General features: G+C 72.4%; 50 protein-coding genes and 1 riboswitch (1 of these 51 cut by a window edge). Of the genes, 22 read left to right on the top strand and 28 right to left on the bottom strand.

The window, feature by feature from the left end; genetic code table 11:
• The 4 genes from ACFYL6_RS31005 to ACFYL6_RS30990 form a co-directional block, all read right to left on the bottom strand.
• Positions 1-440: the start of a hypothetical protein gene (locus tag ACFYL6_RS31005; protein WP_387176754.1), read on the bottom strand. The gene continues 1171 nt to the left of window position 1, outside the view; only the first 440 of its 1611 coding nucleotides appear in the window; its start codon is at positions 438-440; its stop codon lies beyond the left edge, outside the window.
• Between the two features lie 228 nt (positions 441-668).
• On the bottom strand, positions 669-1658 hold the full coding sequence (locus ACFYL6_RS31000) for an ABC transporter permease (RefSeq protein ID WP_387176752.1): 990 nt from the start codon (positions 1656-1658) through the stop codon (positions 669-671).
• Positions 1655-2545 carry an ABC transporter ATP-binding protein gene (locus ACFYL6_RS30995; RefSeq protein WP_387176750.1) on the bottom strand — a complete coding sequence of 297 codons (891 nt, stop codon included), beginning with the start codon at positions 2543-2545 and terminating at the stop codon, positions 1655-1657. The genes ACFYL6_RS31000 and ACFYL6_RS30995 overlap by 4 nt, the downstream gene beginning before the upstream one ends.
• Positions 2546-2565: 20 nt before the next feature.
• Positions 2566-2973 (bottom strand): GntR family transcriptional regulator, encoded by a 408-nt coding sequence (locus ACFYL6_RS30990; protein WP_124774133.1) that lies wholly within the window; start codon positions 2971-2973, stop codon positions 2566-2568.
• 281 nt (positions 2974-3254) lie between these two features.
• Here ACFYL6_RS30990 and ACFYL6_RS30985 point away from each other — a divergent pair, with 281 nt between their 5' ends.
• Complete coding sequence (locus ACFYL6_RS30985; protein ID WP_387176748.1) at positions 3255-4523, top strand: Nramp family divalent metal transporter; 1269 nt, start codon at positions 3255-3257, stop codon at positions 4521-4523.
• Positions 4524-4723: 200 nt separating this feature from the next.
• Here ACFYL6_RS30985 and ACFYL6_RS30980 read toward each other — a convergent pair whose 3' ends face one another.
• Positions 4724-4996 carry a hypothetical protein gene (locus ACFYL6_RS30980; protein ID WP_387176746.1) on the bottom strand — a complete coding sequence of 91 codons (273 nt, stop codon included), beginning with the start codon at positions 4994-4996 and terminating at the stop codon, positions 4724-4726.
• A 95-nt stretch (positions 4997-5091) separates the two neighbouring features.
• The gene (locus ACFYL6_RS30975; RefSeq protein WP_387176744.1) at positions 5092-7410 is read right to left on the bottom strand and encodes a M64 family metallopeptidase; all 2319 of its coding nucleotides are present in this window, start codon (positions 7408-7410) and stop codon (positions 5092-5094) included.
• Between the two features lie 340 nt (positions 7411-7750).
• Between ACFYL6_RS30975 and ACFYL6_RS30970 the strand changes: the two genes are divergently transcribed.
• A complete protein-coding gene (locus ACFYL6_RS30970) occupies positions 7751-8860 on the top strand; it encodes a ricin-type beta-trefoil lectin domain protein (RefSeq protein ID WP_387176742.1) in 1110 nt (369 codons plus the stop codon).
• Between the two features lie 75 nt (positions 8861-8935).
• On the opposite strand, the gene ACFYL6_RS30965 is transcribed toward ACFYL6_RS30970, so the two are convergent.
• Complete coding sequence (locus ACFYL6_RS30965) at positions 8936-9901, bottom strand: hypothetical protein (RefSeq protein ID WP_387176741.1); 966 nt, start codon at positions 9899-9901, stop codon at positions 8936-8938.
• Positions 9902-10047: 146 nt separating this feature from the next.
• Between ACFYL6_RS30965 and ACFYL6_RS30960 the strand changes: the two genes are divergently transcribed.
• From ACFYL6_RS30960 to ACFYL6_RS30945, 4 genes are all read left to right on the top strand, one after another.
• Positions 10048-11160, top strand: coding sequence for a hypothetical protein (locus ACFYL6_RS30960; protein ID WP_387176739.1), 1113 nt, complete (start codon positions 10048-10050; stop codon positions 11158-11160).
• Between the two features lie 29 nt (positions 11161-11189).
• Positions 11190-12239 (top strand): NAD(P)H-dependent flavin oxidoreductase, encoded by a 1050-nt coding sequence (locus tag ACFYL6_RS30955; protein WP_387176737.1) that lies wholly within the window; start codon positions 11190-11192, stop codon positions 12237-12239.
• A 67-nt stretch (positions 12240-12306) separates the two neighbouring features.
• Positions 12307-13398 (top strand): SRPBCC domain-containing protein, encoded by a 1092-nt coding sequence (locus ACFYL6_RS30950; protein WP_387176735.1) that lies wholly within the window; start codon positions 12307-12309, stop codon positions 13396-13398.
• 13 nt (positions 13399-13411) lie between these two features.
• Positions 13412-14047, top strand: a complete 636-nt coding sequence (locus tag ACFYL6_RS30945; protein WP_387176733.1) for a hypothetical protein — start codon at positions 13412-13414, stop codon at positions 14045-14047.
• Between the two features lie 47 nt (positions 14048-14094).
• On the opposite strand, the gene ACFYL6_RS30940 is transcribed toward ACFYL6_RS30945, so the two are convergent.
• Positions 14095-16131: a glycosyl hydrolase family 28-related protein gene (locus tag ACFYL6_RS30940; RefSeq protein WP_387176731.1), complete on the bottom strand. Its 2037-nt coding sequence runs from the start codon at positions 16129-16131 to the stop codon at positions 14095-14097.
• A 219-nt stretch (positions 16132-16350) separates the two neighbouring features.
• Between ACFYL6_RS30940 and ACFYL6_RS30935 the strand changes: the two genes are divergently transcribed.
• From ACFYL6_RS30935 to ACFYL6_RS30925, 3 genes are all read left to right on the top strand, one after another.
• The gene (locus tag ACFYL6_RS30935; RefSeq protein ID WP_387176729.1) at positions 16351-17451 is read left to right on the top strand and encodes an NYN domain-containing protein; all 1101 of its coding nucleotides are present in this window, start codon (positions 16351-16353) and stop codon (positions 17449-17451) included.
• Between the two features lie 270 nt (positions 17452-17721).
• The gene (locus ACFYL6_RS30930) at positions 17722-17943 is read left to right on the top strand and encodes a hypothetical protein (RefSeq protein WP_030335934.1); all 222 of its coding nucleotides are present in this window, start codon (positions 17722-17724) and stop codon (positions 17941-17943) included.
• A 448-nt stretch (positions 17944-18391) separates the two neighbouring features.
• On the top strand, positions 18392-18571 hold the full coding sequence (locus tag ACFYL6_RS30925; RefSeq protein WP_387176727.1) for a hypothetical protein: 180 nt from the start codon (positions 18392-18394) through the stop codon (positions 18569-18571).
• 134 nt (positions 18572-18705) lie between these two features.
• On the opposite strand, the gene ACFYL6_RS30920 is transcribed toward ACFYL6_RS30925, so the two are convergent.
• From ACFYL6_RS30920 to ACFYL6_RS30905, 4 genes are all read right to left on the bottom strand, one after another.
• On the bottom strand, positions 18706-19254 hold the full coding sequence (locus tag ACFYL6_RS30920) for a DUF1062 domain-containing protein (protein WP_387176725.1): 549 nt from the start codon (positions 19252-19254) through the stop codon (positions 18706-18708).
• A 237-nt stretch (positions 19255-19491) separates the two neighbouring features.
• Entirely contained in the window at positions 19492-20553 is a 1062-nt protein-coding gene (locus ACFYL6_RS30915; protein ID WP_387176723.1) for a Gfo/Idh/MocA family oxidoreductase, read from the bottom strand.
• A 95-nt stretch (positions 20554-20648) separates the two neighbouring features.
• Complete coding sequence (locus ACFYL6_RS30910) at positions 20649-21314, bottom strand: response regulator (RefSeq protein ID WP_387176721.1); 666 nt, start codon at positions 21312-21314, stop codon at positions 20649-20651.
• Complete coding sequence (locus ACFYL6_RS30905) at positions 21302-22594, bottom strand: sensor domain-containing protein (protein ID WP_387176719.1); 1293 nt, start codon at positions 22592-22594, stop codon at positions 21302-21304. The genes ACFYL6_RS30910 and ACFYL6_RS30905 overlap by 13 nt, the downstream gene beginning before the upstream one ends.
• A 162-nt stretch (positions 22595-22756) precedes the next feature.
• On the opposite strand from ACFYL6_RS30905, the gene ACFYL6_RS30900 reads away from it, so the two are divergent.
• The 5 genes from ACFYL6_RS30900 (at position 22757) to ACFYL6_RS30880 (ending at position 29257) form a co-directional block, all read left to right on the top strand.
• Positions 22757-23452, top strand: a complete 696-nt coding sequence (locus ACFYL6_RS30900; RefSeq protein ID WP_387176718.1) for an SDR family NAD(P)-dependent oxidoreductase — start codon at positions 22757-22759, stop codon at positions 23450-23452.
• The gene (locus ACFYL6_RS30895) at positions 23449-25080 is read left to right on the top strand and encodes an MFS transporter (RefSeq protein ID WP_387176716.1); all 1632 of its coding nucleotides are present in this window, start codon (positions 23449-23451) and stop codon (positions 25078-25080) included. Before ACFYL6_RS30900 ends, ACFYL6_RS30895 begins: the two co-directional genes overlap by 4 nt.
• A gap of 84 nt (positions 25081-25164) precedes the next feature.
• Entirely contained in the window at positions 25165-25932 is a 768-nt protein-coding gene (locus ACFYL6_RS30890) for a TetR/AcrR family transcriptional regulator (protein ID WP_387176714.1), read from the top strand.
• Between the two features lie 140 nt (positions 25933-26072).
• On the top strand, positions 26073-26990 hold the full coding sequence (locus ACFYL6_RS30885) for an SDR family NAD(P)-dependent oxidoreductase (protein WP_387176712.1): 918 nt from the start codon (positions 26073-26075) through the stop codon (positions 26988-26990).
• Positions 26991-27106: 116 nt separating this feature from the next.
• On the top strand, positions 27107-29257 hold the full coding sequence (locus ACFYL6_RS30880; RefSeq protein ID WP_387176710.1) for a hypothetical protein: 2151 nt from the start codon (positions 27107-27109) through the stop codon (positions 29255-29257).
• 43 nt (positions 29258-29300) lie between these two features.
• On the opposite strand, the gene ACFYL6_RS30875 is transcribed toward ACFYL6_RS30880, so the two are convergent.
• The 3 genes from ACFYL6_RS30875 to ACFYL6_RS30865 all read right to left on the bottom strand — a co-directional run bounded on the left by ACFYL6_RS30875 (position 29301) and on the right by ACFYL6_RS30865 (position 31390).
• Positions 29301-29699, bottom strand: a complete 399-nt coding sequence (locus tag ACFYL6_RS30875) for a hypothetical protein (protein WP_387176708.1) — start codon at positions 29697-29699, stop codon at positions 29301-29303.
• A complete protein-coding gene (locus ACFYL6_RS30870; protein ID WP_387176706.1) occupies positions 29696-30145 on the bottom strand; it encodes a hypothetical protein in 450 nt (149 codons plus the stop codon). The genes ACFYL6_RS30875 and ACFYL6_RS30870 overlap by 4 nt, the downstream gene beginning before the upstream one ends.
• A 366-nt stretch (positions 30146-30511) precedes the next feature.
• Positions 30512-31390: an alpha/beta fold hydrolase gene (locus tag ACFYL6_RS30865; protein ID WP_387176704.1), complete on the bottom strand. Its 879-nt coding sequence runs from the start codon at positions 31388-31390 to the stop codon at positions 30512-30514.
• 139 nt (positions 31391-31529) lie between these two features.
• On the opposite strand from ACFYL6_RS30865, the gene ACFYL6_RS30860 reads away from it, so the two are divergent.
• Together ACFYL6_RS30860 and ACFYL6_RS30855 are read left to right on the top strand one after the other, a co-directional pair.
• Complete coding sequence (locus tag ACFYL6_RS30860) at positions 31530-34877, top strand: BTAD domain-containing putative transcriptional regulator (RefSeq protein WP_387176702.1); 3348 nt, start codon at positions 31530-31532, stop codon at positions 34875-34877.
• A 193-nt stretch (positions 34878-35070) separates the two neighbouring features.
• The gene (locus ACFYL6_RS30855) at positions 35071-36645 is read left to right on the top strand and encodes a Na+/H+ antiporter (RefSeq protein WP_387176700.1); all 1575 of its coding nucleotides are present in this window, start codon (positions 35071-35073) and stop codon (positions 36643-36645) included.
• Between the two features lie 74 nt (positions 36646-36719).
• On the opposite strand, the gene ACFYL6_RS30850 is transcribed toward ACFYL6_RS30855, so the two are convergent.
• From ACFYL6_RS30850 to ACFYL6_RS30830, 5 genes are all read right to left on the bottom strand, one after another.
• Positions 36720-37463 carry an amino acid ABC transporter ATP-binding protein gene (locus ACFYL6_RS30850; RefSeq protein ID WP_387176698.1) on the bottom strand — a complete coding sequence of 248 codons (744 nt, stop codon included), beginning with the start codon at positions 37461-37463 and terminating at the stop codon, positions 36720-36722.
• Positions 37460-38236 carry an amino acid ABC transporter permease gene (locus ACFYL6_RS30845; protein ID WP_387176696.1) on the bottom strand — a complete coding sequence of 259 codons (777 nt, stop codon included), beginning with the start codon at positions 38234-38236 and terminating at the stop codon, positions 37460-37462. Before ACFYL6_RS30845 ends, ACFYL6_RS30850 begins: the two co-directional genes overlap by 4 nt.
• Positions 38237-38275: 39 nt before the next feature.
• Positions 38276-39175: an ABC transporter substrate-binding protein gene (locus ACFYL6_RS30840; protein ID WP_387176694.1), complete on the bottom strand. Its 900-nt coding sequence runs from the start codon at positions 39173-39175 to the stop codon at positions 38276-38278.
• Between the two features lie 99 nt (positions 39176-39274).
• Positions 39275-39415 (bottom strand): hypothetical protein, encoded by a 141-nt coding sequence (locus ACFYL6_RS30835; RefSeq protein WP_387176692.1) that lies wholly within the window; start codon positions 39413-39415, stop codon positions 39275-39277.
• 32 nt (positions 39416-39447) lie between these two features.
• Positions 39448-39559: riboswitch (SAM riboswitch) on the bottom strand.
• Positions 39560-39645: 86 nt separating this feature from the next.
• The gene (locus tag ACFYL6_RS30830) at positions 39646-41604 is read right to left on the bottom strand and encodes an amino acid transporter (RefSeq protein ID WP_387176690.1); all 1959 of its coding nucleotides are present in this window, start codon (positions 41602-41604) and stop codon (positions 39646-39648) included.
• Positions 41605-41758: 154 nt separating this feature from the next.
• Here ACFYL6_RS30830 and corA point away from each other — a divergent pair, with 154 nt between their 5' ends.
• Positions 41759-42898: a magnesium/cobalt transporter CorA gene (corA, locus tag ACFYL6_RS30825; RefSeq protein WP_387176688.1), complete on the top strand. Its 1140-nt coding sequence runs from the start codon at positions 41759-41761 to the stop codon at positions 42896-42898.
• Positions 42899-42914: 16 nt separating this feature from the next.
• Here corA and ACFYL6_RS30820 read toward each other — a convergent pair whose 3' ends face one another.
• Together ACFYL6_RS30820 and ACFYL6_RS30815 are read right to left on the bottom strand one after the other, a co-directional pair.
• The gene (locus ACFYL6_RS30820; protein ID WP_238677098.1) at positions 42915-43100 is read right to left on the bottom strand and encodes a hypothetical protein; all 186 of its coding nucleotides are present in this window, start codon (positions 43098-43100) and stop codon (positions 42915-42917) included.
• A gap of 209 nt (positions 43101-43309) precedes the next feature.
• Positions 43310-43825, bottom strand: coding sequence for a 2'-5' RNA ligase family protein (locus ACFYL6_RS30815; protein ID WP_387176686.1), 516 nt, complete (start codon positions 43823-43825; stop codon positions 43310-43312).
• 78 nt (positions 43826-43903) lie between these two features.
• On the opposite strand from ACFYL6_RS30815, the gene ACFYL6_RS30810 reads away from it, so the two are divergent.
• Positions 43904-44413: a DinB family protein gene (locus ACFYL6_RS30810; protein WP_387176684.1), complete on the top strand. Its 510-nt coding sequence runs from the start codon at positions 43904-43906 to the stop codon at positions 44411-44413.
• A 9-nt stretch (positions 44414-44422) separates the two neighbouring features.
• Here ACFYL6_RS30810 and ACFYL6_RS30805 read toward each other — a convergent pair whose 3' ends face one another.
• On the bottom strand, positions 44423-44929 hold the full coding sequence (locus ACFYL6_RS30805) for a DinB family protein (RefSeq protein ID WP_387176682.1): 507 nt from the start codon (positions 44927-44929) through the stop codon (positions 44423-44425).
• Positions 44930-45063: 134 nt separating this feature from the next.
• On the opposite strand from ACFYL6_RS30805, the gene ACFYL6_RS30800 reads away from it, so the two are divergent.
• Positions 45064-45978 carry a DUF72 domain-containing protein gene (locus ACFYL6_RS30800; protein WP_387176680.1) on the top strand — a complete coding sequence of 305 codons (915 nt, stop codon included), beginning with the start codon at positions 45064-45066 and terminating at the stop codon, positions 45976-45978.
• A 36-nt stretch (positions 45979-46014) separates the two neighbouring features.
• Here the strand turns inward: ACFYL6_RS30800 and ACFYL6_RS30795 are convergent, their stop codons facing one another.
• Together ACFYL6_RS30795 and ACFYL6_RS30790 are read right to left on the bottom strand one after the other, a co-directional pair.
• Positions 46015-46386 (bottom strand): hypothetical protein, encoded by a 372-nt coding sequence (locus ACFYL6_RS30795; protein WP_357182197.1) that lies wholly within the window; start codon positions 46384-46386, stop codon positions 46015-46017.
• Between the two features lie 200 nt (positions 46387-46586).
• Positions 46587-47216 (bottom strand): hypothetical protein, encoded by a 630-nt coding sequence (locus ACFYL6_RS30790; RefSeq protein WP_387176678.1) that lies wholly within the window; start codon positions 47214-47216, stop codon positions 46587-46589.
• A gap of 197 nt (positions 47217-47413) precedes the next feature.
• On the opposite strand from ACFYL6_RS30790, the gene ACFYL6_RS30785 reads away from it, so the two are divergent.
• Positions 47414-47584 (top strand): hypothetical protein, encoded by a 171-nt coding sequence (locus ACFYL6_RS30785; RefSeq protein ID WP_238659120.1) that lies wholly within the window; start codon positions 47414-47416, stop codon positions 47582-47584.
• Positions 47585-47617: 33 nt separating this feature from the next.
• On the opposite strand, the gene ACFYL6_RS30780 is transcribed toward ACFYL6_RS30785, so the two are convergent.
• The 3 genes from ACFYL6_RS30780 to ACFYL6_RS30770 form a co-directional block, all read right to left on the bottom strand.
• Entirely contained in the window at positions 47618-48481 is an 864-nt protein-coding gene (locus ACFYL6_RS30780; protein WP_387176676.1) for an alpha/beta fold hydrolase, read from the bottom strand.
• A 142-nt stretch (positions 48482-48623) separates the two neighbouring features.
• The gene (locus ACFYL6_RS30775; protein WP_387176674.1) at positions 48624-49880 is read right to left on the bottom strand and encodes a hypothetical protein; all 1257 of its coding nucleotides are present in this window, start codon (positions 49878-49880) and stop codon (positions 48624-48626) included.
• Between the two features lie 209 nt (positions 49881-50089).
• A complete protein-coding gene (locus ACFYL6_RS30770; protein ID WP_387176672.1) occupies positions 50090-50785 on the bottom strand; it encodes a hypothetical protein in 696 nt (231 codons plus the stop codon).
• A gap of 278 nt (positions 50786-51063) precedes the next feature.
• On the opposite strand from ACFYL6_RS30770, the gene ACFYL6_RS30765 reads away from it, so the two are divergent.
• Positions 51064-53121: a type IIA DNA topoisomerase subunit B gene (locus ACFYL6_RS30765; RefSeq protein ID WP_387176670.1), complete on the top strand. Its 2058-nt coding sequence runs from the start codon at positions 51064-51066 to the stop codon at positions 53119-53121.
• A gap of 50 nt (positions 53122-53171) precedes the next feature.
• On the top strand, positions 53172-55655 hold the full coding sequence (locus tag ACFYL6_RS30760; protein ID WP_387176668.1) for a DNA topoisomerase (ATP-hydrolyzing) subunit A: 2484 nt from the start codon (positions 53172-53174) through the stop codon (positions 55653-55655).
• The last annotated feature ends 518 nt before the right edge of the window (positions 55656-56173 follow it).

Below are 56173 nucleotides of genomic sequence, written 5' to 3'. Positions count from 1 at the left end.
GAATCCACCCAGTCGTTGAGCATGACCGCGATCCGGTTGCCGGCGGGCACCGCGTAGCCGGCCGCCGCCGCGGTCTCCACGCAACGCTGGGTCCGGGTCCACCTGTCGATCGGCTGGAACTGCGCCAACGTGTACGGCATCGTGTACCAGCCCCGCACCACCGAGCCGGCCAGCGACACCCGCCCACCGGACTGGTCGGCGAGGTAGTCCGCCACCCCGCCGGTGCCGACCCCGGCCGCCGTGAGGAAGTTGGCGAAGTGTGACGGCGGTTGCGGCTCGGCTGGCTTGTCGCTGAACTTGCACAGCAGCACCGACCAGGCGGTCGCGTTGCGGATCGGGCTGGCGGTCGCCGGGGTGGCCGGCAACGCCACCGCGCCCACCATGGCGCAGGCGAGCGCTACCGCCGACGCGGCGGCCCAACGGAGAATCTTGGACTTCACGCATGCTCCCATCGCTACGGCCCGCCGGGCGCGAGCCCTGCGGTCCACATCGGAGCACTTATCGTGATCGGGCAGATGCGTTGAGTCGCGTTGGCGACGGGCTGGAATCCGACTGTGCTGGTCAGCGTCCTGTCGGTGGTCGCGGTTGGGCTGTCGTTGACCGTCGAGGGTCTGCGCTGACGGGTGATCGCCGAGGCCCCCGCTCCTCGACGAGCACCCGTCAGCCAGCTAGGCGATCCGGCGGATCCGGCGCACCGCGAGGTAGAGCAGGAGCACGGCGAGGGCGACGAAGATGCCCGTCTCGATGCTCTGGAAAAGCCAGAACCGATCCGCGGGCTGGTACAACTGCCAGTTGTACGCGCCCGGTTCGAGGCCCAACTCGGCGCCGCAGACCCGACCGTCCGGCCCCTTCCCGCCCGGTGGGCACTGAATCCGGGTGTCCTCCGCGATCATCGTGCCGTCGGGGTTCTTGACGCCCTGGGTGAGGATCCAGTCTCCCCGGCTGATCTCCGGTGGCCCTTCCCCCTCGATTGGGAAGGTCTGGGTGCGGGCCGGCTGGTAGTGCGGTCGGGCCAGGATCTCCACCGCCGCCCGTACGCCGATGAACCCGGCGAGGGTGATGCCCATGGCCGGCAGCATCCGCTTCCAGACGGTGCCGGCGAAGACGCCGAGCGCGACAGCGAAGAGGGTGTAGCCGATCGGGGCGATGCCCTGAAGGTCGAAGACGATCATGCCGAGCCGGCCCTCGTGCGCGGCCTGGGTGAGCGGGTCGACCCACCACGACATGCCCAGCCCGTAGACCGCCGCGAGGATCACGACGGCCGCGCCCACCAGCCCGAACTTCACCAGGGCCCAGCGGGTCCGGCCGACGCCCTGGGTCCAGACGAACCGGTGCGTGCCGTGCTCCACCTCGCGGGCGACCAGCGGTGCGCCCCAGAACAGGCCGACCAGCGCCGGCAGGGTGATCAGCAGTACGGCCACCAGGTTCAGGCTGCTGTACTGGTTGCCGAAGCGGCGGAAGCCCGCATCGCACGCGTCCCGGGTCGCCGCCGCCACGTTGGTGTCCGCGAGTTGGCGTGCGCAGTCCGCCAGCCCGAGGTCGGAGAAGGTGTGCCGCATCGACAGGCCGATCGGCACCAGCAGGGCGGCCAGCGCCGCGAGCCCCAACAGGGTGTAGAACGCCTGCTTGCGGTGTTGCCGCCAGGTCAACCAGATCATGCTGCTACCCCCCACTCGCTGTGACTGGTCTGCGTGGTGCCGTCGGCCAGGTAGGCCAACACGACGTCCTCGAGGCTCACCTCGCGGACCGTCCAGGCCGGATCGGTGACCGGCCCGTCGGTGCGGACCAGCAGGGTGGACTGCCGGTCGGTGTGGCTGGCCCGGACCACTGCGGCGACGCCCCCGATAGCGCCGCCGTCGTGCCGAGGGCCGACCAGTTGGCGGTGCCCGGCGACCAGGTCGTCGACCGCGCCGGTGAGCTGCACCTGGGAGGCGTTCAACACGATCAGGTAGTCGCAGACCCGTTCCAGGTCGGCCAGCAGGTGCGAGGAGAGCAGGACCGTGGTGCCGGACTCCGCGACGCTGCCCATCAACGACTGGAGGAACTCCCGTCGGGCCAGGGGGTCGAGGCTGGCGACCGGCTCGTCGAGCAGCAGCAGCCGCGGCTGCTTGGCCAGCGCGAGGGCAAGCGCGACCTGGGCCCGTTGCCCGCCGGAGAGCTTGCCGACCGGCTTGTCCGGTGGAATGCCGAGCTGCGCCAGCCGCTGGCGGGCCAACGCGGCGTCCCACCGCCTGTTCAACTTGCCGCCGGCGATGACCAGTTCGGCGGCGGTGAAGTCCCGGTACAGCGGGGTGTCCTGGGCGACGAACCCGATGTCGGCGAGGCCCTCCGTGTCGCCGTACGGGGACCGGCCGAACACCCGGACCGTGCCGGCGTCCGGCTTGAGCAGCCCGACGGCCAGGTGTAACAGCGTGCTCTTACCCGCGCCGTTCGGCCCGACCAGCGCGGCGATCCGGCCGGCCGGCAGATGCAGCGAGCAGTCCCGCAGGGCCCAGGTGCTGCCGTACCGCTTGCCGAGCCGGTCTGCTTCCAAGACCATGTCCATCCCTTGTCCTCTCGTTCCGCTCACGCGGGCTCCTTCTGTGGGGCGTCGTCGGTGAGGGTGGCGCGCAGCGTCGTCTCCACCAGGGCGATGACGTCCTCGGCCGTGAGGCCGGCGGCTTGCGCCCGGTGTAGCCAGGCGACCAGGTCGTCGCGCAGCTCCGCCTGATTCGGCAGGGACGCGCCGGCCAGGGTGCGCTGGACGAAGGTGCCCACCCCGGGTCGGCCGCCGACCAGACCCTCGATCTCCAACTCCCGGTACGCCTTCAGCACCGTGTTCGGGTTGATCGCCAGGGATTGCGCGACGTCCCGGACCTTCGGCAACTGGTCGCCCGGTGTCAGCAGACCCACTCGCAGCGCCTGTTTCACCTGCTGCACGAGCTGCATGTAGGTGTTCACCTTCGACCGGCTGTCCAGTACGAACTCGATCACTCCCGATGATCCTTCCTGTTGTCCTACGACAGTAGGACTAATAGACAGCTTCATCGGTGACCCACCGGCTGTCAAGTCCGGCGCGGCAGGTTCTGCGCCCGCCCGGCGCGTCCGGTTCGGCGCGCCGCGGTCCGTCCGGCGAGGTCCGTCCGGCGCGCCGTGTCCTGCCGGCGGCGCGGTGGGTCGGCCCTGGTGGCACCGGCAGGCCAGCGGTTGGCACCGACGGGTCAACCCGAGGGGAAGGGAACGGCAGCGATCCGCGTGGAAGGGGGAGGTGTTCGATGGTCACCAACGAACTGACGACGTCAAGGGCGACTCCGCTGCAGGCCGCTCGCGCCAGGGGCCGCGTACGCGGGCGGTTGATCCTGCTCGGCCCGGCGTTCGTCGCCGCCGTCGCCTACGTCGACCCCGGCAACTTCGCCACCAACTCCGCCGCCGGTGCCCGCTACGGCTACCTGCTGGTCTGGGTCGTGGTGGTGGCCAACCTGATGGCGATGTTGGTGCAGACGCTCACCGCGAAGCTGGGCCTGGCCACCGGGCGCAGCCTGCCCGAGCTGTGCCGGGAGCGCCTACCCCGGCCGGTGAACCGGGTCATGTGGGTGCAGGCCGAGTTGGTCGCCATGGCCACCGACCTGGCCGAGGTGATCGGTGGTGCGGTCGCCCTGTACCTGCTCTTCGGCATCCCCCTGCTGCCCGGCGGGCTCATCATCGGCGCGGCCGCGTTCGCCGTGCTCGCGTTGCGCTCGCGCGGGTACCGCGCCTTCGAGGTCGCCATCGCCGTTCTGCTCGGGGTGATCGTGCTGGCCTTCGCCGCCACCCTGCTCGCCTCCGGATCCGATCCCGGCTCGGCCGTGGCCGGTCTGGTGCCGCGCCTGCAGGGCACGGACAGCGTGCTGCTGGCCGCCGGCATCCTCGGTGCGACCGTCATGCCGCACGTCATCTACGTGCACTCGGCGCTCACCCGCGACCGAATTCCCGCCGCCGACGACGCCGAGCGCCGGATCCTGTTCCGCGGTCAGCGCACCGACGTGCTGCTCGCCCTGAGTGCGGCCGGCGCGGTCAACCTCGCCATGCTGCTGATCGCCGCGGCCAGCTTCCGGGGCGGTGGTCCGGGTGGTGCCGACAGCCTGGAAGGGGTGCACGCCGGCCTCGGCCAGACCATCGGGACCGCCGCCGCGTTCGGGTTCGCCGTCGCGCTGCTGGTCTCGGGGCTCGCCTCCACGAGCGTCGGCACCTACGCCGGAGAGGTGATCATGCAGGGCTTCCTGCGGCGACGGGTTCCGCTGCTGCTGCGGCGGCTGGTCACCCTGCTGCCCGCGCTGGCCGTACTCGGCATCGGCCTCGACCCGACCCGGGCGCTCGTGCTGTCCCAGGTCATCCTCAGCTTCGGCATTCCGTTCGCGCTGATCCCGGTGGTGGCCTTCACCCGCCGGCGCGACCTGATGGGCAACCTCGTCAACCACCCGCTCACCACCGCCGCCGCGTCCCTGGTGGCCGTGCTGGTGGTCGCGCTCAACGCGTTCCTCCTCTGGCAGGTCGTCGCCGGCTGAGCCGGCAGGTCGGCGCTGCCGGTTGAGCCGGCTGGTCAGCGTCGAGGGCTGGGCCTGCTAGTCAGCGCTGCCGGCTGTTGGGCACCTCCACGAGCGTTATGCCTGTGAGTCATCAATATGACTCACAGGCATAACCCTTTCGGGGCCATGTCCGCCCGGGGGCCCGGCGTGGGTGGCCGGGCCGGCGGGAGTGGCTGTGGTCAGGTGCGGCGCCCCTCGTCGCGAGTCGGGATCTCCTGGCGCTGTTCGAGGGCGTCCGCCGGGTTGGCGTCAGCCGGCAGCGACGTGACCTCTTCGAGCGTGCCCGCCGGGAGGGCACCCTGCTCGGCCAGGTCGGCCTCGGTCGCCTCCGGGTCCACGTCACCCGACACCCGGTCCGGCGGCCCGACGTCGAACGCCTCCTGTCGTTGCTCAAGGGCGTCCGCCTCCGGCGGAGGGAACGTGCCGCCCTGTTCGTCCCGGTACGTGCTCATCGGAGCCTCCCACCCGGCGGGTGTCGACATGCCGCCGGGCCGCTGCCTACCCGCCACCGCCGTACTCAGGCCGCCACGCCGGTCAGGATCTGGCGTCATGTCGTCGGTGGCATGGCGCGGCGGCAGGTGCCCGGGGTCGGGTTTCGCACCGTGGTGGGTGCCCCCAGGTCGACCGGGGCCGGGCCGCCCGAGCAGGCCAGCGCGCCCACCTGGCCGCCGGCCAGGATGGGCGCCGATGCGGTACCGGTCAGCGCCAGCCGCCCGGCCACCCGCGCTCCCACCACCGTGACGTGGTCGGTGGTGCCGGTCAGCGCCACCGCGCCGCGTACCTCGGTGTCCAGCAACTCGACGGCGGCAGCGCGGGAGGCCACCAGGTTTCCGGCGATCGAGGAGCCCTGGGCGACCAGGGCGGCGCCGGGCGCGACGGTGACCGGGCCGGTCACGGTGGCCGCGCGCAGGCAGGTGACACCGGCGGTGACGGTCAGCGGGCCGGCGTGTCGGCCGGTGACCACTGTGGTACAGGCCGGTGGTGGCGGGATCAGCGTGGCCACGAACGTGCGGGCCGGCCCGATGTTGCCGACGGCGTCGATGCCCCGGTACTCGATGCTGTGCCGGCCGTAGCCGGGGGACCGCTCGGCGAACGGGGACACGGACAGGCCGCCCGAGCCGAGGTTGCCGTAGACCAGGCCGTCCACGTCGGTGCCGGTGGCGGTGAACAGGAACGGCGACCGGGCGTCGGTGGGCCAGCCGTAGTAGTTGTGCCACCCGTCGCCGTCGAGCCGGAACTCCGAGGTGACCTGGCCGGCGCCGTCGTCGGTGCCGGTCAGCCCCATGGTGAACGGGCCGTTGTACACGTACTCGGTGGGTCGACCGGGCCGGGTGACGGTGAGCAGCGGCTCGGAGAGCGCGTACGCCACCTCGGGCCGCGTCGCGTCGACCGTCCAGGTGCGGGTCACCGACTTCCCGGTGCCCGGGTCGCTGACCCGGGCGGTCAGCCGGTGGGTGCCCCGCGACAGGCGCAGAGCGCCCAGGTCCACGTCCCGGTCGGTGCCCGTGTCGGCCACCGGCCGGCCGTCGAGCGTCCAGCGCACCCGCGGCGCCCGGTCGGTGGGCTGGCTGGTCCGCACGTACACCACGTCGTGCGCACCGACCGGCCGGTCGGTCGCGGTGGACGCGGTGATCGCGACCGGCGACTCCACCGCGGGGGTACGCAGCGCGGTGTCCACGGTCCACGTGCGGGTCTGGGTCAGCGCGGGTGAGTTGCGGACCGCCGGGTCGCGGACGAATTCCGTCGGGTCGGTCACCGTTGCGGTCACCGTGTGCCGGCCGGGGGAGAGCCGTAGTTTCCGCAGGTCCAGGTGGCGGGCGTTGCCGGTGCGCGGCACCGCCCTGCCGTCCACCGACCACGTCACGGTCAGCGCGTGGCTCACCGGGTGCAGGGTGTCCACCCAGAGCAGACGGTCCGCGCCGACCGCCGCACCGGTGGCCGTGCCACCCTGCACGATGCCGACCCGGGCGGCGATCCGCTCGGTCATCCGCTCCCGGCCGACCTGGTCGAAGTAGAAGCCCAACGACTTCATCATCGAGTGTCGGCTCGGTCGCCACACCCCGCGCTGGAGGTACAGGCCGCCCTCGTAGCGGCCGATCGTCCCGCCCGCCTCGCTCGGCTCACCCAGCCAGCGCCACCACTTGGCCCGGGTGTCGCGCATCTGCCGCTCGGTCAGCACGGTGTGGTGCACCGAGTCGGGTTCCGGCCCGCTGTAGGTGTCGCCGGGCACCCCGCGGCCGTAGTAGTCGTACTCGTCCTGCAGGCCACCGAGGGAGTGCCCCAACTCGTGCGGGCTGATCAGCGCGGAGAGCGCGTTGCCGCCGGAGGCGGTGGCGTTGCTGCCGCCGGCCCCACCGTAGGTGCCGCTGTTGGCGAGCGCGATCAGCTGCCGGTTGCCGGGGTTGGTGCCGACGGCCAGGTCGGCGTACGCGTTCGCGGCGGTGCCGTCGACAGTGAGCAGGCGTTGCACGCTCGCCGGGTTGCAACCACCCCAGAAGCCCATGCCCAGCGCGGTGTCACGTTGCGGCGCGGACAGGCCGGGGTCGCAGTCCACCCCGGACTCCGCTGAGACGATCTCGACGGCGTAGACGTTGAAGTAGCTGCGGTAGGACTTGAACGGCTCGATCGTCCACAGGGTGTTGAGGTGCCGGTCCACGTGTGCTCGGAAGGTGGGCTGGTCGGCCTCGGTGTAGCCGTCGCCCAGCAGCACCAGGTTGAACCGGGTCGCCGGGTCACCGGTGACCTGGATCGGCACCACTGTGGCGCCGGCCACCCGGGCGGCGGCCGGTGTGGCGGCGGCCGGTGTGGCGACCGTCAGTCCCGCCGCGACGAGCGCCGCGACGCACAACCCCGCTCTGATCCGCACCCTGCGTCCCTTCCCTGTGCCGGTCGGCCTGGCGGTGCCGGGCGGCGGGCCCGACGGGGGCGCCGTCGTCCGGGTCTGCCGCGACCGTGGACATCTCGGACCGTACCGGTCTGCGGACCGACAGGTAACCCTCGACGGTCCCTGGTGGACGCCGAGGCCCGCCAAATCGGGACCGCTCGGCGCAGACAGCACGGCGTTCGGCTCGCGTCCGTGCCGGAATCGGTCCAGCGCACTCGATCCATCGCCCATCATCAATGAATGTGTCCGGTTGTGGACGTCGTTTTCGGCGGACGGCGTACCACCGACGGTCCCGGACGACAGTCGAGGAGAGGGATCAACCATGCGATGGAACGCACGACGGGCCGCCGCCGGGGCCTTCGGGCTCGTCTTCGGCGCCGTGCTGGCGCTGGCCCAGGTCGCACCCGCCCAGGCCGAGTCGAACGGTGGCGTACGCGTGATGCCACTCGGCGACTCGATCACCGACGGGTTCAACGTGCCCGGTGGGTACCGGATCAACCTGTGGCAGCGGCTGGCCGCCGGTGGCTACACAGTCGACTTCGTCGGCTCGGGGTTCAACGGGCCGGCCAGCCTCGGTGACCACGACCACGAGGGCCACTCCGGCTGGCGCATCGACCAGCTCGACGCGAACATCGTCACCTGGCTGCGGGCCACCGACCCGCGTACGGTGCTGCTGCACATCGGGACCAACGACGTGAACCAGAACTACAACCTCGCCAGCGCTCCGGCCCGGCTCTCCGGTCTCATCGACAAGATCAGGTCGACGGCTCCGGGCGCGGATGTCTTCGTCGCCACCATCACCCCGGAGTCCGACCCGAACCTGGAGGCCCGGGTGCAGGCGTACAACGCGGCGATTCCCGGGATCGTGGCGCAGAAGGGCAGCCAGGTGCACCTGGTCGACATGCACGCCGCGCTCACCACCGCCGACCTCGCCGACGGCGTCCACCCCAACGCCGGCGGGTACGACAAGATGGCGGCCCGCTGGTACGCCGCGCTGCAGTCGGTGCCCGGCAGCCTCGTTCCGGCGGGCGGACCGCCGGTGGGCACCGCCGTCGGTCTGGTCAACCCGGCCTCCGGGCGTTGCCTGGACGTGAACGGCGCCAGCACCACCGCCGGCGCCGCCACGATCATCTGGGACTGCCACGGGGGCACCAACCAGCGCTGGACCCGCACCGCCGCCGGTGAGCTGCGGGTCTACGGCGATCGGTGCCTGGACGTGAACGGCGGGGCCAGTGCCGACGGCACGAGGGTGCAGATCTGGACCTGCAACGGCACCGCCGCGCAGCGCTTCACGTTCCGCACCGACGGCACGATCGTGCTCACCTCCGCCGGCAAGTGCGTGAGCGTGACGTCGGCCGGCACGGCCAACGGCACGACCACGCAGCTCGGGACGTGCAACGGCAGCGGCGCCCAGCGCTGGTCCGTCCGCTAGCGAACGCCCAGGGCCGGTCCACGTCGTACCCCAGCGGGACCGGCCCGGGGCGGGCCGGGACCGGTCCGACGGCGGTCAGTCGGCTGTCGTCTCGGGTGTGGGGCTCCGGCGGGCTCCGGCGGCCAGCCCCAGCGCCAGCAGCACGCACACCGCGCCGACCACGAAGAGCAGTGAGGCCGCCGGTTGGCCCAACCACTCCCAGTACGGGTGCCAGGCCGGGTGTGGCTCGCCGAGGTGGTGGTACAGCAGCTGCGGTGCGGCCAGCGACACCGGCAGCCACCACAGCACCGTGGCCACCCCGGCCAGGACGTTCACCGTGCCGCGTCGACGGCGTCCCTCGGTGCGTCGGCTGGCCCAGCCGAAGACCACCCAACCGGCCACCGCGCCCAGCACCGTGCCGAGCACTCCGGCGGGGACCACCAGGGGCGGCGGCGCGCGGTGCAGCTCGACCGAGAGGTAGGAGGCGTCGACGGCGGTCTGCGAGGAGATCGAGGCGTTCAGGATGGTGTCGCCACGGCGGGCGGTCAGCGCGGTGGTGGTGATCGCCCGCGGGGTGGCGCACATCTTGTCCGCGCAGCTGACGCCCCCGGACACCTCAGGGTCGTACACCCGCCAGCCGGCACCGGTCAGGCGCTCCCGGGCCACCGTGACGATCTGCTCGGCGGGCACCGGTGGCGCGCCGAGGGCGGTGGCGCCGGTGGCGCCCTCCTGATACTCGCCGCCGTCACCGAACAGCAGGGTCTTGACGGTGCCCAGGCGCAGCGCGTGCCCGTAGACGACGAAGAGCGCCGGCGGGGTGTCGATCTCGTCGAGGTCGTGGCCGGGAAAGACCTCGGTCAGGACGGCGCTGGCCTCGGCCCGGTCGGGTTGCGGTCGGGACGTCTCCCAGGCGGCCCGGCTGGACAACGCGCCGGTGAAGAGGCCACAGATGACCGCTACGAGCGGCACCCACACCACGGCGGCGCCCCCGGCGGGGCGGCCGAGGCGGCGCGGCAGCCGCCGTCCGAACGGGTCGGCCGGCCTGGTGTCGCTCTCGGACATGGTCACCCTCCAGCTCCAGAATCGGGCCGAGCGACAGTACATCGACCGGGGGCCCGGGCGCGTCCCCCCGATGACCGCCGCCGGTTGGCCGCGATCGGCCAGGATGGGCGGGTGGCCGGTCACGGCCGCGACGAGGAGGGTGGACGATGCGGGTACGCGGACGGTTGACCTGGGGGCGGCGTGCTCGTGCGGGGGCGGTGCTGACCGCGTTGCTGGGCTGCGTGGTGCCGTCGGCAGTGGCGCTGGCGCCGGGCGCCGCCACGGCGGGCGCGGCGGCGGGGAAGCCCGTCTGCCAGGTGCGCGACGACCGGCTGCGCGAGATCTCCGGCATGGTCGCCACCGACGACGGGTACGTGGTGATCAACGACGGCGCCGACGACGAGGCCCGCCGTCGGATCTTCTTCCTCAACCAGCGCTGCGCGGTGGTGCGAACCGTCTCCTTCCCGTCCCAGCCCCGCGACACCGAGGACCTGGCCATCGGCCGGGACGGCACCATCTGGGTCGCCGACATCGGCGACAACGACCGCTCCCGGCCGACGGTCGGCGTGTGGCGGCTCACGCCGGGGGCGAAGCAGCCGGTGCTGCACCGGATGAGCTATCCGGACCGTCCGCACGACGCCGAGGCGCTGCTGCTCGACGCGTCCGGTCGGCCGCTGATCGTCACCAAGGGCGGAAGTGGCACCGTCTTCCTGTACGCGCCGGCCACCGCGCTGCGGCCGGACGCGACGACGCCGCTGACCGCGCTCGGCCAGCTGACCCTGCCGTCGACCACCACCAGTAACCCGTTCTCGTTCCTGGGGCGCGGGGTGGTCACCGGCGCGGCGAACGCACCGGACGGACGGCGGGTGGTGCTGCGCAGCTACGCCGACGCCTTCGAGTACGACGTGCCCGACGGCGACGTGGTCCGCGCGTTGACCACCGGCACCCCGCGGACCACCCCGTTGCCGGACGAGCCCCAGGGCGAGTCGATCACCTACAGCCGAGACGGCCGCTCGTTGCTCACCGTCTCCGAGTCCGCCGGTCAACCAGCCGGCACCCGCTCGACCATCCTGCGCTACCCGGCCACGGCCACCACGGCCACCTCCGCGACCCCGACGGAGTCCGTCGACCCGGTGGCGTCCACGCCGGTCCGTCCGGCCGCCGGGCAGGTCGGTGGCGCGGGTGGGCGGACCTGGCCGCTGGCGGTCGGCGCCGGGACACTGCTGGTCCTGATCGGGCTGGCCGGCGTGCTGCGGTGGAGACACACCGCCCGCCGGTGAGCGGACCGCGCCTGCGGCAGGATGGGAGGATGTCCGTCCTGTCCACGTTGCGCCACCCGATCATCGCCGCCCCGATGGCCGGCGGCCCGTCCACGCCCGCGCTGGTGGCCGCCGTGTCCGCAGCGGGTGGGCTGGGATTCCTCGCCGCCGGGATGATCGACACCGGCCGGCTGGTCGCCGACGTCGCCGAGGTCCGCGCGCGTACCGATCGGCCGTTCGGTGTCAACCTCTTCCTGCCCGATCCCGGCGGCGTCGACGAGGCCGCCATCCGGGCGTACGCCGAATGGCTCGGCCCGCAGGCCGCGCGGCGCGGGGTGAGCCTGGGCGAGCCGGTGGGCGGCGACGACGCGTACCCGGAGAAGCTGGCCGCGCTGCTCGCGGACCCGGTCCCGGTGGTGTCCTTCGTGTTCGGGCTGCCCGACCGGGCGGCGGTGACCGCCCTGCGCGAGCGGGGCACCGAGGTGTGGGCCACCGTCACCCGCCCGGACGCCGCGACCGCCGCCGCCGACCTGGGCGTGGACGCGGTGGTGGTGCAGGGCACCGAGGCCGGTGGGCATCGTGGCGGGCTACCGGACGACGACGACTACGGGCTGCTGCCGCTGTTGCGGCTGACCGCCGCCCGCTGTGACCGGCCGCTGGTGGCCGCGGGTGGCCTCGTCGACGGCCCTTCGGTGGCCGCCGTGCTGGTTGCCGGCGCCGCCGCCGCGCAACTCGGCACGGCCTTCCTGCGCTGCCCGGAGGCGGGCAGCTCGCCGATGCACCGGGCGGCGGTGGCCAGTGCCACGCCTACCGCGTTGACCCGGTCGTACACCGGTAAGCGGGCCCGTGCCGTGGCCAACGACTTCCTGCGCCAGCACGACGCGGTGGCACCGCGCGGTTACCCCCAGGTGCTGCACCTGACGCGTCCGCTGCTCGCCGCCGCCCGGCGGGACGAAGACGCGTCGGTGGCAAACCTGTGGGCCGGGCAGGCGCACCCGCTGGCTCGGGACCTGCCGGCGGCGCAGGTGGTCGCCGAGATGAGTGCCGACGCCCGGGCCGCGCTGGCCACAGTGGCCGAGCGGTCCAGCCGCTGGGGCTGAGCAAGACGCCGGCAACAGGCTCGGGCGGGTGGGACAGGCCGGGCGGGCAACCCGTTAGAGTCTCGCCGTGATCGAGATCGGTGCGCAGGTCGAGCTGTCCCACCCGGCTGAGCGGGTCTGGCGCGCCCTGACCGATCGGGAGTTGCTCGGCCGGTGGTTCGCCGAGGCCGAGATGGTCGAGGGCGTACCGGACCGGATGCTGCTGCACACGGGCGGCCTGCCCGGCTTCGAGGCCGACGTCGAGGTCGAGGTGACCGAACGGCAGGAGCCGGACCTGCTCGTGCTGGCCTGCGACGAGGCCGGCCGGCTCAGCGAGCTGACCTGCACGGTCACCGCCACGAAGCAGGGCTGCCGGCTGGAGCTACGGGAGGTCAGCACGCACGGCGCGTGGTCGGTTGAGCAGCACGAGTCGCGCGAGCAACAGCTGCGGCAGGCGTTGACCGTCCGGCTGCCGGCCATCCTCGACTGGATCGCCTTCCAGCAGGTCGACCTGCGCCGCGCCGACGGTGGGATGACCACGGAACTGCCGCTGATCGGCGTAGGCGGCGGGGCCGGCCGTAACCCTCGTCGGCGTCGCACGCTGGTGGCCGTGGTCGCCGGGGCCGTGCTGGTGGCGGGGACGGCGGCATGGGTGACGTTGCCGCCCGACTCGAAGCCGGCCGCCGCGCCGGCGCCGACAGCCACCGCGTCGCCGACCGTGACGGCCGGCCGGACCACCGCCACGCCCACCGCGACCCCCTCGACGCGCCCCACGCGGACCACCGCGTCGGCCACCACCCGCCCGAGCCGGACCCCGTCGGCGAAGCCCTCGCGGACGCCCGTGTCGGCCGCGCCACCCCCGCCGCCGGCGCCCATGGTGGCCCGCTACGAGACCGACTCCAGCCGCCTGTTCGGCTACACCGGCGAGATCGTGGTCGGCAACCCCGGCGGCGCACCGGTGGCGGACTGGGCCGTGGTGGTCACCCTCGCCGAGGGCACCACCGTCGACGACGTCGACGGCGCGAACTGGCGGCAGGACGGACGGGCGATCACCTTCACCGGCGCCGCCGTGGCGGCCGGCGGATCCCGGACGATCAGCTTCGACGTCCGCGACAGCCGGCCGAAGGCCCGGGAACCGGAGAGCTGCACGATCGGCGGGCAACCCTGCGCGGGCCTCTGACTAGGCTGCCGGCATGGCACTGCTGCACAAGGCGACCCTGCGCCCCACGAAGTTGGACCTGCTCGCGACCTGGCTGCCCGAGCGACAGTGGTTCGCCGGACCGGCCGGCGTCGAGGTGGTGAGCCGGGGCGCCTACCGCTTCGACGACCCGGCCGGCGAGGTCGGCATCGAGACGATGCTTGTCGCTGCCGCCGACGGGCCGGTCCACCATGTTCCGCTCACCTACCGTGCCGCGCCCCTCGACGGTGCGGAGAGCTGGCTGGTCGGCACCACCGAGCACTCGGTGCTCGGCCGACGCTGGGTGTACGACGGCTGCGTCGACCCGGTGTACGCCGCCGCGCTCGCCCACGCCATCCTCACCGGCAGCGGCCAGGCGGAGCAGTACTTCGAGGTCGACGGCCGACGCGAGGTGCGGGAGCCGACGGTGACGGTCGTCGTCGACACCGCCGCCGACGCCCCGGTACCGGCCGTCGGCGCGGTGCGCCGGGTGGTCGACGAGGACCGCACGCTCATCGACACCGACACCGTCGAGCTGGTCGTCGTACGCCGGCCGGGGGCCGGGTTCGCCAGGTCGGCCGGGGGCACCCTGAGTGGCAGGTGGGACGGTCAGCCGACGACCGTGCCGCTGGCGTACGCCAGGACGCGCTGAGCTGGGTGTGCGGTGGGCGGCCCGACTGCTCGGGCCGCCCACCGCCGTCACCACTGCGCCGGAGGCGGGGGCGGCGACACGGGGGGCCGGTCGTCGCAGGTGATGGTGTTGGGCAGCAGCCACGGCGCGAGCCACCCGCCGTCGTTGCCACCGAGGTCGGTCAGGGTGAACTCCGAACCGGCCGGGGTGAAGTGGAACGAACCGCAGTTGTTGACGCCTACCGCTCCCACGTTGCGGGCGTCCACGTTGGCGAACGAGGCGGACCCGGCCGCGCGGGCGCTGACCACCGAGGTGCCGGTGCCGTCGACCCGAACGTCCCGGAACCGCACGTCGGAGATGGAGTAGAGGTCCTTCACCGGCCAGTCGCTGACCAGCATGATCGCGTTGTACGTGTTGTCCAGGTACGCGTCGCCGGTCACCTCGATGGGCGCCTCGATGCTGCGATCCAGGGCGAAGACCCAGATCGCGCCCAGCCCGATGTTCCAGTTCAGCTCGTACGTGCCGGCACGGGCGGTGGTGTTGTTGGTGAACCGCAGGTGCCCGGTGAACGGCTCGGCGCCGAAGCGGGCCCCGGCGTGCAGGCCGCTGCCCTCGCGGACCGGGTCGGCGACCAGGTTGTGCGAGACGGTGGTGTCGGTGCCGCCGTAGATGGCGATGCCGTTGGCCAGGGTCGGTGACTGCACGGTGTTGTGGTCGAACGTGTTCCGCGCGTTGGCCGTCTTCTCCGACCACATCGCCAGGCCGTCGTCGCCGGTGTTGCGGACGAAGTTGTGCGACACGAGGGAGTCGGTCACGCCGGTGTGGAAGTTGAGCGCGTCGGCGATCTGGTCGACGATGACGTTGTTGGTGACCCGCACGTTGCGCATCGGGCCGTCGAACCACAGGCCCGCCTTGGTGTGGTGCACGTAGAGCCCGTCGATGGTGGAGTCGCTCATCGCCCCACCGACCGCGTTGACCTGGTCGGTGTCGATGCGCTCCCGCACGTCGCCCTCGATGGCGAAGCCGGAGAGGTGCACGTTGCGGCTGCCGCCGTCGGCGGCGTCCCGACCGTAGAACCCGACCCCGGTGTGCACCGAGCCGTCCGGCGCGGGGGTCGGCAGGGCGACCTCACGGCCCTTGATGATGGTGTACCAGTTGCCGGCGCCCTCGATGGTCACGTCGTCGACGATGATGTGCCGGTTGACCTGGTAGGTGCCCGGCGGGATGTAGACCGTGAGGTGGGCGCGCCGAGCGAAGGCGATGGCCCGGTCCAGCGCGTCGGCGGAGTCCCGCCGGCCGGTGGGGTCGGCGCCGAAGGCGAGCACGTTCGCCGCGAGCAGCCGGACGTGCGGCGGCGCGACCAGCTCGGAGTCGAGCAGGTCGATGACGGTCCAGGCGGCGGCGCTACCGGGCGGCGCGGTGAGCCGGACCTTGTCGCCGGCCCGGTAGGTGCGCCCGAGCAGCAGCCGCTGCTCGTCGTAGAAGTGGGTGGGCCGGAACGGCTTGTCGATGCTCGGGTACGGCGTGGTGGCCGACGGCACGCACTGGCACTCGGTGATCCACCAGTCCGGGTGCAGCAGCCCGGCCTGCGGGTCGTTCGTGAACGGGTACTGGTTGTAGAGCCACGAGTACTGCGAGGTGAGCGTCATGGTGCGCAGGTGCTTGCCGTTGACCGCGACCCGCAGCGGGGCGGTGATCCCGCCACCCTGCGGGGCGTCCGGGATGCTGTACCGCACGGTGATCCCGTTCGCCGCGCTGGGCAGGACGAACTCCACGTACTCCCCGGGGGTGAGCCGGACCGCCCGGCGGCCGGAAGCCTCCGCGGGCAGCGTGTAGGCGGACCGGTCGGGCCCGATGATCTCGCCGCTGGTACGGGCGTTCTCCGCTTCCTGCTCGAGGAAGTCGACGTCCGCGCCACGTCCGGCGACCAGCGCCGGATCGAGGGCGGCCCGGGTGACCACCGGCTGCGCGCCAGCTGACGCGGGTGGGCTGGCGGCGGCCACGGTGGGCGCGGCGACCAGCACGGTGAGACCGGCCGCGAGTGCGACGGCGGTGCCGCTTCGCCGGCCGGGGCGTCCCCGCGCCGGCATGAGGCTGCGAAACATCGGTGACCCTCCTGGGTGGGTGGTGGTGGAGGTCCGCCCGGCGCTCCCCCGACGCCCGACATTGATCGCCATGATGCAGCACCGGACATGGCACTGCAAGACGACTATCGAACAACGAAAATAAACGACTATCAGGCCGCAAGAAATGGACGGTCGTCGAGTTGAGGTGTCGCGCGTCGCCCGCCCCGACCAGCTCACGCCGGGCGTAGGCTGGTCCGCGTGGATCAAGAAGACCGGATCGCCCTCTTCCTCGACTACGAGAACCTCGCGTTGGGCGCGCGCGACCATCGCGGCGGCGCGGCCTTCGACTTCCGGCCCATCGCCGACGCGCTGGCCGAACGAGGTCGGGTGGTGGTCCGTCGGGCGTACGCCGACTGGTCCTACTTCGACGAGGACCGCCGGATGCTCACCCGGTCCCACGTCGAGCTGATCGAGATCCCGCAACGGATGGGCGCGTCCCGCAAGAACGCCGCCGACATCAAGATGGCCGTCGACGCCATCGAGTTGGCGTTCGAACGCGACTACATCTCCACCTTCGTCATCTGTAGCGGTGACAGCGACTTCACCCCGCTGGTGCACAAGCTGCGCGAGCTGAACAAGCGGGTCATCGGCGTCGGGGTCGAGGGGTCCACCTCGGGGCTGCTTCCCCCGGCCTGCGACGAGTTCCTCTACTACGACCGGCTGGAGGGCGTGGACATCCCGCCGGCCCGTGGCCGGCGCGCTCGTCCCAGCACCCGGCAGGCCGGCGCGGAGCAGCGCCCACCGGAGCCGGAGCCGGAGCGGGAGCACGAGCCGGAGGTGGACCGCCGGCCGGCGGGGGAGGAGCCCGGCCGCGACGTCGATGCCCTCGCCGTGCTGGTCGCCCAGTCGGTCGCCGGGTTGCAGGGCAGCGCCAACGGTGAGGTCACCGCCTCCCGGCTCAAGCGCACCCTGCTGCGCAAGGACCCGACCTTCAGCGAGTCCGACTACGGCTTCCGCACCTTCGGCGAGCTGCTGCGCCACCTCGCCGAGCGCAACGTGATCGAGTTGGCCGAGGGCCCGGCGAAGGGTGACCCCGAGGTCTCGCTGCCCGAGCACGGCGACCGGGAGGTGGCGTTCGGCCTGCTCCGGGGTGTCGTGGCGGACCTGGGCAGCGGCGGTAACCCGGTGGCGTTGTCCGGGTTGAAGAACCAGGTCCGCCGGGCCCGCCCGGACTTCAGCGAGAAGAAGCTCGGCTATCGCAGCTTCCTGCAGTTCTGCAAGGCCGCCGCCACCGCCGGCGTCCTGGACCTGCGCTGGAGCCCCGAAGCCGACGACTACCTGCTGACCACCCAGGGCTGACCGCCCCCGCCCTTCTCGCGTTGATCAAGAGGTTCGCGTCACCGGGAACGCGATTCGTGACGCGAACCTCTTGGTCAACACGGAACGGGGTGGGGTTGCGGGGCAGAGGGGGTGGGGTTCCTGATTCGCAAGTCAGGGGCGGGAGAACCGCCCGTTATGGTTTCGAACCGTCAACGGTTGGCCCGAAATGCGCCTGGATTGTCGCCCTTGCCCCGGTCCGGGCATACCTGCGCCGTACCCTCGGCGCGGGAATTGCTATACGGTCGGCGAATGAAGGTGGAGGAGCATTGGTGGAACGGAGACACGACCCCGCGCGGGCGCCGGGACGTGTACATCCGTACTGACGGGCAGGGTTGGGAGGTCCGCGCCCAGATCGGTGGGGCGTCGGGTCGTGAGCGGGTGCAGCAGTGCCCAAGCCGGGCCTCGGCGGCCATCCTCGCCGACGCCTGGCGCGGGACCCACCCATCCTGGCGTGAGCTGAAGCAGCGCTGATCCGGCACCGGGCCGGGTCGGCAACGCTCCCGGGCTCCAGCCCGGCGCGCCCGCCGACCGGCCCGGCGCTCGGTACCCCGGTCCGCCGACAGCGCTCAGCGGTTCACCCCCCGACCGCGTCCAGCCCACAGGTCACCGCTTCTGCAGCATGACGGACGCTACGTCTGCCAGAAGGGCCAACGCCCAATCCAGTTGCGAGCAGTTGTCGCACCCTTGGCACTCACGGCAGCCGCCGGCTCGCCACGGCCTGTCGAGACCCCAGGTCCAGTGCGCATCCAGCATGCGTGCCTGCTCATCATCAAGTGGTCAAGTGATGAGAAATAGGTCCCGGGAGGCGGATTCAGCTACTTCTCATCACTTGATCAAGAGACAGCGGCAGACCTTCCGTGTCTCTGCCCTCAGGTCGGGTACGCGTGGGTCTGCCGGTCGCGCCCGAGGGAGGTCGCCCATGTCCCAGGGTCCCGACGAGGAGGTCCGGGAGGCGGAGCGTCGGCTCGCCGACTTCGCCACATCGTCGGACGAGGCGCGGACCGACGACGACGCCCTGACCGACGACGACGCCCGGGTGCCGGACGACGCGCGCTCCGAGCAGGACGCCGACCAGGCCCGCCCGAACCGGACCGCGTGATCCACTCGACTTCCGTGACATCGGGTGGTCGGGGGCGGTCTGACACCGCGACTTCACGGAAGCCGAGTCGATCGACGTGCTGACCGCCCAACAGGGCCTGCCCGGCAGTCATGCCGGACAGGCCCTGGCGCCGGTCAGCGCTTGAGGGTGAAGGTGAAGTCGCCGGAGAGCTTGCCGCCCAACCGGAACGCCGAAACGACCTTCCCCTCCGTGATCAGTCGGTCGACCTCGCCCCGCGACAGACCGCAACCCTCGGCGATCAGTCGGGTCGGCCGGACCGGGATCCGCGCCGCGTTGCGGACCGCGACGTCGATCACGTCGAGGTCCAGGTGCTCCGATCCGCCGGTGTCGAGACGCCAGGCGTCGGTCCAGTCCAGGGCGAACCGGTTTCGGTGCTGAACGCCCGGATCCTGGAGCAGTTCGGCGGTCAGGCCCGGGTCGTTGGCATGGAGCCGGTCCAGCAGTTCGGGTGGGATGGAGCGCACCGTCATCCGGTCCAGGACGGTGAGCTTCGCCGTCTCCCCGCACTCGGTGCAGAGCGCGAGAAGCCAGACGTCGAGGAGCTTCTGGTTGGCGTTGACACGGAACTTCCCGCTCGCCCGAAGGCGTTGGGACGGGCACGCGTGGCAACGGCGGTTGATGATGGGCAGGCAGGTGGGCACGACGGCCCAATTTTTGAGCACAGAAGTACACCGGTTTTCAGTGAGAAGTCCGCAGCAAAAAGGAGCGCGGCGCAACTGCGCGACGCGCGACAGATCAGCTCTCGGGAGGTCTCACAGGGTGTACAACGGCACGTCCTTGCCTAGACGACCACGTTGCGCAGCACGGTAACGGCGCACGGCGGCGCCGCTCCACTGGTTTTCGCGTACGCGGCGGCCCGGGTGGCGGGAGGTGCCGACCGGTCGGGTGTCAGGCCCCGGTCAGGCGCTCGGGACCGGCAGCACCACGCCCTCGGCCGCCGACCGGTGTGCCAGCTCGATCAACTCGACGGTGTGCACCGAGTCCCGGGGGTCCACCGGCAGCGGGGCGCCGTCGCGCAGCGCGGCCGCCACCTGGGCGTAGAAGTTCTGGTAGGCGCCGGGCTCGGTCGGCACCGGCCGCAGGTCACCGTCGACGCCGAGCAGGCCGTAGCGGTCCGGCGGGACCTCGCCCCAGCCTGGCTGGTCCGGTCGGCCGCCGTCGTGCAGCGCCGCCTCCTGCACGTCCAGCCCGTAGCTGGTGTAGCCGGCCCGGTCGCCCAGCACCCGCAGGCGCGGCCCCAGTTGGGCGGTCACCGCACCCATCCACAGGTGCGAGTGGACCCCGTTGGCGTGGGTCAACGCCACGAAGGCGTCGTCGTCGACGGCCGCGCCCGCGCGGCGGCGGTCCACCTCCGCGTACACGCGGTCGACCCGGCCGAACAGCTGCACCGCCTGGTCGACGAGGTGGGCGCCGAGGTCGAAGAGGGCGCCGCCGGCCTCCTCCGGACCGGCAAGCTCCCGCCAGCCCGGCTTGATCGTCGGACGGAACCGCTCGAACCGGGACTCGAAGCGCAGCACCTGCCCCAACTCGCCCTGCTCGACCAGGCGGCGGACGGTCAGGAAGTCGCCGTCCCAGCGCCGGTTCTGGAATACCGTCAGCGGCACCCCACGCTCGGTCGCCTCGTCGATCAGCACGCGGCCCTCGGCGGCGGTCGGGGAGAGGGGCTTGTCGACGACGACCGGCAGGCCGGCGGCGATCGCCGCGCGGGCCATCGGCACGTGCTGCCGGTTCGGCGTCGCCACCACGACCAGGTCCAGGGCGTCCGGGGTACGCCACAGCTCGTCGGCGTCGTCGACCAGGCGGGCGTCCGGGAAGTGCTGCCCTGCCTGCTCACGCCGCTGCGGGTCACGGGTCACGATGGCGTCGAGCCGCAGCCCCGGGGTCGCGGCGATCAGCGGCGCGTGGAACACCCGGCCCGCCAGCCCGTACCCCAGCAGACCAACCCGCAGCGCCTTCGCCATGCCGTGCCCCCGTCTCCCTGGTCCGCGCCGTGACCTGGCGTCGGTACCGCTGGAAAGAATCTACGCCGGGGGCGGCCGGGCCGGATCGCGGCCCGTCAGCTCACCGGGTCGGCGCGCAGGTAGGTGAGGACCGCGAGCACCCGACGGTTGGTGTCGTCGCTGGGTGGCAGGTCGAGCTTCAGCAGGATGTTGCCGACGTGCTTGCCGACCGCCGCCTCGCTGACGTGCAGCCGGCCGGCGATCGAGGCGTTGGACCGGCCCTCCGCGAGCAGCGCCAACACCTCGCGTTCGCGGGCGGACAGCGCGGCGAGCGGGTCGCGGGGGCGGTGCAGCAGCTGCCGGACCACGTCCGGGTCGATGGCGGTGCCGCCGCCAGCCACCCGGCGCAGCGTGTCGACGAACTCGGTGACCTCGGCGACCCGGTCCTTGAGCAGGTAGCCCACCCGTTGGCCGTCACCGCTGTCCAGCAGCGCCGCCGCGTACCCGGTCTGCACGTACTGGCTGAGCACCACGACCGGGAGGTGAAGTCGCTCGGCGCGTAGCGCGACGGCCGCGCGCAGCCCGTCGTCGCGACGGCCCGGCGGCATCCGGATGTCGGTCAGCACCAGGTCCGGTTGGTGGTCGCGAGCCGCCGCCAGCAGTTCGGGCGCGGAGCCGACCGCCGCGCACACCGTGAAGTCGAAGCGGGTCAGCAGGGCGACCAGGCCCTCCCGCAGCAGCACCTCGTCCTCGGCGAGCACCACGCGGGTCACCGACGACATGGCAGCTCCACCCGGACCAGGGTAGGCCCGCCGGGTGGGCTGGACAGCAGCAGCCGTCCGTCCACGGCGGCGACCCGGTCGGCGAGCCCGGTCAGGCCGGTGCCCCGGGCCGGGTCGGCGCCGCCGTGGCCGTCGTCGGTCACCTCGACGACGAGGTCACCGCCGGCCCGGCTGAGGCGTACGTCGGCGCGGGTCGCCCGGGCGTGCCGGGCCACGTTGCCCAGCGCCTCGGAGACCACGAAGTAGGCGGTGGTCTCCACGATCTCCGGCAGCTCGTCGTACGGGTCGGCGTGCACGGTGACCGGGATGGTGGCGGCGTCGGCCAGCTCGCGTACGGCACCGGCCAGACCGAGGTCGGTGAGGCTCTGCGGGCGGATGCCGTGCACCAACTGCCGCAGCATCACCATCAGGCCCCGGGCCTGGTCGTGCGCCACGGCGAGGGGTCGGGAGGCGGGGGAGTCCTCGGGTACGTCCAGCCGGGCCAGCCCCAGTTGCAGGGTGAGGCTGGTCAGCCGGGGCTGCGCGCCGTCGTGCAGGTCGCGCTCGATGCGGCGGCGTTCGGCCTCGTACGCGCCGACCAGTCGGGTGCGGGAGCGGGTGACCTCGCGCAGCGCCGCCGCGTCCATCGGCCAGGCCAGTGCCCATCGGGCCACGGCGGCCTGGACGGCGGCGAGCAGACCGGTGGCGTAGCAGAGCACCGGGATCAGCAGCACCCCCACGATCGCGTACGGGATGGCCTCGCCGGTGCTGTCGATCGGCTGCCAGATCACCACCGGCTGGTTGGCGTCGCCGGCCAGCCAGGGGCTGGTGATCATCCCGAGGTCGAGCAACACCAGCAGCAGGAACACCCAGTACGCGACCGGCGTGAACCCGCCCAGCCAGAACAGGTACGCCACCTCCCGCCAGCCGGCGAGGGTTCGGTACCGGGCGGCCAGGCCCGGCCACGGCGACGCGGGCAGCGGCCGGCCGTCCACCAGCCCGAGCCGCCACCGTTCGACGGCGGCGACCGGGAAACTCACGATCGGCGCGAGCGCCAGCAGGGCGAGGCTGCCGACCCCCAGGAACAGCATGAGCGGGATGCCCGGCGGCCGGTCGTGCAGCAACAGCCCGTTGGCGGCGGCCAGCAGGGGCGCGCCGATGACGAGCAGACCGACGCCGAGGACACCGGCGATCGGCACGGTGGTCACCAGGTAGGCCAGCGCGCGCCAGGGCCACGCGGAGATCAGCCAGCGGCGGCGGCGCAGCGCCTCGGCCAGGTGCGAAGGGTGTTCCGTGGTCATGCAGCAGACGCTAATCGCGGGCGACCGGGCGCCCCAGCCGTCCAGATCCACTCTTCGGGGTATGCCCAGCACTACCGGCGATCGGGTGTGCGGGGTCGGTAATCGGGAAGAACGAGCCGTCACGCGGCCCGCGTGACCTGTGTTGGCGGCGGCTGGAGAGACATGGGTGCCAGAACCTTCGTGGTGGTCGGCGGGACCAGCGGTCTCGGACTCGCGGTGGCCCGACTGCTCCTCGACGAGCATCACGTCGTGGTGTTCGGCAACGTGCCGGCCGAGGTCGCCGCCGTGACCGACGAGCTGGGTTGCGACGGCGCCGTCTGCGACATCTCCTCCTACGAGCAGGTCCGCGACGGGTTCGCCGAGGTGGTCGAGCGCTACGGCACGATCGACGGGGTGGCGGCCTGCGCCTCGATGTGGGCGGGCGGCGAGCTCGGGGACCTGTCGGTGGAGCACATCCGCCGGGCCGTGGAGATCAACGTCCTGGGCATCACGTACCTGTTGCGGGAGGCGGTGCAGCACCTGCACCGGCAGGGCCACGGGAACGTCGTGTACATCGGCGCGCTGGCGCTGGCGGCCCCTCGGCCCGGCATTCCCGTCTACCGGGCCACCAAGAGCTACGGCAACAGCCTGGTCGACTCGCTGGCCGAGGCCCAGCACAGCAACCGGGTCAAGGTGATGCAACTGCACCCCGGGCCGATGCCGACGCGCCTGCAGGAACGGGTGGGCGCCGAGTTCCTGGACGAGGTGTACGCCATGCCCGAACAGGTCGCCACCGAGGTCGTCCGGCTGCTGCTGCTCGAACCCGACGACCTCTACGTCTCCGGTGAGCGCGTGCTGCGCGCGGACGGGCGGTGGTGACGGCCGCAGCCGGACCCGCCGACCGTCCGGCCTCGGCCTGGGCACCGCTGCGTACGGCGGTCTACCGCAACCTGTGGCTGGCCCTGCTCGCCGCCAACATCGGCACCTGGATGCAGACCGTCGGCGCGCAGTGGCTGCTGATCAACCACTCCAACGCCTCGACCCTTGTCGCGTTGGTGCAGACCGCCAGTCTGCTGCCGGTGCTGCTGCTGGCGTTGCCCGCCGGGGTGCTGGCCGACAGCTTCGACCGCCGGCACCTGCTGATCGCCGTGCAGCTGTTCCTGGTGGCGGTGGCGGTGGCGTTGACGCTGCTCACCCTGACCGGCCGGATGCCGCCGGCGCTGCTGCTCACCCTCACCTTCGCGTTCGGGGTCGGGCAGGCGCTGACCCTGCCGGCCTGGGCGGCGGTGATCCCGGAACTGGTGCCGCAGGACCAGCTGCGGTCGGCGTCCGCACTCGGTTCGATAAGCGTGAACGTGGCCAGGGCGGTCGGGCCCGCGGTGGCCGGCGTGCTGATCGCCCGTACCGGCGTCGCTCCGGTCTTCGGCATCAACGCCGTCGCCTTCGGGGTCTTCGCGTACGCGCTGTGGCGCTGGCGGCCCGGCAACGCCCGCGCGGTCGAGGTGCCCGAGCGGTTCGCCGCCGCGTTGCGCGCCGGCAGCCGCTACGTACGCCACTCGCCGACCGTACGCCGGCTGTTGCGCCGTGCGTTGGTCTTCGTGGTCCCGGCCAGCGCGCTGTGGGCGTTGCTGCCGTTGGTCGCGAACCGGCGGCTGGGGCTGGGCTCCGGCGGGTACGGGGTGCTGCTGGCCGCCCTCGGCGTGGGCGCCATCGCGGGTGGCGTGCTGCTGGCCGTGATCCGCACCCGGCTGTCGGCCAACCAGCTCCTGCTGATCGCCGGGGCGCTGTTCACCGTGGCGCTGACCGTGGTGGGCACCGTGCGGGTGGTGCCGCTGGTGCTTCTCGCCCTGCTGCCCGCCGGAATGGCCTGGGTGACGGTGCTGGCCAACGTCAACGCCGAGATGCAGCTCTTCCTTCCGAGCTGGGTACGGGCCCGGGGTCTGGCCGTCTACCAGGTGTGCTTCGCGGGTGGGCAGGCGGTCGGCGCGCTGCTCTGGGGATTGGTGGCCGACATGGTCGGGCTGGCGCCGGCGTACCTGGCGGCGGCGGTGCTGATGTTTGTCGGCACCGTGACGAGTCGGATCTGGCCGTTGCCGGACCTGCGGTCGGTGAACCGGGAACCGGCGGCCTACTGGCCACAACTGCACCTGGCGCACGAGCCGGACCCGGGAGTGGGGCCGGTGCTGGTGACGGTGCAGTACACGGTCCGGCCGGAGCGGACCCAACGGTTCCTGGCGGCGATGGACCTGGTGCGTGGGGCACGGCAGCGGACCGGCGCGATGCGCTGGGGGCTGTTCCGTCCGGCCGAGACGGTGGACCGGTTCGTCGAGGTGTACCTGGTGCCCTCCTGGGACGAGCACCTGCGTCAGCACGGTGGCCGGTTGACAGGTGAGGACCGCGCGGCCGAGCAACGGGCCCGGGAGCTGACCGACGGGGAGCCGGAGGTCCGACACCTGGTGCCCGCCGCCGCCGGCCCGACGCTGTCGGACGAACGCGAGGCGCTGTGACCCACGCCTCGGGCCGACCACCCGGGGGCCGGCGCGGGCGCGCGGGCGTACAGCGTACGGCCGCGTTGTTAGGATGGCCGCACCATGGCGAACGAGCGCAAGGCGACCGCGGACCCGGCCCGCAGCCTGGCCCTTCTCTGGCGCACCCGGGAGCCGACCAGCCGCAGCGCCGGTCCGGCGCTCAGCGTCGACCGGATCGTCCGGGCCGCGATCGACATCGCCGACGCCGAAGGGCTTGACGCGCTGACCATGCGCCGGGTCGGTGAGGCGTTGGGGGTCGGCACGATGTCGGTCTACACCTACGTGCCGGGCAAGGCCGAACTCGTCGCCGTCATGATCGACACCGCGTACGGCGAGATGCCGCGCCCCGCCGTCGAGGGCGACTGGCGCACCCGGCTGGAGCGGATCGCCCGCGACAACCTGGCGCTCTACCAGCGGCATCCCTGGATGCTGCGGGCCGAGACGACCCGACCGGTGCTCGGCCCGCACCTGATGGCGAAGTACGACTACGAGCTCGCCGCGATCGTCGACATCGGGCTCACCGACGTCGAGGTCGACGCGGTGCTCACCCTCGTGCTGGGTCACGTGAAGAGCGCCGCGCGGGCCGCCTCCGAGGTGGTCGATCTGGAGCGCGAGACGGGCATGACCGACGGCCAGTGGTGGCAGTCGCACGCGCCGTGGCTGGAGACGTTCATGGCGGCCGACGCCTACCCGACCGCCTCCCGGGTCGGCACCGCGGCCGGCCAGCAGCACGGCGCCGCGTACGGCCCGGAGTACGCGTTCGAGTTCGGGCTGCAACGCGTCCTCGACGGGATCTCGGTGGTGGTCGCCGAGCGGGCGGCCGACCGGTAGCCGGCCCCGGTCGAGGGATCTGGCGAAGCTGGCGCGGCGCTGCCCTGCGCGCGCCCCTACCAGGAAAAGCAGGGAACCGGCTAGCCCCTGCCACCGGGGTGACAGTGTCGGGGTAAGGGTGACCGAGAGACGGGACAGCAATGACAGAGCGCATCACGACCCCCTTCGGCTTCGCCTCGACCGCCGACGAGGTCATCGCCGGGGTCGACCTGACCGGTAAGCGGGCGATCGTCACCGGCGGCGCCGCCGGTATCGGTGTGGAGACCGCCCGTTCGCTCGCCGCCGCCGGCGCCGAGGTCGTGCTCGGGGTCCGCCGGGTCGCGGCGGGTGAGCAGGCCGCCGCCGACATCGCGGCCAGCATCGGCGCGGAGCGGGTCACCGTCCGCGCGCTGGACCTGGCCGACCAGACGTCGGTACGCCAGTTCGTCGCCGGCTGGGACCAGCCGCTGCACATCCTGGTCAACAACGCGGGGATCATGGCTCTGCCCGAGCTGGAGCGCACCGCCGAGGGCTGGGAGATGCAGTTCGCCACCAACTTCATGGGGCACTTCGCGTTGACCGTCGGCCTGCACGACGCCCTCGCCGCGGCCGGCGGCGCCCGGGTGGTGTCGGTCAGCTCCAGCGGCAACCTCTTCTCCCCGGTGATCTTCGATGATTTGCACTTCGCGTTCCGGCCGTACGACCCGCTGCTGGCCTACGGGCAGTCGAAGAGCGCCGAAGCCCTGCTCGCCGTGGAAGCCACCCGCCGCTGGGCCAACGAGGGCATCCACGCCAACGCGCTGAACCCGGGCGCCATCGCCACCGGGTTGCAGAAGCACACCGGTGGGCTCAAGTCGCCCAGGGAGATGCACAAGACCCCGCAGCAGGGGGCCGCCACCTCGGTGCTGCTCGCGGCCTCCCCGCTGCTGGACGGCGTCGGTGGTCGCTACTTCGAGGACTGCGCCGAGGCCCCGATCGTCACCGAGCGCCCCGCCGACTACAGCGGCGTCGCCGTGTACGCGGTCGACCCGGGTAACGCCGAGCGGCTCTGGACCCTGGCGTCCGACCTGATCTCCTAGCGCGGGTCACCGCCGCTCACCACGGAGGCCCGGCTCGGCGGAAGCGACCCGGGCCCGGCCGTCCGGGTGGTACGACTGGTGCGGCGGTGGCAGCTGCGGGCCGGGAAAGGATGGCGATGGCCGGCGACCAACCGCGACGACACGACGTGGTGGAGTTGCGGGTGCACGGCGTGTCGGGCGCCGACCCCACGGTCATCCTCGACCAGCCGCAGGTCCGGCAGGTCGCCGGTGACGGCAGCGGAGGCTTCCACCGGGCCGCCCGGCCGGACGGCGTCGGCCCGGACGAGTTGGCGCTGGAGGCGTACCGCTGGGGTGATCTGCCCTCGGGCACCGTGGGCCGGACCCTCGCCATGGTCTTCCTGCTGCCGTTCATGCTCAGCAACGTGGCCGTGTGGATGCGTCCCACGGGCCGCCGCCGCGCCGCCGCGGTCAGCGTGCTGTGTCGGCTCCTCGCGCTCAACCTCACCGTGCTGTACGTGGTGTCCATCGCCGGAGTCGCCCTCGACCTGCTCGCCTGGCGGTGTCTCGGTGCGGCTCGTTGCCGCGCGCCCTTCGACACGATGGCCGGGCTCGACGGCCGGCACGTCGGGCAGCGGCTGGCCGTGCTGGCGCTGCTGCCGATCGCCGCCATAGCGGTCCTGCGCCTCCTCGGCACCCGTCGGTCGGGCCCGGCCGACAACCCACTGTGGGCCGTGGAGCCGCTTGTGCACCGGCTGCGCGCCATCCACGTCGCCGCCGCGCTCGCCGTCCTCGATGTCGTGCTGCTCACGGCCCGTCGCGCCGGTGACGCGGCGTTCTCCACGGCGCTGCTGCTGGCGCTCAGCGTGGCGGTGTTGCTGGCCTGCATCGGCCTGCTCGCCGTGCCGGGGATGATCGACCGGGCGGCGACCGCGCGAACGGCCACCTGGACCGCCCGCACGGCGGCCGCGGTGGCGGCCGGCCTGAGCGTGGTGACCCTCGTCATCGTGGCGGGCGACCAACGTGGCTGGTCGCCGGCGGCCGGGCTGCCCGGCTACGCAGGGATCGCGAGTGCGGCGCTCCTCGGCCAGATGGTGTTGCTGGTGCTGCTCAGCCTGGTGGTGCTGTGGCACCACGGTCGGGTCGGCGGCCGGTCCGCGCTGCCGGGTGGCCTGGGCGCGGCTGTCCTCGCCGCCCTCGCGGTCGGCCTGACCGGCGCGCTCTCCGCCGGCCTCGTCTACCAGACCGGGGAACTGCTCGGTGGCTACCGAGGTGACGGTGGGCCACCATTGCCGTATCGCTGGACGCTGCTGGCCTTCTTCCTGCACGTGGTCGCGGCGGTGCTGCTGTGTGGCGCGTTGACCGTCGTGTCGCGTCGGCGCCGTCGGCGTGCGGCGGCGGCGATCACCACCCGTGACTTCCCAGTCGTCCCACCGGAGGCGGTCGGTCGGCTGCGGCTGGCGACGAAGACCGTCGCCCGGGCGCGGTTCACCGAGTGGCTGGGTCTGCTGGCCGCCACGTACGCGGCGCTCGCGGTGGTCGGACTGGCCACGAGTCTGGTGGGGCGGACCGGGCGTGAACCGGAGGAGGTGACCTGGGAACTGCTCGGGCTGCCGGCCGGCGCCGTCCAGATGGGGCTCAGCGGAGGCAGCTCCCTCGTCGCCGCGTTGCTGCTCGCGCTGTTGACCGGTGGCGTGTTCGCCCATCGGACCGCGTGGTTTCGCCGGCACGTCGGCATCCTGTGGGACCTGGGCACCTTCTGGCCCCGGGCCGCGCACCCGTTCGCGCCGCCGAGCTACGCCGACCGCGCCGTGCCCGAACTGGCCGACCGGATCAGCCAACTGACCGAGCGGCACGTCGGGGTGTTGCTCTGTGGTCACAGCCACGGATCGGCGCTGCTCGCTCTCGCGGTGTTGCGGCTGCCCCCGCGCGTCCGTCAACGGGTCGCGCTGCTCACCTACGGGTCGCCGCTGGACCGCCTGTACGCCCGGCTCTTTCCGGCCTACCTCAACGAGAAGGTGCTGCGTGAGGTGGGGGAGCGGGTCGAGTGGCGGTGGCTCAACCTCTGGCGGGACACCGACCCGGTCGGCGGCTGGGTCTTCGCCGCACACCGTCCCGGCGACCCACCCGCGGACCCGGCCGATCCGGCCGGCCAGGTCGACCGGCGGTTGCGGGACCCACCGGACCTGCTGCCGGCACCGGGGGAGCGGTCGGCGCCGCCGCTACGGGGACACCATCCGGGCGAGACCGACCCCGAGTTCCGGGCAGCGTTGCGCGAACTCGCCGAACGCCTCCGTGCTGCTGGCTGAGCCCTGCCGGCCGTGGGGCGGGCAGTGCGGGGACACCCTCCGGTCAACGGTCCATCTCGGGAATCCGGTCGGACTCCGCCACCGTCGCTCGGACCTTGCGCAACGTGGCGTCGGGGGCGCGGATCGCGGCGCGCCAGCGGTCCAGGGTCCGAGTGAGCACCCGGACCACGAACTGCAACTGGTTGACCTGCTCGCGAAGCGTGCCCAGCTCGGACCGGGCGCTGAACGCCTCGCCCTCCAGCTGGGTGATCCGCGTCTGCAACGGCTGCACGAGCGTGAGGGCAGCCTCGGTGAGCGTGTCGGCGGCATCGGCCTTGAACTTGCCCCGCTGCACCACGACGGTGGCGATGGCGGCCAGGCCGGTGCTGCCGCCGAGGATGCCGAGCACGCTGAGCGCCACCTGCACCCAGTGCGGTGCGGCTGGCGCGGGTGGGGTGGTCACGTGACACCTGCCTGCAACTGTTCGTAGGTCACAAATTCGCAAGCTCGGGCCAGGCGACGCAGGTCGATGGCGATCTGCGCGGCCCGCCAGAGCGACCCGACAGTCACCGCCATCACGAACGACGTGGCGACGACGGAGTTCCGGCCCGACATGACCAACAGGGCTACCGCGTACATGCCGGTGATCGTGCCGAGCACCAGCACCGACGCGAGTTCGAGGCCGAGCCCGGTGGAGAGCCGGCCGGGCCACAGGATGCCCAGAAGCCCACCCACGCCCACCGCGATCAGACCCAGCTCCCAGGCGACCTGGATGGGCTGCGGCATCGACGTCTGAACGGACGTCGGCCGGACATCGAGGGCCATCATCAAGATGCCGCAGAGAGGTGCCGCGGCCAGGACAGCGATCTCGTACGGTTGGTGGCGGGATCGAATTCGTAGGTTTCCCACGGCAACTCCTTGGTCGAGGACCGGCGTCCGGCAGCGGCCGGTGGACCAGTGCCGTTCGGTGGGTCGCGACTGTCGAGCTGCGGTCCGTGCGGCGGAGCCCAGTGGTTCGTTGCCTGTGGACGGTCGTTGGGCGAGAAGATGGTGCGACTCGACGTCGTTGGCTGCCGTTATCTGCCTGTGTAGCACCGATGACCGGTTGGCGTCCACCTGGTGTAACGTGGCGTTCCCGCAGGTCAACGCCCGTTACTGGCTGGTTTTGGGCCCTGGGGCGGGTACGGCGCGGCAACCCGGCCGCACCGCCACCCAGCGACAACGAGTGTCGGATATCTTGCCCAGGGTGACAGGTGTGGCCGGGTCGCCGTTCGATCAGCGGGCGAGCATGGCGCGCAGCGCCCGGAGCACCTCGGCCGGCGCCTCCTCCGCCATGAAGTGTCCGCAGCTGACGGTCTGGTGGTCCAGATCCGGCGCCCAGGCCCGCCACACCGCCGCCGCGTCGTAGCCCAGCGCAGCGCCCCAGTCCTGCTGGAGCACCGTCACCGGCATCCGTAGCTGGTTGCCGGCGGCCCGGTCAGCGGCGTCGTGGGTCACGTCGATCCCGGCGGACGCCCGATAGTCGGCGACGATCGAGGGAACGGCGTCACGGGACGCGCGCAGGTACGCGGCCCGCACGTCCGTCGGCAGGGCCTCCGGATCGCGGGTCCAGACGTCCAGGAAATGACCGAAGAAGGCGTCCGGGCTGCCGGCGATCAGCTCCTCGGGCAGGCCGGGCGGCTGCGCCATCAGGTACAGGTGAAACGCCACGGCGGCGTTGACGCCGTGCAGCACGTCCCACATGTCCAGGGTGGGCAGCACGTCGAGCAGGGCCAGCTGACTGATCGTCGCCGGATGGTCGAGGCCGGCGCGGAACGCGACAAGGGCACCCCGGTCGTGCCCGGCCAACGCGAACCGGTCGTGACCGAGCGCGCCGGCCAGCGCCACGATGTCGGCGGCCATGGTGCGCTTGGCGTACCCGGTGCCGTCGGTGTCGAGGGGCTTGTCGCTGTCGCCGTAGCCGCGCAGGTCGGGGCAGATGACCGTGTGGTCGGCGGCCAGGTCGGCCGCGACGTGCCGCCACATGAGGTGGGTCTGCGGAAAACCGTGCAACAGCACGATCGCCGGCCCGGAACCGCCCACGGCGGCGTTGAGCGTCACACCATCGGCGACGGTGACGCGTCGGTAGTCGAATCCGTTGATCCTGGGGTCCACGGGGAACCTTCCTGGTGAGCAGTGCCGGCGGGGGGCCGTTTCCCTCGCCGTCGTGACTCGCTCGAGCCTGCCCGGTGGTGATCAGTACCCGGTCAGCGTCGGATCAGTGCCGGCCGGGCCACCGGCCTAGATTGGTGCCATGACCAGGCAGCTGACGGCGCCCGTCGCGGTGACCTTCGGCGTACTCGGGCCGGTGATCGCCGCGACCGAGCGCGGCCCGGTCGCCCTGCGGGGCCACCGGCAGCGCCTGGTGCTGGGCCGGTTGTTGATCGCCCACGGTCGGGTGGTGCCGGTGGATCGTCTCGTCGACGACCTGTGGGAGGTCGCACCGGACGGCGCGGTGGGCGCGATCCGGACCTTCGTCGCGGACCTGCGCCGCGCCCTGGAGCCCGATCGGGCACCACGGCAGCCGCCCCGGATCCTGGTCACCGAGCCGCCCGGGTACGTGCTGAAGGCCGCCCCGGACGCGGTGGACGCCGGACAGTTCGAGGCGGCCGTCGGGGAGGCGGCCCGGCTGCTGGCGGCGGGACGTCCCGCGCCGGCTCTGGCCGCGCTGGACGCGGCGCTCGGCCTCTGGCGCGGACCCGCGTACGCCGACTGCGCCAACGAGTCCTGGGCGGTCGCGGAGATCAACCGGCTGGACGAGCTGCGGATGCTCGCCGTCGAGCGGCGGGCGGAGGCGCTCTTGGCGGTGGGCCGACCGGACGAGGCCGCCGCGGACCTGCCGGCACACCTGGCCAGCTATCCGCTGCGGGAGGACGCCTGGCGGCTGCTCGCCGTGGCCCGGTACCGCGCCGGCCGGCAGGGCGACGCGCTGGCCGCGCTGCGGGAGGCCCGTCAGGTCCTGGTGACCGAGCTGGGTGTGGACCCGGGGCCCGAGCTGCGACGGCTGGAAGCGGACATCCTGGCCCAGGCGCCGCACCTCACCCCGCCTCACGACCGGGCCACCACCCTCGGCCTGGGCGAACCCGTTCGACAGGTCGAGGCGGGGCAGCGCCCGTTCGTCGGCCGGGACGCGGAGCTGGCGCGGCTGCGGCGCGCCGCCAAGGATGCGTCCCACCGCCACCAGCCCACGCTCGCGCTGCTCAGCGGCGACCCGGGCGCGGGCAAGACGGCGCTGGCCGAGGCCCTGACCCGGCGGCTCGCCGCCGACGGCTGGACCACGGCGTGGGGACGCAGCCCGGAGTACGAGGGCGCCCCGCCAGCGTGGCCCTGGACCCAGATCACCGACGCGCTCGCCGGGCCGGGCGCCGCCGTCGTCACCGAACCGGAAGGCGGCCCGGAAGGCGGTTCGGTCGACCCGGCCGCGATGCGGTTTCGCCGGCACCGTGCGGTGGCCTCGCTGATCTCGGCGGTCGCCGACCGGGGGCCGGTCCTGCTGGTCCTCGACGACCTGCACCGCGCCGACGGCGACACCCTGGACCTGTTGACCGCACTGCTCACCGGCCCGCAGCCGGCCAGCGGGCCGGTGCTGGTCCTCGGCACCTACCGGGCCACCGAGGTCAGCCCGGAGCTGACCGCCACCCTGGCCCACGCCGCCGGGCTGGAGCCGGTCCGGGAGTATCTCGCCGGCCTGCCCGCGTCGGCGACCGGTGAGCTGGCCGGCGCCATCGTCGGGGCGGAACTGGACCCGGCCACGGCCCGGTCGATCCATCGGCGCAGCGGCGGTAACCCGTTCTTCGTCCGCGAACTGGCCCAGCTGTACGCGGGTGCGGGGGAGGCGGGGCTGGCCGCCGTGCCGCCCGGGGTACGCGACGTGATCCGGCACCGGTTGGCGCAGCTACCCGTCCCGACCCGTACCGTGCTGCGGCAGGCGGCCGTGCTCGGCCGGGACCTCGACCCGGACGTGCTGGGCGCGTTGGCCGGTGACCCGACGGCGGCGCTGGACGCCGTGGACCGCGCACTGGCGGCCGGGTTCCTCACCGAGCGGGAGTCCGACGGGCGGCTGCGCTTCACCCACATCCTGGTCCGCGACACGCTCTACGCCGACCTGTCCGCGCCGCGCCGCGCCGCCTGGCACGCGGCCGTCGCCGAGGTGCTGCGACAGCGGGAACCCGTCGAGCCGGCGGCCCTCGCGTACCACCTGCTGCGGGCCGGTGGGCCGGCCGCCGCCGCCCAGGCCTCGACGTACGCGCGAGTGGCGGCCGAGCGGGCCGAACGGGGCGGCAACCCCCACGAGGCGGCCCGCCTGTGGGGCCAGGCGATCGACGCGTACGACCGCGCCGGCGGGGACGAGCCGCGCGGGCGGGTGGCCGCGCTACTCGGCCTGGGGCGGGCGCTGGCCGTGACGGGCCGGCTGGCCGAGGCGCGGCGACGGCGAGCCGAGGCGATCACCGCCGCCGAGTCCACCGACGACCCGGCGCTGATCCAGGAGGCGCTGGCGGGATTCGACGTGCCCGCCAGCTGGACGCGCAACGACGACGAGTTGCTCTCCGGGCACATCGTCCGAGCCGCCGAACACGCCCTGACCGCGCTCGGCCCGACCGGTTCGGCGCAGCGCAGCCGGCTGCTGAGCACCCTCGCACTGGAACTGCGCGGCAGCACCACCGATCGTGGCCGCCGCGCCGCCGAGGAGGCCGAGACGATCGCCCGCGACATCGGCGATCCGGGGCTGCTGGCCTTCGCGCTCAACGCCCGCTTCATGCACTCCTTCCACCGCGTCGGCCTGGCCGAGGCGCGGGCCCGCATCGGCGTCGACCTGGTCGACCTGGCCGCCCGGCACCACCTGGTGACCTTCGAGGTGCTCGGCCACCTCGTCCTGGTCCAGGCCAACTGCGCGCTGGCCGACCGGCCCGGCGCCGACGCGCACGCACGCGCCGCCGACCGCCTCGCCGAACGGTACGAGCTGCCGTTGGTAGGCGTCTTCACCCGGTGGTACGCCGCGCTGCGGCTGGCGTTGGCCGGCGACCGGGACGCCGCGGCGACCGCGTACCGGGCTGCCGCCGAACGACTGCCCGCCGACGCTATGCCGGGCCTGGCCCAGGGGTTGCTGCCGCTCGCCCTGCTCGGCCTGCGACTGGCCGACGCCGTCAGCGACGACTCGCTGGTAGGTGACGGCCGGCTGGTTCCCGTTCGGCGGCCGATTGCCGGGCCGGACGACGAGGACTGGGCGCGGCTGGACTGGGGCCCGCACGAGCCCTGGGTTCGGCCCCTGCTGCTCGCCGCCGCCGGCGACCGCAGTGCCACCCGAGCGGCACTGCGGGCCCTGCCGGACGGGCCGCACGACCTGCTGCGGGAGGTGCGGCTGTGCCTCACTGCTCGGGCGGCGCTGGCCATCGACGACCGGCCCACCATGGAACGCGTCGCCGCCGCGCTCCGCCCGGCCGCCACCGAACTGGCGGCCGGCAGCGGGGTGGTCACCGTCGGCCCGGTGGCCGGGCACCTTGCGGACCTGGCGGCTGCTCTGGGCCGCGACGAGGAAGCCGCCGGACACCGCCGCACCGCGCGGATGCTCACCGCCCGCGTCCGCGCCGACGACCCAACCTGAGCGTCGTCGGGCGAATGCTGCCCGGTGTCCGGGCCGCCGCCGCACGGCTCCAGAAGTCACCTACTGCGAGATCTTGCCACCCTGCTCGGGCTACCTGGCGACTTGCCGGTTTCCCCCGGAACCAGCCGGCCGGTGCGGTCAGATGGAACCACCGGCGCGTCCACCGTCGGCCACGGTCGGAGGGGAGGTACGCGTGGAGGGCCTCATTCTGATCGTGACGCTCGGCGTCACCGTCCTCGTCGGCACCACTCTCGGCGGTCGGTACCGGGTCGCCCCGCCGGTCCTGCTCATCGCGTTCGGCGTGCTGCTCGGGCTCACGCCACCGCTGTCCAAGGTCACCCTGGAACCGGAGCTGGTTCTGCTGATCTTCCTGCCGGCGATCCTGTACCGGGAGAGCCTCACCATCAGCCTGCGGGAGATCCGGGCCAACCTGCCGGTGATCGGGCTGCTCGCCGTGGTGCTGGTGGTGCTGACCATGGTCACGGTGTCGTTCGCCGCGCAGGCGTTCGGGGTGAACCCCGCCGCCGCCTGGGTGCTCGGCGCGGTCCTCGCGCCGACCGACGCCGCCGCGGTCACCGGCCTGGCCAAGCGGCTGCCCCGGAAGCTGCTCACCACCCTGCACGCGGAGAGCCTGATCAACGACGGCACCGCGCTGGTGGTCTTCGCGGTCACGGTGGGTCTGCTGAGCGAGAGCGCCAAGCCGGGCGTGCTGGGCATCGGCGAGGAGTTCGTCGGCGCCAGCGTCGGCGGTGTGGTCGCCGGTCTGCTGGTGGGGGCGGCCGTGGTGCTGATCCGCAAGCGGCTCGACGATCCGCTGCGCGAGGGCGCGCTCAGCGTGCTGACACCCTTCGGCGCCTTCCTGCTCGCCGACTCCGTGCACGCCAGCGGCGTGCTGGCGGTGGTGGTCGCCGGCCTGGTGCTGGCCTACGCGGGCCCACGGGTGATCCGAGCGCGGTCCCGGGTGCTGGCGTACGCGTTCTGGGACCTGTCCACCTTCCTGATCAACGGCGGGTTGTTCGTCCTGCTCGGTACGCAGATCCCCCGCGCGGTGCGGAACATCACCAGCACCTCGCCGCAGCGGGCTCTGCTGATCGTGCTGGTGGTCACAGTTGTTGTGATCGGCACCCGCCTGCTCTTCGTCTACCTGACGGCGCAGTCGGCGCGACTGCGGCGCCGCCGGATAATGGACCCGAGCCAGGGGCCGTCCGCCTGGCGGGTGGGGACCGTCGCCGGCTGGTCCGGTTTCCGGGGCGCGGTGTCGCTGGCCGCCGCCCTGGCCGTCCCGACGGTGATGGTCAACGGTCGGCCGGTGGTCGAACGCGATCTGATCATCTTCGTCACCGCGCTGGTGATCGTGCTGATCATGCTCCTGCAGGGCACCACCCTGCCGTTGGTCGTCCGCTGGGCCGGGCTGAGCGGAGACCCGGAACGCGTCGACGAGGCCCGGAACGCCCGGCGGCGGGCCACCGAGGTGGGCCTGGCCGCTCTTCCCCAGGTAGCCGCCGAGGTCGGTGCCCAGGATGACGCGGTGCGTCGGCTGGAGGCCGAGTACCAGCGGCACCTGGAGGACCTCAACGAGAGGTGTGGGAACACCGCCGAGGAACGCCGGTTGGAACGCCGACTGCGCCTCGGCGTCCTCGCCCACAAGAGGCGGGAGGTCACCCGGCTGCGCGACAACCGGGAGATCGACGACCTGGTGCTGCAGGAACTCCAGGCCGCGTTGGACAACGAGGAGATCCGGCTGCTGGGGCGCGGGCCCAACGAATGACGGTCGGCAACCGTCCGGCCCGGCGTGGCTCAGCGCACCTGGTCTCGGCGCACCTGGTCTCGGAGCACCTGGTTTCAGAGCACCTGATCGAGGAACCGGCGAAGCCGCGGATGCTCGGCCCGCTCGAAGATCGCCTCGGGCGGGCCGGCCTCCAGCACCACGCCCCGGTCCATGAAGGCGACGGTGTCGGCGACCTGCCGGGCGAAGCCCATCTCGTGGGTCACCACCACCATGGTCATCCCGGCGGCGGACAGGTCGGCCATCACCCCGAGGACGCCCTTGACCAACTCCGGGTCGAGCGCCGAGGTCGCCTCGTCGAAGAGCATCACCTCGGGCCGCAGCGCCAGCGCGCGGGCGATCGCCACCCGCTGCTGCTGACCACCGGAGAGCTGCGCCGGTCGGGAGTTCGCCTTGCCGGCCAGCCCCACCAGCTCCAACTGGGCCCGGGCGACGGTCTCCGCCTCGTCCGCATCGAGCTTGCGCAGCCGGCGCAGCGCCAGCGTGACGTTGCGCAGCACGCTCATGTGCGGGAAGAGGTTGAACTGCTGGAAGACCATGCCCACCCGCTGCCGCAGCGCGTCCGGGTCGTCGCCCAGCACGCTGCGCCCGTCCAGCAGCACGTCGCCCCGGTCCGGTTCGATCAGCCGGTTGATGGTGCGCAGCAGGGTGGACTTGCCCGACCCGGACGGGCCGATGACGCAGGCCGTCGCGCCCCGCGGCACCGAGAGGTCGACGCCGCGCAGCACCCGGTTCGGTCCGAAGGCGAGGTGCACATCGCGTACGTCGAGGCTGACCGAGGTCGTCGTGGCGGTGGTCATCGCCTGTCTCCTTCCGTCACGGCGTACGACGCGGTGTCGTCGTCGTCCTCTTCGGTCGACGCGGTGGCCGGCCGACCATTGCGCAGCCGCCTGTCGATCCAGTTGACGACGTGCGTCAGCGGGACGGTCAGCGCCAGGTAGCAGAGCCCCGCCAACAGCAGCGCCGACTCGTTGCCGGTGGTGGCCGCGTAGTCCTGCCCGATCCGGAACAGCTCCCGCTGGCTGGCCACCAGGCCGAGGAAGTAGACCAGGCTGGAGTCCTTGATCAGCGCGATGAGCTGGTTCACCCAGGCCGGCAGCACCCGCCGGATGCCCTGCGGGATGATCACCAGCCGCATCGCGTCGGCCCAGGAGAAGCCGAGGGCCCGGGCGCCCTCCAACTGCGCGGCCTCCACCGACTGGATGCCCGAACGGAAGATCTCCCCGATGTACGCGGCGGCGATGAGAGACAGCGCCAGGATGCCCAACGGGTAGGGATCCGGCCCCCAGACCTGCATGCCCAGCGGGGCCAGCCCGACGCCGATCAGCAGGATCGTCGCCGCGGCCGGCAGCCCTCGGAACACGTCGGTGTAGACCCGCGCCGGCCAGCGCAACCAGCGGCTGCGGGAGATCCCGGCGACGGCCAGCAGCAGGCCCAGCACCGAGCCGAGCAGGGCGGCGGAGACCGCCAGGATCAGCGTGTTGGGCAACCCGACGGTCAGCATCTCGGGCAGCGCCTCGCGCATCGCGTCCCAGTCGAAGAAGGTCTCCCACAGGGTGCTCAACGGATCCATCGGTCGCTCCTCCTACCGCCCCGCTCGCTCGTCACCGGTTCAGGACGCGGCCGACGCCGACGCCGACGGTGCGGCCGACGCCGACGCCGACGCGGACGCCGACGGGACCGGCACCGTGCCGCTGCCCGGGGTGAAGTCCGCCGGGATCGGCCGGCCCGGGTAGTACTGCGCCTGCAACCGGCTCCAGGTGCCATCGGCGATGACCTCGTCGAGACCCTTGTTCAGCGCCTCCCGCAGCTTGTCGCTGCCCTTGGCCACGGCGTACGCGGTCGGTGCCGGGCTGAGCTGCTTGGCCGCCACGGTGATCTTGCCGTTGCTGTCGGTGGCCGACTTCTCGCCGATCTCCGCCGGGGCGATCCAGGCGTCGGCGGTGCCCGCCTTGAGCTGGTTGATCGCGCCGTTGTAGTCCGGCACCCGCACCGGGTTGAGCTGCTTGCCGGTGGCGTAGTCGTCCTGGACGGTGCCCTGCACCACCACGACCCGCTTGCCGGCGAGCTGGTCGAAGCTGGTGATCGGCGAGCCGGCCGGCACGTCCAGGCCGAAGTAGCCGAAGTCGTAGCCGTTGCCGAAGTCGACTGTCTTCTTGCGTGCCTCGGTGATGGTGATCGAGGAGCTGCCGACGTCGAACTTGCGGTTGTTGACCTGGCTGAGCAGCGCGGAGAAGTCGGTGCCGACGAACTCGACAGTGAGGCCGAGCTTGCCGGCCACGGCGGTCAGCAGGTCGTTGTCGAAGCCGGTGAACTTTCCGTCCTTCAGGTACACGTTCGGCGGGGCGTCGGTCAGCGTGCCGGCGCGCAGCACGCCCGGCTGCGCCAGGCCGTACGGGTTGGCGGTGGCGTCGGACGAGCTGTCGTCGCCGCAGCCGGTGAGGGCGGTGGCGGCCAGGATCGTGGCCGCGCCCAGGGCGGCGGCGCGGGTCAGGGCAGGAAGGAATCGCACGAGTGTCTCCGAAGGGTGGTGTCTCGGCGCGCACGGGCGTGCGCCACCGACGGGACGCCCGAGGGCGTACCGGTGGAAAGGGTTTCGGGAAGGGCTGTGCTAGAGCGCGATGCCGCGACGACAGGCGGCGCTGCACATTCGCATCATGTCCACGTGCCGTCGCCGGGTCAGGGCGGGCGAGGGTCGACCGGTGCGGGCGTCCGCGACGTCGGTCGGTGGGGCGGTGCTGAGGATGCGCATGGTTCTCCCGGGTCTGTGCTGACCTGGGTGCCAGGCCACGCTTGCACCGACGTCGTGCCGGTGCCTGGTCTTCACCCGGGGCACCCCACCGCGGAGGAGGGTTGCCGGCCAGCGAGCCGGGGCTTCGCGCTGGCACTCATGACCTGCGCCGAGGCTAGCAGTACCAACGGGTGGGTCGTCCAGTCGTTATGACCACGCTCACCGTGCGCGATGAGCTGCCCGCCCGCAGGTCAGCCGGCGTGCACATGCGGTCGACGGTGCGGGTCGGGCTCGTGGCGGCGCAGGATCTCCCGGGTCACCGAGGCGATGGCGCCCTGCCCGAACGCGAGGTAGCGCAGGAAGTTGCGAACCGGGCCGCCCTCGGACCACTCGAAGTAAATGTGGGGGCGCCGACGGCTGCGGTCGCGGATCTCCAGCAGCAGGGCGGCGAGCGCGGTGGGCACCGACGAGCTGGCCAGGCTGAGCACCGGGAAGCGGCCGTCGACCACGCTGCCGCGGACCAACAGCCCGGTCTCGAAGTCGGACGGGTCGGTGACCTTGACCTCGACGAAGATGACGTCGCCGTCGCCGGGGAAGTCGTTGTCCGCCATGGTCTGCGCCAGCTTGGCGTGGTATTCCGCCGCGTCACGCCGGTCGGGTTCGTGCGCGATGAGACGGATCCGTCGTCCGGCGCGTTCGTCGATCAGCCGGGCCGCGGTCGGGTCCAGCTCGACGTGGCCGACGCGTAGCTCGTAGGCCCGCATCAGCCGGGACAGCACCGACACCAGGATGATCCCACCGATGAAACAGGCCGCGATCTTGACACCGTCCGGGCGCTCGACCACGTTCGCCAGCGTGGTGTAGACGAAGATCACCGCGATGACTCCGAACGCGATGGTGCGACCGCGCTGACGCTGCCGTCGCACGGCGAGCGTCACCGCCGTCGCCGCTGAGGTGATCAACACCAGGACCCCGGTGGCGTACGCGCCGCCCTGCGCGTCGACGCTGGCCTCGAAGACGATCGTGATCAGGAACGCCACGGCGGTGAAGACCAGCACCAGCGGCCGTACGGCTCGCGCCCAGGTCGGCGCCATGCCGTAGCGGGGGAGGTAGCGCGGCACGAGGTTGAGTAGACCGGCCATCGCCGATGCCCCGGCGAACCAGAGGATTCCGATGGTGGACAGGTCGTAGACGGTGCCGAACACCTCGCCGAGGTGGGCGTGCGCCAGGTAGGCCAGCGCCCGCCCGTTCGCCGGCCCACCCGGCTGGAAGGCCTCCGGTGGGATGAGCACGGTGGTCGTCACGCTGCTGGTGATCAAAAAGACGCTCATGATCACTGCTGCCGTGGTGAGCAGCCGGCGCGCGCCACGGATCCGGCCCAACGGTCGGGCCTCCGAGTCCTGCGGGTCACCTCGTACGCTCGGCATGACCGCCACCCCGGTCTCGAAGCCGGACAGGCCCAACGCCAGCTTCGGAAAGACCAACAGCGACAGCCCGACCACCAACCACGGGTCGCCGTGCCCGGTGGTCAGCATGGTGGTCCAGTCGCCGACCGCGCTCGGATGCGTCACCACCCGCCACAGCGCGTCGGCCACCACCACCGCGTTCAGCGTCAGGTAGATCGCGACCAGGACGACGGCGATCCCGATGGCCTGGGTGAATCCCTTGAGGAACACCGCGCCCAGCAGCGACACGAGCAGCAGCGTGACCAGCACCTCGTGCCCCTTGAGCCCGCTCGGCCAGAACGGGTTCTCGTCGATGTGCGCCGTCGCGTCGGCGGCCGAGAGGGTGATGGTGATGATGAAGTCGGTGGCCGCGAAACCGAGCAGCACCAGCACCAGCAGCTTGCCCGGCCAGTAGTTGAGCAGGCGTACCAGCATCGCGATGGAGCCCTCACCGTGCGGGCTCTCCACCGCCACCCGCCGGTAGACCGGCAGCGCCCCCAGCAGGGTCACCAGCACCAGCACCAGGGTCGCCACCGGTGAGAGCGCCCCGGCGGCCAGCGCCGCGATGCCCGGTTGGTAACCCAGCGTGGAGAAGTAGTCGACACCGGTCAGGCACATCACCTTCCACCACGGGTGGTGCCGGTGCTCCGGCGGGCGCCCGTGCGGCCCCGGGTGCTGCACGGCCTGGTCCGAGCCGGCGTCGAGCAGCCACCCCCGCAACCGGCCGGCGCGTCTGTCGACAGTCACCGGCGCGTCCCCCGTCATCCCGCCCACGGTCACCGTGAGTATCCGCCCGTCGGGCCGCCCCCGTCCGCCAGTGCGCGGAACCCAGCCGGTGCCACGGCGGGTTTCGGGCCCGGGACAGAGGGAAAGGCAGCGCTCCGGGCTGGACCGGACGGCACCGGGGGAGGGACAGGGCATGGTCGGCGGCCGTCGCTTCCGCCCGGGTGGTGGCTTCGGCCGCCAACTCGACGAGTACGAGACGACTGTCGGCGTGCCGCCGCCCGCGGAGTCGCCCGCCACGCCCCGCGGCGGTCTCGTGGACAGCGCGGTCTACCTCCGCGGGCACCGGTTCGCCTCGCCGTCCGGCCTCGCCGAGACGTACCGCTGCCTCCAGGAGCAGGACGGCGCGATGGCCTGGATCGGGTTGTACCGGCCGGACATCGAGCAGATCACCTCGCTGGCCCGGGAGTTCCGGCTGCACGACCTGGCGGTCGAGGACGCGATCAACGCCCACCAACGGCCCAAGCTGGAGCGGTACGCGCACACCCTGTTCGTGGTGCTGCGCGCCGCCCGCTACGACGACCTCCGGGAGGAGGTCGAGTTCTCCGAGCTGCACCTGTTCATCGGGCCGGGCTTCGTGGTCACCGTCCGACACGGTGAGGCGCCGGACCTGGCCGCGGTGCGGCGGCGGATGGAGACCGAGGCGCAGATGCTCGCCCGGGGCCCGGAGGCGGTCCTGTACGCCATCCTCGACCAGGTCGTCGACGGGTACGCGCCGGTGGTGGCCGGGCTGGAGAACGACATCGACGAGATCGAGACCCAGGTGTTCGGTGGCGACCCGAACGCCAGCCGGCGGATCTACGGGCTCAGCCGCGAGGTCATCCAGTTCCAGCGGGCCGCCCGCCCCCTGCTCAGCGTGCTCGACGCGCTGGCCGACGGCGCCGACGGCACCGGCAGCGCCAGCACGGACGAGGAGCTACGCCGTTACCTGCGCGACGTGACCGACCACCTGACCCAGGTGGTGGAGCGGGTGGACGGGTTCCGGCACCTGTTGCAGAACATCCTCACCGTCAACGCCACCCTCGTCTCGCAGCAGCAGAACGAGGAGATGCGCAGCCTCACCGCGGCCAGCTACAGCCAGAACGAGGAGCTGAAGAAGGTCTCCTCCTGGGCGGCGATCCTCTTCGCTCCCACGCTCATCGGCACCGTGTACGGCATGAACTTCGTCCACATGCCGGAGCTGAACTGGCGTTTCGGCTATCTCTTCGCACTGCTGTTGATGCTGCTGGTCTGCGGCACCCTCTACGTGATCTTCAAGCGGCGCGGCTGGCTCTGAGCCGTGCGGCCGGAGTTCACTCGATGCCGCGCAGGATGTGCCGTTCGTCCTCGACGTCGTCGTCGCCGGCACTGATCCGGCCGAGCAGTACGGCGGCCGCCCAGATCGTCAGTGGCGTGGCCGCCCCGGTCATCCCGCCGCCGGTCCGGTCGTCCCGGGTCTGGCTCCGCTCCGTGCGCGGTGGCCTGCGCTGAGCCTGCATGGGCCCTGCCTCTCCTCGTTGAAGCCGCCGTGGGTGGCGCGGGGTGACCCCGCGCCACACCGGCCGGGCGAACCGCCTGTGAGCAGCCCACCACCGGTACGGCAGCCACTCGAACCTTCCCACGCCCGGCCGTATCCGCACCGCTTGTTTTCGGGTTTCCGACTGCCGCCCGCCAAACCGGACATTACGCGTCGACGGTCGAGTCACGGTCAAGGCAGCGGGTGGGCGATGCCGTGGGCGTGGTCGGTGAGCGCCGCGCCGACCACGGTCGCGGCCAGCGGTAACACCTCCAGACAGCGGCGTACCGCGGCGGCCATCAGCGTGTTCGGCACCCGCATGGAGAGCGTGCAGTGCGGCACCCAGCGCCCCGGCTGGTAGTGCTCGGCGAGGGGGATGCCGGCGGCGGCGAGCCGGTCGTGGACCAGCCGGTGGTGCGCCAGCAACTCCGGGGTGGGCGCCGGGCCGAGCCAGAGCACCCGACCGACGAACTGGCCGGCGTGCTGGAAGTCGAGTCGCAGTGGGGCGGCCACCATCGTCCCCTGTAGCGCCTCGGCGACCTGCTCGGGGTCGAAACGGGGGGCCACCGCGAGCGAGACGTGCGGACGGTGGCGCTGCTCCAGCAGCGAGCGCATGCTCTGCACACCCTCGGCCTCCAGCGCGTCCCAGAGCACCCGGATCCGGCGGGTGGCGTCCGGGTCCAGGTACAACTCCACCGCGGCGACCATTTGATCACCGTAGCGGCCGAGGTTTGCGCGCCCGGGTCCGGCGGTACCTGTTGGGAAACCGACCAGGAAGGCGTACCCGTGGATGTGAGTGACCTGCTGACCGAGGCGTACGACCGGCTGCCCGGCCTCGTCCGTGCGGCCGTCGACGGCCTCAGCCCCGAGCAACTGCGCCAGCAGCCGGGGCCGGGCGCCAACTCGATCGGCTGGCTGGTCTGGCACCTCACCCGGGTGCAGGACCACCACGTCGCCGACCTCCTCGACGCCGACCAGATCTGGGTGAGCGGCGACTGGGCGGGTCGGTTCGGGCTCGCCGCCGACCCCGACGACACCGGCTACGGGCACTCGCCAGCTCAGGTCGCGGCGGTGCGGCCGGAGAGCGCGCAGGCGCTGGTCGACTACTACGAGGCGGTCGCGGCGCGTACCGGAAGCTTTCTGGCCGGCCTGGGCCCCGCGGACCTGGACCGCGTGGTCGACGAGGGGTGGGATCCGCCGGTCACCCTCGGCGTCCGGTTGGTCAGCGTCGTCGACGACGACCTGCAACACGTGGGCCAGGCCGCCTACGTGCGTGGCCTGGTCGAGGCCGGCTGACGCGCCCCCTCACCCCATGGTCTTGGCGCCGTCGATCGACTCCCGCAGGATGTCGGCGTGCCCGGCGTGCTGGGCCGTCTCGGCGATGACGTGAAGCAGCACCCGGCGGACCGTCCAACTCGCTCCCGGCTCGAACCAGGGCGCCTGCGGCAGCGGGTGCGCCGCGTCCAGGTCGAGAGTGGCGACCAATTCGTCGGTCTGGCCGGCCACCTGCTGGAAGCGCTCGACCAACCCGGCGAGGGTCTCGCCCGGTGCCATCTGGAACTGACCGACCCAGTCGACCTCCTCGCGGCCCATCGCCTCGGCGCCGCCCACCGCGAAGAGCATCCACCGGTGCTCGACGCCGGCCACGTGCTTGATCAGGCCGCCGAGGCAGAGGCCGCTGACGGTGGGGCGGCTGGCCGCCTGCTCGTCGGTGAGCCCGTCGACGGTCTGCAAGAGGAAACCGCGGTGCCTGCGGAGCGCCTGCAGGAGGTCGGTGCGCTCACCGGTGAGCTGCTCGGTGCTGCTGGTCATGCCGCCACCCTTCGTTGATGTCCACCCGGTGCCACCGTAGGGCGGGGCGCCGACACTTTCCGGGCACGACACCGGGTCGACGCAAGACGGCCCAGCGGTTGCCGATCCGCGCCGGTGGCGGTCCACTGAATGACATGGGTGTGATTAAGGTGGGCACGTCGTCCTGGGCGGACCAGTCCCTGCTGCGCTCCGGGTGGTACCCACGCTCGGCCAGCACGCCGGCCCGTCGGCTGGGCTTCTACGCCAGCCAGTTCCCGTTGGTCGAGGTGGACACGTCCTACTACGCCATTCCGGTGCCGGAGACGACACAGGGCTGGGTGGACGCCACACCTGACGACTTCACCTTCGACGTCAAGGCGTTCAGCCTCTTCACCGGGCACCCGACGCCGGTCGCCGTGCTGCCCCGGGACCTGCGTCCGGCCGCCGGCCCGAGCCGGATCCGCCGCCGTGACCTGCCGGAGCCGGCGTACGACGAGCTGTGGGCCCGGTTCCGCGCGGCCCTCGACCCGATCGCGGCGGCCGGCAAGCTCGGGGTGGTGATGTTGCAGTTCCCCCCGTGGCTGGTGCGCAGCCCCGCGGCCGAACGCCGGATCGTCGAGCTGGCGCAGCGCTGCCGACCGTGGCGGGTCGCCGTGGAGCTGCGGCACGGCTCCTGGTTGGACGACGACGCCGCGGCGGGCACTCTGGACCTGCTCCGCGCCCACGACCTGTCGCTGGTCTGCGTCGACATGCCACAGGGGCACCCGTCGTCGGTGCCGCCGATCCTGACCAGGACGGCGGAGCCGGCGGTCGTCCGCTTCCACGGTCACAGCGACGCCTGGGGTGAGGGCGACAAGCAGGAGAAGTTCCGGTACGCGTACGCCGAGGACGAGCTACGGCACTGGGCAAAACTGCTGGCCGAGTTCGCCGGTCTCCCCGACGATCTGCACGTGCTGTTCAACAACTGCTGCGCCGGGCAGGCCCAGCGCGACGCCACCCGGCTGGCACAACTGCTCGCCGAGACGTTGGTCGCCGAGCAGGCCGACCAGGCCGTCCCGGCGACCGGCTGACCGCCGCACGAGCCACCCGGCCGGGCGCGGGTCCGCTCAGGACCGCCGTCCCCGGCTGCGGAGGGCGTCCTGGGTCGACTCGCCGATGTCCGCGTCGTCGGGGAAGCTCCGGCCGCTGGGGGCGGGATCGGGTGGGGCACCCGGTCCGGCCATCGTCGTACGGGTCGGCTCGACCGAGCCGAAGCCGTGTCGTCCGGCCGGGTCGGACCGGCCCGCCGGGGCACCCGCGCGCCGCTCTCCGCGCCGTCCCTCGGGCACCGCGGTCTCCTCGCTGCCCTCGTCCATCGGTGAGTCGTCGTCCGTGCCCCAGGGCGCGTCGGCGTCGAAGCCGTCGCTGGTGCCCCACGGCTTGGTCGCCTCCGGCTCCAGCCGGTCGTTGTCACCGCTGCGTCCCTTGTGCGCCGTCATGGCCACCCCGCTCGTCGGTCCGCCGCTACCGGCGGATGATGTGCCGTCCTCGGGCCGGGACTGCCCGCCCGAGGGCGGCGCTCGACATGTCGCCGGCACGCCGCCGCGCGCGCGGGACGCGTCGTCGCTCCGGTGCGCGCGTAGGGCCGGCCAGCGCCCCGCCGTCGAGGTGGCGGCGGGACGCCGGCCGTCCCGACGTTTCAGCGTCCGGCCATCGCCATCGGCCGCTTGCCGTTACTCATTCCCGCCATCTTGATCAGGCTCTTCGAGGCGCCCTTCATCCCGCCGGTGCGACCGAGCATCCCGCGGAACACCTGGCCGGGCTTCTGCTGCTCACCCATGTACGCGGTGACCACGACCAGGGTTCCGGTCAGCGCCGGAATGGCCCACTGGAGCAGCTTCATCTGCCGCTGTGACGAGGCCACACTGGCCGGGGTCTGGTGGTTCGGCTCGGTGGCGCCGCTCACCGACGGGCCGCCGGCCTTCTCCAGCCGCATACCGATCAACCGGCTGTAGCCGGTGACCGCCAGCGCGCCGATGGTCAACGCGGTCTTGATGGCGCTGACCCGGGCGACGCCGGACTGGGCCGCCACCCGTGGGCTCTCGGTCACCAGCTCGCCGACGGCGCCGGCCAGGTGGGCGCCGATCGCGGCCGCGTTGACCGGGGTCCACTTGGACCATCCGGCCGAGGCGACCGGGAGCCGCTGGGTCGAGTCGCTGATTTTCGCCGCTGCGCCGTTGACGCCGAAGGCACCCATGAGGGAGCCGCCAAACCAGGCCGCCAGGCCCAGATCGTGCATCGAGCGCAGTGCGGTGTGCCGTTCGGACATGTGATCCCCTTCCGCCGTGTCGGGCGGTGCGGCTTACCCGCCGGTCGGGCAGCTAACCCCGCCCCGGGCGGGCCGATCCGCACCCTGGTGGGCAGCTAGCGGACACCCGTGCCGTCGGCGGGTCGACCTCGCCCCGGCAGGAGTCGTTCGCCCGGTGGCGGGTACATCCCGAGCGACGCCGACGAGAGGGAAACGCGATGTCACAGCCGGACGAGAGCCGGGAGAAGACCCCCAAAACAGACGCCGTGCTCATGCACCCCGACAACGACCCACACCGCAACACGTCCGAGGTCGCGCCCCGCAAGGAGCACGCGGAGATCCAGGTGGAGCGGGACGGCGAACTGGTGCCGCTGGACCAGGACGAGTAGCCGACCGTCGCCCGCCGACCGGAGGAGTACGGCTCAGCGGGGCGGCAGGTCGCCGGCGAAACCAGCGATCCGCCGCGCCAGCGGGTCGCTGGCGCGGACCCAGGTGAAGTGGTCCAACGCGGCCCCGGCCTGCGCCACTGTGTACCGTTCCCGGGTCACCGGCGCGCCACCGAGCTTCGCGCAGAGGTGGTCCATGGTCTCGTGCGGGGTGAACTGGTCGTCGTCCACACTGACGGCCAGCACCGGGGTTCGTACCGCCTGGACCGCCGCCTCGGTGTCCGTACCGTCGAGCCGGGGGAACCGGCCGGTCCGCGCGGTGTACGCCCAGTCGCGGATCACGCCGCGTGCCTGCCGACCGCCGAAGCCCCAGCCCGGCCAGACCCCGAGCAGCGCCGCCGTCGCGGCGATCCCCTGGGTGTAGGGCAGCACGCCGAGGCCGCGGCGGCCCGGGTAGGTCCGCCAGTACGGGATGCCGACCGCGACCAGCGCCAACCCGTCCACCTCGTCGCCGCCGTGCAGGGCGAGGTGCAGCAGCGCGGCCTGCCCGCCGAGCGAGTGCCCGAGGAGCAGTCGGGTGCGTCCGTCCAGTCGTGGTTTGAGGGCGGCCAGGACGGCGCCGACGTCGCCGGCCAGTTCGGTGTAGCCGTGCCGGTCCGCCCGGCTCGGCGCGGGCGTGCTGGCCCCGGTGCCGCGCAGGTCGGCCACGACCACGGCCAACCCGGCGGCGCGCAGCGCGGCGGCGAAGGGCCGGTAGTACCGGGCCCGGACGCCCATCGCGGGCCAGATCACGACCACCGGAGCGCCGACCACCCCGGCCGGCTCCGGATAGACCTGCACACCCAGCCGACCACCGTCGACGTCGACGAACTCCTGCGCGTACTCCGCATCCCCGTTCACCGGCCCAGCCTACGGCCTGACGTTACCGGCGGGTAGCAGCAGACCGCAGGGTCGACGACCGCGGTGTGCGGACGCGTCGCACGCTCGACGGACGCGGCGGAGGGCCCCGCCGGCTGGCGGGGCCCTCCGAAGGACGCTGCGGTCAGGAGACCGAGATCGCCCCGTTGCTGGCGCGGACGCAGGCCACCGAACGGGCACTGGTGGAGGCTGCTCCGCTCAGGCACTGGCCGAGCACCTGGTGCCCGGTGGCGTTCGGGTGCCACGACTCCTGGCAGGTCTGGAAGTAGGTGACGCAGGTGTTGGCGATCCGCTGGATGGCGATCTTGTCCTTGCCGGCGAGGCTGGTGACGAAGGTGCCGGTCGCGCCGTCCTGGAGCCGGATCGGAGTGGCCAGCGCGCCGCTCGGGCTGCTGGTCTGCTCGCAGAGCCGGGCACCGTTGAAGGCCTGCTGCACGTTCAGGTACACCAGGTCGTCGCCCGGGAACTCGGCGGCCAGGGTGTTCCTGGTGGACTGCACGATGCTGCCCAGACCCTGGGAGAAGCGGTGCCCCGGTGCCAGGCTTGCCCGGTGGATCGGGCATCCGGCCGCGTACCGCTCGGCACCCAGGTCCCGGAACTTGTCCCGGGTGTCGTCCCGGCTGTCCTCCTCGTGGAACTGCTGGTTCAGGTCCAGCGGCAGCGGGTTCGTGTAGTCCTGGAACACCACCCGGTGCTGACCGTCCGCGTCCACCTGGTCGAGGGTGGTCAGGATCTGGCGTACGGCCGCGGTGGTCTCCGCGGTAGCGGCGCTGAGCTGCGCGGCGGTGGCCAGGTCGGCGTCGCTGCACGGCTTCTGCTCCACCGGCCCGTTCAGGTACGCCCAGAACTCCCACCAGCCGGTCCAGGCGTCGGCGATGAACCGGTTGGCGCACTTCTCCGCGACGCTGCCGAAGGTGAACGAGCTGTTGTTGGAGCCGAGGCCGACAAGCACCAGGTCGATGTCCTGGGTCTGCGCGACGGCACGAAGCTGGTCCAACTGCGCGGCCACGGTACGACCGTTGGTCCGCGCCTGGGAGGCGTTGGCGATGTCGTGGGGCTGGCCACCGGAGCAGGCCAGGTTGAACCGGTTCTGGATGCCCGGCAGGTTGGCCTGGTTGAGCGAGGCGTTCGCCGAACGGTGACAGAAGAACGCGTTGTTGTTCGCCGCCGTCCAACCGGGGAAGCCCTGGCTGACGCCGTTGACGTCGACCACCGGGGTGTACGCCCCGGCGCCCTCGCCACTGATGAAGCTGTCCCCGAGCGCCACCGCGGCGGTGGGCAACGCGGCGGACGCGGGTGCGGGCAGCGCGACGGCGGTCGACAACGCGGCCATGGCGATCGTTAGTCCCGCGGCGAGCGCGGTACGCCGGAACCTGGGCATGGGGCCCCCATCCATCGAAAGATGAAAGATTCTCTGAGAGCGCGATCAGATCACCCTCGTGCGACGGGCGTCAATGGCCCGTAACAGATTCGTTCGACGAAAGACACGCGTGCGTAGGCATCACGCCCTACGCGTCGAGATTGGACCCGCGCTCCGGGTCGCCGACCAACCCGCGCCCCTCGGGCGCAGGGAGTCAGGGAGTCAGGGAGTCAGCGACCGGTCGGGCCGCCGCGGCGGTTCAGCATGACCGCGCCCACGGCGTTCAGGGCGACACCCCAGATCAGGAGTACGCACACCCACTGCACCCACCGCAGCCCGCTCATCTCGCCTGAGAGCAGGTTGCGCACGCTGCCGAGCGGGGTGAGCCACGGCTGCGCCGCACGGAGGGCGTCCACGGCGCCCAGCAGCGCGAACAGCCCCAGCGGCAGGATGATCGTGGCCAGGAACGCCACCACCACCGAGCGCAGTAACAGGCCCAGGCCGGTGCCCACCAGGCCGGCGACGATCTGCACCAGCACGCTGCCCACCGCGACCGTCCCGGCGAACCGCCACGGCTCGTCGGCGAGGTCGGCCGGCGTGAGGGCCAGCGTCGCGGCGCAGATCAGCACACCGACCACGCCGATGACGACCGCCGGCAGCCCCACCGCGAGCACGGTGGGCAGAATCGGGCCGCGGACGGGCGCCCGGCGCAGGTCACGCACCAGCAGGATGCCGAAGAGTGGGGTCGCCACCGACATCAGGCTCTGCACAGTGTCCGAGAGTTGGGCGAAGGTCCGGTCGGCGGGAGCCGCCGCGACCAGCGCAACGGCGGCCAGCGCCCCTGCCACCAGGGTGCCCACCAGCAGCCACCGCCGGGCCGGCGTGCCGAGGGAGCGCCGCAGCGCGTCGCGGATCGTCTCGTCCATCTCGACCGCCTCCTGATCTCCTCGACCCGGACGGCGTGCACCCCGCGCGCAAAACCGGCCGCGATCACGGGTCAGCGTACCGGTGGCGGTGTCATTGCGTGGTCCCATGATCACCCGCCGGCTGTTCGTTGGCTCACGTCCGGCGGGCCGCGCGCGGCGGGTCGCGTAGGTCCTCCGGTAGTTGTCCTAGCCTCGGGCTAGGCTCGCTGCGGCGCGCCACGCCGGCTGATGTCGCCGGTGACCGGCAGCACACCGCCGAGACCGGGGAGTACGACCAGTTGACCGCAGAGCCTGACACCCTGTACGGGGCCGATGACCTCACCCACCTTGAGGGGCTGGACGCTGTCCGCAAGCGGCCCGGCATGTACATCGGTTCCACTGACAGCCGTGGCGTGGGTCACCTCGTCAACGAGATCCTCGACAACTCCACCGACGAGGGCGTCGCCGGTCACGCCAGCCACGTCGAGGTGATCCTGCACCCCGACGGCTCGGTCCAGGTCGACGACGACGGCCGGGGCATCCCCACCGACGTGCACGCCAAGTCCGGCATCTCCGGCGTCGAGCTGGTGCTGACCCGGCTGCATGCCGGTGGCAAGTTCGGCGGCTCCGGCTACAAGACCTCCGGCGGCCTGCACGGCGTCGGCGCGTCGGCGGTCAACGCGCTGTCCCGCCGCTTCGACGTGACCGTCCGCCGGGCCGGCAAGACCCACGCGATGTCGTTCCGGCACGGCGTCCCGGGCATCTTCGACGGCGACGGGCCGGACGCCCCCTTCACCGCCGGCCCCGGGCTCCAGGTGATTGGCGCCATGAAGCGCGGCCAACGCACCGGCACCTCGATCCGCTGGTGGCACGACGCCCGCTATTTCGAGACCGGCGCGGCGCTCGACGTCGACGCCGTCCGGATGAAGCTGCGCAACACCGCGTTCCTGGTCCCGGGCGTGACCTACCTGCTCCGCGACCTGACCGGCGAGGCGCCCGTCGAGGAGCGGTTCCACTACCCCAACGGGCTCAGCGACATGGTGGAGTTCCTCGCCCCGGCCGGCGACCGGCCGGTCTCCGGCACCCTGCTGGTCAACGGCGAGGGCACCTACCGGGAGAACGCCGCCGACGCCAACGGCGTCATGCAGTCCAACGTGCAGCGGCGGGCCGAGGTCGAGGTGGCGTTCCGGTGGGGCACCGGCTACGAGCGCACCGTCGAGTGCTTCACCAACACCATCCGCAACGCGCACGGCGGCACCCACCGCAAGGGCTTCGAGCGGGCCCTCGTCCGCGCGCTCGCCGACGCGATCCGCAACACCCGCGGTCTGCTCAAGGCCAAGGAGGAGCCGCCCACCCTGGACGACGTCCTCGAGGGGATGACCGCTGTGGTGCACGTGCGGATCCCCGAGCCGCAGTTCACCTCGCAGACCAAGGACGAGCTCTCCACCACCGGCATCACCAAGGTTCTCCAGTCCCTGGTCGACGCGCACATCAAGGCCTGGCTGGAGGACCGGCGCACCAAGGCCGAGGCGCGCACCGTCCTGCAGAAGATCGTCGACGCCGCCCGGGTGCGACTCACCCAGAAGCAACAGAAGGACGCCGCCCGGCGCAAGACCGCCCTGGAGGGCGCGTCCATGCCGCCGAAGCTTGTCGACTGCCGGGCCACCGGCATCGACCGCAGCGAGCTGTTCATCGTCGAGGGTGACAGCGCCCTGGGGACGAGCCGGATGGCCCGTTCCTCGGAATACCAGGCGCTGCTGCCGATCCGGGGCAAGATCCTCAACGTGCAGAAGGCCAACCTCCAGCAGGTTCTGGACAATGCCGAGTGCGCGGCCATCGTGCAGGTCCTTGGCGCCGGCTCGGGGCGTACCTTCGACCTCGCCGCACTGCGCTACGGCCGCGTCCTGATCATGGCCGACGCCGATGTGGACGGCGCCCACATCCGTACGCTGCTGATCACCCTGTTCGCCCGGTACATGCGTCCGCTGATCGAGGCCGGTCGGCTCTACGCCGCGATGCCGCCCCTGCACAAGATCACGACCAGGGGGCGCAGCCCGCAGACCGTCTACACCTACACCCAGGCCGAGATGGAGACGACGGTCCGCAAGCTGGAGAAGGCCGGCAAGCAGATCGTCACGCCCATCCCACGGTTCAAGGGTCTCGGTGAGATGGACGCCGACGAGTTGTGGGACACCACGATGAACCCGGCCACCCGCGCCGTCCGCCGGATCACCCTCGACGACGTCGACGCCGCCGAACGCATCCTCGAACTGCTGATGGGCGAGAAGGTCGAGCCGCGCCGCAACTGGCTCATCGACTCCGCCGACCGCGTCGACCGGGATGCGATCGACGCATGAGCGAGCGAGTTCGGTGCAGCGTCCGTTCCGTTCCAGTGGAGAGCTGAGTCATGGCACGCCGTAAGGAAAACAAGGTCGACCTCTCCTCGTTCGACCAGGCCGGCGCGCGGGTCTTCGACAACCCGCTGGTCACCGAGGTCTCCGACTCCTACCTGGAGTACGCGTTCTCGGTCATCCACTCCCGTGCACTGCCCGACGCCCGCGACGGCCTCAAGCCCGTGCACCGGCGCATCCTCTGGTCGATGTACGAGCAGGGCTACCGTCCCGACCGTGGGCACGTGAAGTCTGCCCGAATTGTCGGGGATACGATGGGAAAGTACCATCCGCACGGCGACACGGCGATCTACGACGCCATGGTCCGCCTCGCTCAGGACTTCTCCCTCAACGTGCCGCTCATCGACGGGCACGGCAACTTCGGCAGCCCCGACGACGGCCCGGCCGCCTCGCGGTACACCGAAGCGCGGATGTCCCGGGAGGCCATGCTGCTCGTCGGTGAGCTGGGCGAGGACACCGTCGATGTCGAGCCCAACTACGACGGGTCGCTGACCCAGCCGACCGTGCTGCCGGCCGCGTTCCCCAACCTGCTGGTCAACGGCGCGTCCGGGATCGCGGTCGGCATGGCCACCAACATGATCCCGCACAACCTGGCGGAGGTCGTCTCCGCGGCCCGCTGGCTGATCAACCACCCGGACGCCACTCTGGACAAACTCATGGAGTTCGTCCCCGGCCCCGACCTGCCCACCGGTGGGGTGCTGCTCGGCCTGGACGAGGTGCGCCGGGCGTACGAGACCGGGCGTGGCGTGGTGCGGATGCGCGGCAAGGTGGAGATCGGCCCGATCGAGGGCAGCCGGGGTCGTCAGGCGATCACCGTGGTCGAGCTGCCCTACGGCGTCGGCGCGGAGAAGGTCATCGCCGCGATCACCAACGAGGTCACCAAGACCAAGCGGCTGACCGGCATCGCCGACGTCAAGGACCTCACCGACCGGGAGAGCGGCACCCGGCTCGTCGTCGAGTGCAAGGTCGGGGTCAACCCGCAGGCACTGCTCGCCGACCTCTACCGGCTGACCCCGCTGGAGCAGTCGTTCGGTGTCAACAACCTGGTCCTGGTCGACGGGCAGCCGCGCACGCTGGGCCTCAAGGCGCTGCTGGAGGTCTTCCTGGCCCACCGGTACGAGGTTGTCACCCGGCGCACCTCGTACCGCCGACGCAAGCGTCAGGAGCGCCTGCACCTGGTCGACGGTCTGCTGATCGCGCTGCTGGACATCGACGAGGTGGTCCGGCTGATCCGGGGCAGCGACGACGCGCAGGCCGCGAAGGACGGGCTGATGAGCCGGTTCGGCCTCTCCGACATCCAGGCCACCTACATCCTGGACACGCCGTTGCGCCGGCTGACCAAGTTCGACCGCATCGAGCTGGAGGCCGAGCAGGAACGGCTGCGCGCCGAGATCGCCGAGCTGAGCAAGATCCTCGACGACGAGCGGGTGCTCAGGAAGGTGGTCTCCGACGAGCTGGCGGCCGTGGTCAAGCAGTTCGGCACCGAACGTCGTACGACGCTTGTCGACGGTGACCTGAAGGAGGTGCTGGCCGCGTCCGCGCCGGCCGGCCCCCTCGAAGTCGCCGACGACCCGTGCCAGGTGATCCTCTCGGCGACCGGGCTGGTCGCCCGGACCGCGGCCGAGTCGGAGGAGAGCTCCGAGGGGCGCCGACGCAACGGCCGGGTCAAGCACGACACGGTACGCGCGATCGTGCACTCCACCGCCCGTGGTCGGGTGCTGCTGTTGACCAGCGCCGGCAGGGCGTTCAAGGTCGACGTCCTGCCGCTGCCGGTGCTGCCCGAGCAGGCGGGCACGGTGTCACTGCGGGGCGGGATGTCCGCGGCCGAGTTGGTGCCGTTGGCGGCGGGGGAGACCGTCGTCGGCCTGGCCCCGCTCGGCGGGCAGGCGGAGGGCTCACCAGGGTTGGCGTTGGGCACCCGACTGGGCGCGGTGAAGATCTGCGCGCCGGAGTGGCCGGTGCGTTCCGACGAGTTCGAGGTGATCGGTCTGCGCGACGGTGACGAGGTCGTCGGGGCAACCTGGCTGACCGACGGCACCGAGACGCTGACCTTCGTCACCTCGGAGGCGTCGCTGTTGCGCTTCCCCGCCGGGTTGGTCCGGCCGCAGGGCCTCAAGGGCGGCGGTATGGCCGGCATCAACCTGCCGGCCGGTGCGCGGGTGGCGTTCTTCGGCGCGGTGCGCACCGACGACCCGGGGCATGGCGAGCCGATGGTGGTCACCTCCACCGGCGCGACGGTCAAGGTGACGCCGTTCAAGGCGTACCCGGCGAAGGGCCGGGCGACCGGCGGCGTGCGCGCGCACCGCTTCCTCAAGGGTGAGACGGACGTGGCCGTCGCCTGGGTGGGCCCGCGACCGGTCGGCGCGACCGCCACCGGCGACCCGGTGGAGTTGCCCGCGGCGGACCCCCGCCGCGACGGCAGCGGCTTCGCGGTGATGCTCGGCCCAACGGTCGTAGGCCACCTGATCGAACGCGACTAACCCCGCGAGCGTTGTCGCGACGTGCGTCCGGGCATGCCCGGCGCGCCCGGGGTGTGCTCGGCGTGTGCTCGGCGTGCCTGGGGTGCGCGCTCGGGGTGCCCGGCGTGCGCGGGGTGCGCGCTCGGGGTGCCCGGCGTGCCTGGGGTGCGCGCTGGGGGTGCCCGGCGTGCCTGGGGTGCGCGCTCAGCGTGCGCGTTCACCGTGCGCGCTCGGGGTGCGCGGCGTGCCCGGCGTGCTTGGGGTGCGCGCTCGGGGTGCCCGGCGTGCGCGCTCGGCGTGCCCGGCCTCAAGATCCGCACAACTTCGGGGAAGTTGCTGCTTCCGGAGTGCCGCAGGCAGCACTTTCCCTGAAGTTGTGCGGATCTTGTCGGCCGGGCCGCCGCGTGATCGTGCTCGATCCTGGAAGTAGTGGTTTCATCGACGGGCGGTTTCAAGCGGCTGTTGCGACCAGGTGTTTGTGGAGTACCTCGGCTGGATTCTGCCAGTCGAGGGTTTGGCGTGGTCGTTCGTTGAGTTCG

Origin of the sequence: Micromonospora sp. NPDC007208, assembly GCF_042869175.1 — a bacterium.
Lineage (GTDB): Bacteria > Actinomycetota > Actinomycetes > Mycobacteriales > Micromonosporaceae > Micromonospora > Micromonospora foliorum.
The sequence above is the reverse complement of the archived record's forward strand: the minus strand, read 5'-3'. Positions and strand labels throughout refer to the sequence as shown.

Coding starts and splice junctions, on each gene's coding strand:
- ACFYL6_RS31000 (WP_387176752.1), bottom strand. CDS start 1,658: ATGATCTGGTTGACCTGGCGGCAACACCGCAAGCAGGCGTTCTACACC.
- ACFYL6_RS30995 (WP_387176750.1), bottom strand. CDS start 2,545: ATGGACATGGTCTTGGAAGCAGACCGGCTCGGCAAGCGGTACGGCAGC.
- ACFYL6_RS30985 (WP_387176748.1), top strand. CDS start 3,255: ATGGTCACCAACGAACTGACGACGTCAAGGGCGACTCCGCTGCAGGCC.
- ACFYL6_RS30980 (WP_387176746.1), bottom strand. CDS start 4,996: ATGAGCACGTACCGGGACGAACAGGGCGGCACGTTCCCTCCGCCGGAG.
- ACFYL6_RS30970 (WP_387176742.1), top strand. CDS start 7,751: ATGCGATGGAACGCACGACGGGCCGCCGCCGGGGCCTTCGGGCTCGTC.
- ACFYL6_RS30965 (WP_387176741.1), bottom strand. CDS start 9,901: ATGTCCGAGAGCGACACCAGGCCGGCCGACCCGTTCGGACGGCGGCTG.
- ACFYL6_RS30960 (WP_387176739.1), top strand. CDS start 10,048: ATGCGGGTACGCGGACGGTTGACCTGGGGGCGGCGTGCTCGTGCGGGG.
- ACFYL6_RS30955 (WP_387176737.1), top strand. CDS start 11,190: ATGTCCGTCCTGTCCACGTTGCGCCACCCGATCATCGCCGCCCCGATG.
- ACFYL6_RS30945 (WP_387176733.1), top strand. CDS start 13,412: ATGGCACTGCTGCACAAGGCGACCCTGCGCCCCACGAAGTTGGACCTG.
- ACFYL6_RS30940 (WP_387176731.1), bottom strand. CDS start 16,131: ATGTTTCGCAGCCTCATGCCGGCGCGGGGACGCCCCGGCCGGCGAAGC.
- ACFYL6_RS30930 (WP_030335934.1), top strand. CDS start 17,722: ATGAAGGTGGAGGAGCATTGGTGGAACGGAGACACGACCCCGCGCGGG.
- ACFYL6_RS30925 (WP_387176727.1), top strand. CDS start 18,392: ATGTCCCAGGGTCCCGACGAGGAGGTCCGGGAGGCGGAGCGTCGGCTC.
- ACFYL6_RS30915 (WP_387176723.1), bottom strand. CDS start 20,553: ATGGCGAAGGCGCTGCGGGTTGGTCTGCTGGGGTACGGGCTGGCGGGC.
- ACFYL6_RS30910 (WP_387176721.1), bottom strand. CDS start 21,314: ATGTCGTCGGTGACCCGCGTGGTGCTCGCCGAGGACGAGGTGCTGCTG.
- ACFYL6_RS30905 (WP_387176719.1), bottom strand. CDS start 22,594: ATGACCACGGAACACCCTTCGCACCTGGCCGAGGCGCTGCGCCGCCGC.
- ACFYL6_RS30900 (WP_387176718.1), top strand. CDS start 22,757: ATGGGTGCCAGAACCTTCGTGGTGGTCGGCGGGACCAGCGGTCTCGGA.
- ACFYL6_RS30890 (WP_387176714.1), top strand. CDS start 25,165: ATGGCGAACGAGCGCAAGGCGACCGCGGACCCGGCCCGCAGCCTGGCC.
- ACFYL6_RS30885 (WP_387176712.1), top strand. CDS start 26,073: ATGACAGAGCGCATCACGACCCCCTTCGGCTTCGCCTCGACCGCCGAC.
- ACFYL6_RS30880 (WP_387176710.1), top strand. CDS start 27,107: ATGGCCGGCGACCAACCGCGACGACACGACGTGGTGGAGTTGCGGGTG.
- ACFYL6_RS30860 (WP_387176702.1), top strand. CDS start 31,530: ATGACCAGGCAGCTGACGGCGCCCGTCGCGGTGACCTTCGGCGTACTC.
- ACFYL6_RS30850 (WP_387176698.1), bottom strand. CDS start 37,463: ATGACCACCGCCACGACGACCTCGGTCAGCCTCGACGTACGCGATGTG.
- ACFYL6_RS30845 (WP_387176696.1), bottom strand. CDS start 38,236: ATGGATCCGTTGAGCACCCTGTGGGAGACCTTCTTCGACTGGGACGCG.
- ACFYL6_RS30835 (WP_387176692.1), bottom strand. CDS start 39,415: ATGCGCATCCTCAGCACCGCCCCACCGACCGACGTCGCGGACGCCCGC.
- ACFYL6_RS30830 (WP_387176690.1), bottom strand. CDS start 41,604: ATGACGGGGGACGCGCCGGTGACTGTCGACAGACGCGCCGGCCGGTTG.
- corA (WP_387176688.1), top strand. CDS start 41,759: ATGGTCGGCGGCCGTCGCTTCCGCCCGGGTGGTGGCTTCGGCCGCCAA.
- ACFYL6_RS30820 (WP_238677098.1), bottom strand. CDS start 43,100: ATGCAGGCTCAGCGCAGGCCACCGCGCACGGAGCGGAGCCAGACCCGG.
- ACFYL6_RS30815 (WP_387176686.1), bottom strand. CDS start 43,825: ATGGTCGCCGCGGTGGAGTTGTACCTGGACCCGGACGCCACCCGCCGG.
- ACFYL6_RS30805 (WP_387176682.1), bottom strand. CDS start 44,929: ATGACCAGCAGCACCGAGCAGCTCACCGGTGAGCGCACCGACCTCCTG.
- ACFYL6_RS30800 (WP_387176680.1), top strand. CDS start 45,064: ATGGGTGTGATTAAGGTGGGCACGTCGTCCTGGGCGGACCAGTCCCTG.
- ACFYL6_RS30795 (WP_357182197.1), bottom strand. CDS start 46,386: ATGACGGCGCACAAGGGACGCAGCGGTGACAACGACCGGCTGGAGCCG.
- ACFYL6_RS30790 (WP_387176678.1), bottom strand. CDS start 47,216: ATGTCCGAACGGCACACCGCACTGCGCTCGATGCACGATCTGGGCCTG.
- ACFYL6_RS30785 (WP_238659120.1), top strand. CDS start 47,414: ATGTCACAGCCGGACGAGAGCCGGGAGAAGACCCCCAAAACAGACGCC.
- ACFYL6_RS30775 (WP_387176674.1), bottom strand. CDS start 49,880: ATGCCCAGGTTCCGGCGTACCGCGCTCGCCGCGGGACTAACGATCGCC.
- ACFYL6_RS30770 (WP_387176672.1), bottom strand. CDS start 50,785: ATGGACGAGACGATCCGCGACGCGCTGCGGCGCTCCCTCGGCACGCCG.
- ACFYL6_RS30760 (WP_387176668.1), top strand. CDS start 53,172: ATGGCACGCCGTAAGGAAAACAAGGTCGACCTCTCCTCGTTCGACCAG.